This window comes from Candidatus Regiella insecticola LSR1, from assembly GCF_000143625.1.
GTDB lineage: Bacteria > Pseudomonadota > Gammaproteobacteria > Enterobacterales > Enterobacteriaceae > Regiella > Regiella insecticola.
In genome coordinates, this window is record NZ_GL379589.1 from 384,512 (window position 1) to 442,182 (window position 57,671).

Annotated in this window: 48 protein-coding genes, 3 tRNA genes, 3 rRNA genes and 4 pseudogenes (2 of these 58 running past the window's edge); 38 read left to right on the plus strand and 20 right to left on the minus strand. The window is 45.1% G+C overall.

Annotated features, from left to right (window positions below; translation table 11 throughout):
- Positions 1 to 1,018 carry the 3' portion of a citrate synthase gene (locus REG_RS02305; protein WP_006704310.1) on the plus strand. Its footprint begins 227 nt before the window's first position, so only the last 1,018 of its 1,245 coding nucleotides appear in the window; the start codon falls outside the window, past its left edge; it ends in the stop codon at positions 1,016 to 1,018.
- 70 nt (positions 1,019 to 1,088) lie between these two features.
- Here REG_RS02305 and guaA read toward each other — a convergent pair whose 3' ends face one another.
- From guaA to REG_RS13665, 3 genes are all read right to left on the minus strand, one after another.
- The gene (guaA, locus tag REG_RS02310; protein ID WP_039906941.1) at positions 1,089 to 2,666 is read right to left on the minus strand and encodes a glutamine-hydrolyzing GMP synthase; all 1,578 of its coding nucleotides are present in this window, start codon (positions 2,664 to 2,666) and stop codon (positions 1,089 to 1,091) included.
- A gap of 263 nt (positions 2,667 to 2,929) precedes the next feature.
- The gene (guaB, locus tag REG_RS02315; RefSeq protein ID WP_039906943.1) at positions 2,930 to 4,393 is read right to left on the minus strand and encodes an IMP dehydrogenase; all 1,464 of its coding nucleotides are present in this window, start codon (positions 4,391 to 4,393) and stop codon (positions 2,930 to 2,932) included.
- Between the two features lie 272 nt (positions 4,394 to 4,665).
- The gene (locus REG_RS13665; protein ID WP_218015657.1) at positions 4,666 to 4,833 is read right to left on the minus strand and encodes a hypothetical protein; all 168 of its coding nucleotides are present in this window, start codon (positions 4,831 to 4,833) and stop codon (positions 4,666 to 4,668) included.
- Here REG_RS13665 and REG_RS02325 point away from each other — a divergent pair.
- On the plus strand, positions 4,826 to 5,431 hold the full coding sequence (locus REG_RS02325; RefSeq protein WP_006704313.1) for a hypothetical protein: 606 nt from the start codon (positions 4,826 to 4,828) through the stop codon (positions 5,429 to 5,431). The genes REG_RS13665 and REG_RS02325 overlap by 8 nt on opposite strands.
- Here REG_RS02325 and REG_RS02330 read toward each other — a convergent pair.
- Together REG_RS02330 and REG_RS11805 are read right to left on the minus strand one after the other, a co-directional pair.
- Positions 5,372 to 6,298 (minus strand): IS3 family transposase, encoded by a 927-nt coding sequence (locus tag REG_RS02330; protein ID WP_141553583.1) that lies wholly within the window; start codon positions 6,296 to 6,298, stop codon positions 5,372 to 5,374. The two genes, REG_RS02325 and REG_RS02330, sit on opposite strands and share 60 nt — an antisense overlap.
- Positions 6,299 to 6,592: a hypothetical protein gene (locus REG_RS11805; protein ID WP_006704759.1), complete on the minus strand. Its 294-nt coding sequence runs from the start codon at positions 6,590 to 6,592 to the stop codon at positions 6,299 to 6,301.
- Between the two features lie 110 nt (positions 6,593 to 6,702).
- Here REG_RS11805 and REG_RS02340 point away from each other — a divergent pair, with 110 nt between their 5' ends.
- On the plus strand, positions 6,703 to 6,915 hold the full coding sequence (locus tag REG_RS02340) for a hypothetical protein (RefSeq protein WP_141553596.1): 213 nt from the start codon (positions 6,703 to 6,705) through the stop codon (positions 6,913 to 6,915).
- 359 nt (positions 6,916 to 7,274) lie between these two features.
- Here REG_RS02340 and yjgA read toward each other — a convergent pair whose 3' ends face one another.
- The 3 genes from yjgA to recA all read right to left on the minus strand — a co-directional run bounded on the left by yjgA (position 7,275) and on the right by recA (position 11,927).
- On the minus strand, positions 7,275 to 7,799 hold the full coding sequence (gene yjgA, locus REG_RS02345; protein ID WP_039906946.1) for a ribosome biogenesis factor YjgA: 525 nt from the start codon (positions 7,797 to 7,799) through the stop codon (positions 7,275 to 7,277).
- 136 nt (positions 7,800 to 7,935) lie between these two features.
- The gene (alaS, locus tag REG_RS02350; protein ID WP_039906947.1) at positions 7,936 to 10,587 is read right to left on the minus strand and encodes an alanine--tRNA ligase; all 2,652 of its coding nucleotides are present in this window, start codon (positions 10,585 to 10,587) and stop codon (positions 7,936 to 7,938) included.
- Between the two features lie 251 nt (positions 10,588 to 10,838).
- Positions 10,839 to 11,927 carry a recombinase RecA gene (recA, locus tag REG_RS02355; protein WP_039907118.1) on the minus strand — a complete coding sequence of 363 codons (1,089 nt, stop codon included), beginning with the start codon at positions 11,925 to 11,927 and terminating at the stop codon, positions 10,839 to 10,841.
- Between the two features lie 545 nt (positions 11,928 to 12,472).
- Here recA and REG_RS02360 point away from each other — a divergent pair.
- From REG_RS02360 to nuoN, 15 genes and pseudogenes are all read left to right on the plus strand, one after another.
- A pseudogene (locus REG_RS02360) lies at positions 12,473 to 12,760 on the plus strand (LysR family transcriptional regulator); the annotation flags it as partial.
- Between the two features lie 357 nt (positions 12,761 to 13,117).
- Positions 13,118 to 14,230 carry a PI-PLC domain-containing protein gene (locus tag REG_RS02365; RefSeq protein ID WP_006704319.1) on the plus strand — a complete coding sequence of 371 codons (1,113 nt, stop codon included), beginning with the start codon at positions 13,118 to 13,120 and terminating at the stop codon, positions 14,228 to 14,230.
- Between the two features lie 415 nt (positions 14,231 to 14,645).
- Positions 14,646 to 15,086 (plus strand): NADH-quinone oxidoreductase subunit A, encoded by a 441-nt coding sequence (locus REG_RS02370; RefSeq protein WP_039907120.1) that lies wholly within the window; start codon positions 14,646 to 14,648, stop codon positions 15,084 to 15,086.
- Between the two features lie 12 nt (positions 15,087 to 15,098).
- On the plus strand, positions 15,099 to 15,776 hold the full coding sequence (locus REG_RS02375; RefSeq protein ID WP_006704321.1) for a NuoB/complex I 20 kDa subunit family protein: 678 nt from the start codon (positions 15,099 to 15,101) through the stop codon (positions 15,774 to 15,776).
- A 12-nt stretch (positions 15,777 to 15,788) separates the two neighbouring features.
- Entirely contained in the window at positions 15,789 to 17,588 is a 1,800-nt protein-coding gene (gene nuoC / locus REG_RS02380; protein ID WP_006704322.1) for an NADH-quinone oxidoreductase subunit C/D, read from the plus strand.
- Positions 17,589 to 17,620: 32 nt separating this feature from the next.
- Complete coding sequence (nuoE, locus tag REG_RS02385; protein ID WP_006704323.1) at positions 17,621 to 18,139, plus strand: NADH-quinone oxidoreductase subunit NuoE; 519 nt, start codon at positions 17,621 to 17,623, stop codon at positions 18,137 to 18,139.
- Positions 18,136 to 19,503, plus strand: a complete 1,368-nt coding sequence (gene nuoF / locus REG_RS02390) for an NADH-quinone oxidoreductase subunit NuoF (protein ID WP_006704324.1) — start codon at positions 18,136 to 18,138, stop codon at positions 19,501 to 19,503. The genes nuoE and nuoF overlap by 4 nt, the downstream gene beginning before the upstream one ends.
- A gap of 15 nt (positions 19,504 to 19,518) precedes the next feature.
- On the plus strand, positions 19,519 to 22,251 hold the full coding sequence (gene nuoG / locus REG_RS02395) for an NADH-quinone oxidoreductase subunit NuoG (RefSeq protein ID WP_006704325.1): 2,733 nt from the start codon (positions 19,519 to 19,521) through the stop codon (positions 22,249 to 22,251).
- Positions 22,251 to 23,225: an NADH-quinone oxidoreductase subunit NuoH gene (gene nuoH / locus REG_RS02400; RefSeq protein WP_006704326.1), complete on the plus strand. Its 975-nt coding sequence runs from the start codon at positions 22,251 to 22,253 to the stop codon at positions 23,223 to 23,225. The genes nuoG and nuoH overlap by 1 nt, the downstream gene beginning before the upstream one ends.
- A gap of 16 nt (positions 23,226 to 23,241) precedes the next feature.
- Positions 23,242 to 23,784 (plus strand): NADH-quinone oxidoreductase subunit NuoI, encoded by a 543-nt coding sequence (gene nuoI, locus REG_RS02405; protein WP_039906948.1) that lies wholly within the window; start codon positions 23,242 to 23,244, stop codon positions 23,782 to 23,784.
- Between the two features lie 11 nt (positions 23,785 to 23,795).
- A complete protein-coding gene (nuoJ, locus tag REG_RS02410; RefSeq protein ID WP_039906949.1) occupies positions 23,796 to 24,368 on the plus strand; it encodes an NADH-quinone oxidoreductase subunit J in 573 nt (190 codons plus the stop codon).
- Complete coding sequence (nuoK, locus tag REG_RS02415; protein ID WP_006704329.1) at positions 24,365 to 24,667, plus strand: NADH-quinone oxidoreductase subunit NuoK; 303 nt, start codon at positions 24,365 to 24,367, stop codon at positions 24,665 to 24,667. Before nuoJ ends, nuoK begins: the two co-directional genes overlap by 4 nt.
- Entirely contained in the window at positions 24,664 to 26,499 is a 1,836-nt protein-coding gene (nuoL, locus tag REG_RS02420) for an NADH-quinone oxidoreductase subunit L (protein ID WP_006704330.1), read from the plus strand. Before nuoK ends, nuoL begins: the two co-directional genes overlap by 4 nt.
- A 91-nt stretch (positions 26,500 to 26,590) precedes the next feature.
- On the plus strand, positions 26,591 to 28,132 hold the full coding sequence (gene nuoM, locus REG_RS02425; protein WP_006704331.1) for an NADH-quinone oxidoreductase subunit M: 1,542 nt from the start codon (positions 26,591 to 26,593) through the stop codon (positions 28,130 to 28,132).
- Positions 28,133 to 28,136: 4 nt separating this feature from the next.
- Entirely contained in the window at positions 28,137 to 29,624 is a 1,488-nt protein-coding gene (gene nuoN, locus REG_RS02430) for an NADH-quinone oxidoreductase subunit NuoN (RefSeq protein ID WP_050749291.1), read from the plus strand.
- A 64-nt stretch (positions 29,625 to 29,688) separates the two neighbouring features.
- Here nuoN and REG_RS02435 read toward each other — a convergent pair whose 3' ends face one another.
- Positions 29,689 to 30,120 (minus strand): integrase core domain-containing protein, encoded by a 432-nt coding sequence (locus tag REG_RS02435; RefSeq protein WP_087943355.1) that lies wholly within the window; start codon positions 30,118 to 30,120, stop codon positions 29,689 to 29,691.
- A gap of 268 nt (positions 30,121 to 30,388) precedes the next feature.
- Here REG_RS02435 and REG_RS02440 point away from each other — a divergent pair, with 268 nt between their 5' ends.
- Together REG_RS02440 and REG_RS02445 are read left to right on the plus strand one after the other, a co-directional pair.
- Positions 30,389 to 32,509, plus strand: coding sequence for an inositol phosphate phosphatase SopB (locus REG_RS02440; protein WP_006704333.1), 2,121 nt, complete (start codon positions 30,389 to 30,391; stop codon positions 32,507 to 32,509).
- A 64-nt stretch (positions 32,510 to 32,573) separates the two neighbouring features.
- On the plus strand, positions 32,574 to 33,083 hold the full coding sequence (locus REG_RS02445) for a hypothetical protein (protein ID WP_141553598.1): 510 nt from the start codon (positions 32,574 to 32,576) through the stop codon (positions 33,081 to 33,083).
- Between the two features lie 81 nt (positions 33,084 to 33,164).
- Here the strand turns inward: REG_RS02445 and dnaQ are convergent, their stop codons facing one another.
- A complete protein-coding gene (dnaQ, locus tag REG_RS02450) occupies positions 33,165 to 33,893 on the minus strand; it encodes a DNA polymerase III subunit epsilon (RefSeq protein WP_006704335.1) in 729 nt (242 codons plus the stop codon).
- 48 nt (positions 33,894 to 33,941) lie between these two features.
- Here dnaQ and rnhA point away from each other — a divergent pair, with 48 nt between their 5' ends.
- Entirely contained in the window at positions 33,942 to 34,427 is a 486-nt protein-coding gene (gene rnhA, locus REG_RS02455) for a ribonuclease HI (protein ID WP_039906951.1), read from the plus strand.
- 29 nt (positions 34,428 to 34,456) lie between these two features.
- Here the strand turns inward: rnhA and REG_RS02460 are convergent, their stop codons facing one another.
- Entirely contained in the window at positions 34,457 to 35,170 is a 714-nt protein-coding gene (locus tag REG_RS02460) for a class I SAM-dependent methyltransferase (RefSeq protein WP_006704337.1), read from the minus strand.
- Between the two features lie 43 nt (positions 35,171 to 35,213).
- On the opposite strand from REG_RS02460, the gene gloB reads away from it, so the two are divergent.
- The 9 genes from gloB (at position 35,214) to REG_RS02505 (ending at position 43,751) form a co-directional block, all read left to right on the plus strand.
- Entirely contained in the window at positions 35,214 to 35,969 is a 756-nt protein-coding gene (gloB, locus tag REG_RS02465) for a hydroxyacylglutathione hydrolase (RefSeq protein ID WP_039906952.1), read from the plus strand.
- A gap of 87 nt (positions 35,970 to 36,056) precedes the next feature.
- Positions 36,057 to 37,343 carry a murein transglycosylase D gene (gene mltD / locus REG_RS02470; RefSeq protein ID WP_006704339.1) on the plus strand — a complete coding sequence of 429 codons (1,287 nt, stop codon included), beginning with the start codon at positions 36,057 to 36,059 and terminating at the stop codon, positions 37,341 to 37,343.
- An 89-nt stretch (positions 37,344 to 37,432) separates the two neighbouring features.
- The gene (locus REG_RS02475; protein ID WP_006704340.1) at positions 37,433 to 38,215 is read left to right on the plus strand and encodes an endonuclease/exonuclease/phosphatase family protein; all 783 of its coding nucleotides are present in this window, start codon (positions 37,433 to 37,435) and stop codon (positions 38,213 to 38,215) included.
- Between the two features lie 353 nt (positions 38,216 to 38,568).
- A 16S ribosomal RNA gene (locus REG_RS02480) occupies positions 38,569 to 40,111 on the plus strand.
- Positions 40,112 to 40,215: 104 nt separating this feature from the next.
- Positions 40,216 to 40,292 (plus strand) — tRNA-Ile (locus REG_RS02485).
- A 91-nt stretch (positions 40,293 to 40,383) separates the two neighbouring features.
- Positions 40,384 to 40,459: transfer RNA gene (locus REG_RS02490), tRNA-Ala, on the plus strand.
- 104 nt (positions 40,460 to 40,563) lie between these two features.
- Positions 40,564 to 43,477: ribosomal RNA gene (locus REG_RS02495) — 23S ribosomal RNA — on the plus strand.
- A 70-nt stretch (positions 43,478 to 43,547) separates the two neighbouring features.
- Positions 43,548 to 43,663: ribosomal RNA gene (gene rrf / locus REG_RS02500) — 5S ribosomal RNA — on the plus strand.
- The 16S, 23S and 5S rRNA genes sit together here with 3 tRNA genes alongside, the layout of an rRNA operon.
- A 12-nt stretch (positions 43,664 to 43,675) precedes the next feature.
- Positions 43,676 to 43,751 (plus strand) — tRNA-Thr (locus REG_RS02505).
- 161 nt (positions 43,752 to 43,912) lie between these two features.
- Here REG_RS02505 and clpB read toward each other — a convergent pair.
- The 7 genes from clpB to REG_RS02535 all read right to left on the minus strand — a co-directional run bounded on the left by clpB (position 43,913) and on the right by REG_RS02535 (position 51,310).
- Entirely contained in the window at positions 43,913 to 46,486 is a 2,574-nt protein-coding gene (clpB, locus tag REG_RS02510) for an ATP-dependent chaperone ClpB (protein WP_006704341.1), read from the minus strand.
- Between the two features lie 277 nt (positions 46,487 to 46,763).
- On the minus strand, positions 46,764 to 48,032 hold the full coding sequence (glyA, locus tag REG_RS02515; RefSeq protein WP_006704342.1) for a serine hydroxymethyltransferase: 1,269 nt from the start codon (positions 48,030 to 48,032) through the stop codon (positions 46,764 to 46,766).
- 39 nt (positions 48,033 to 48,071) lie between these two features.
- On the minus strand, positions 48,072 to 48,197 hold the full coding sequence (locus tag REG_RS14005) for a hypothetical protein (RefSeq protein ID WP_260200156.1): 126 nt from the start codon (positions 48,195 to 48,197) through the stop codon (positions 48,072 to 48,074).
- Between the two features lie 178 nt (positions 48,198 to 48,375).
- Positions 48,376 to 50,028, minus strand: coding sequence for a hypothetical protein (locus REG_RS02520; protein ID WP_006704344.1), 1,653 nt, complete (start codon positions 50,026 to 50,028; stop codon positions 48,376 to 48,378).
- On the minus strand, positions 49,952 to 50,395 hold the full coding sequence (locus REG_RS02525) for a hypothetical protein (RefSeq protein ID WP_039906955.1): 444 nt from the start codon (positions 50,393 to 50,395) through the stop codon (positions 49,952 to 49,954). The genes REG_RS02520 and REG_RS02525 overlap by 77 nt, the downstream gene beginning before the upstream one ends.
- Before the next feature lie 361 nt (positions 50,396 to 50,756).
- Positions 50,757 to 51,065 (minus strand): hypothetical protein, encoded by a 309-nt coding sequence (locus REG_RS02530; RefSeq protein ID WP_039906956.1) that lies wholly within the window; start codon positions 51,063 to 51,065, stop codon positions 50,757 to 50,759.
- The gene (locus tag REG_RS02535; protein ID WP_039906957.1) at positions 51,056 to 51,310 is read right to left on the minus strand and encodes a hypothetical protein; all 255 of its coding nucleotides are present in this window, start codon (positions 51,308 to 51,310) and stop codon (positions 51,056 to 51,058) included. Before REG_RS02535 ends, REG_RS02530 begins: the two co-directional genes overlap by 10 nt.
- Positions 51,311 to 51,598: 288 nt before the next feature.
- On the opposite strand from REG_RS02535, the gene REG_RS02540 reads away from it, so the two are divergent.
- The 5 genes and pseudogenes from REG_RS02540 to REG_RS02555 form a co-directional block, all read left to right on the plus strand.
- Positions 51,599 to 51,796 carry a class II holin family protein gene (locus REG_RS02540; RefSeq protein WP_006704348.1) on the plus strand — a complete coding sequence of 66 codons (198 nt, stop codon included), beginning with the start codon at positions 51,599 to 51,601 and terminating at the stop codon, positions 51,794 to 51,796.
- Positions 51,793 to 52,313 (plus strand): annotated as a pseudogene (locus REG_RS02545) (lysozyme). Before REG_RS02540 ends, REG_RS02545 begins: the two are co-directional and overlap by 4 nt.
- A gap of 94 nt (positions 52,314 to 52,407) precedes the next feature.
- Positions 52,408 to 52,794: a hypothetical protein gene (locus REG_RS02550; protein ID WP_039906958.1), complete on the plus strand. Its 387-nt coding sequence runs from the start codon at positions 52,408 to 52,410 to the stop codon at positions 52,792 to 52,794.
- Entirely contained in the window at positions 52,791 to 52,943 is a 153-nt protein-coding gene (locus REG_RS13010) for a hypothetical protein (protein ID WP_176603393.1), read from the plus strand. Before REG_RS02550 ends, REG_RS13010 begins: the two co-directional genes overlap by 4 nt.
- Before the next feature lie 111 nt (positions 52,944 to 53,054).
- Positions 53,055 to 54,177: pseudogene (locus REG_RS02555) on the plus strand (terminase); the annotation flags it as partial.
- A gap of 12 nt (positions 54,178 to 54,189) precedes the next feature.
- Here the strand turns inward: REG_RS02555 and REG_RS02560 are convergent.
- Both REG_RS02560 and REG_RS02565 read right to left on the minus strand, forming a co-directional pair.
- The gene (locus REG_RS02560; RefSeq protein WP_039906959.1) at positions 54,190 to 54,480 is read right to left on the minus strand and encodes a helix-turn-helix domain-containing protein; all 291 of its coding nucleotides are present in this window, start codon (positions 54,478 to 54,480) and stop codon (positions 54,190 to 54,192) included.
- Between the two features lie 2 nt (positions 54,481 to 54,482).
- The gene (locus REG_RS02565) at positions 54,483 to 54,794 is read right to left on the minus strand and encodes a type II toxin-antitoxin system RelE/ParE family toxin (RefSeq protein WP_006704350.1); all 312 of its coding nucleotides are present in this window, start codon (positions 54,792 to 54,794) and stop codon (positions 54,483 to 54,485) included.
- 88 nt (positions 54,795 to 54,882) lie between these two features.
- On the opposite strand from REG_RS02565, the pseudogene REG_RS02570 reads away from it, so the two are divergent.
- The 3 genes and pseudogenes from REG_RS02570 to REG_RS11810 all read left to right on the plus strand — a co-directional run.
- A pseudogene (locus REG_RS02570) lies at positions 54,883 to 56,261 on the plus strand (DUF4055 domain-containing protein).
- 94 nt (positions 56,262 to 56,355) lie between these two features.
- A complete protein-coding gene (locus REG_RS02575) occupies positions 56,356 to 56,904 on the plus strand; it encodes a hypothetical protein (protein WP_006704352.1) in 549 nt (182 codons plus the stop codon).
- A 63-nt stretch (positions 56,905 to 56,967) separates the two neighbouring features.
- A protein-coding gene (locus REG_RS11810) for an IS5-like element ISRein1 family transposase (RefSeq protein ID WP_260200023.1) occupies positions 56,968 to 57,671 on the plus strand; the annotation gives its coding sequence in 2 pieces (ribosomal slippage) (positions 56,968 to 57,355 and positions 57,355 to 57,671; 825 coding nt in all) (it continues 120 nt past the right edge of the window).

Sequence of the window (57,671 nt, forward strand, 5' to 3'; positions counted from 1 at the left end):
TTTGCTCTACGGCGAACCACCCACAGAAGAAGCGTTAAAAACCTTCAAAACAACAGTGACAATGCATACCATGATCCACGATCAAATTTGGCATCTTTTTCGTGGTTTTCGCCGTGATTCACATCCGATGGCAGTGCTCTGTGGTGTCACTGGTGCGTTGGCCGCTTTTTACCATGATGCGCTTGATGTAAATAATGAGCAACATCGAGAAACTACTGCCTTTCGTTTATTATCTAAAATGCCGACAGTTGCTGCGATGTGTTACAAATATTCAATAGGTCAACCTTTTGTTTATCCACGTAACAATCTTTCCTATTCTGCTAATTTTTTGCATATGATGTTTTCCACTCCCTGTGAAGAGTATACGGTGAATAAAGTGTTAGAGCAGGCGATGGATCAGATATTGATCCTGCATGCTGATCATGAGCAAAATGCATCAACCTCTACTGTCCGTACTGCTGGCTCTTCTGGCGCTAATCCTTTTGCCTGTATCGCCGCCGGGATTGCTTCACTCTGGGGACCTGCCCATGGTGGCGCTAATGAAGCCTGTCTAAAAATGTTAGAAGAAATCAAAACGGTAGAGCGTATTCCTGAATTTATTAAGCGAGCCAAAGATAAAAATGACCCTTTTCGTTTGATGGGATTTGGTCATCGTGTCTACAAAAACTATGATCCTCGTTCCAAAGTGATGTGTGAAATGTGTCATAAAGTATTGAAAGAACTCAATATAAAAGATGATTTATTGGAAGTAGCGATAGAGTTGGAAAAAATTGCATTGGAGGATCCGTATTTTCTTGAGAAAAAATTGTACCCAAACGTCGATTTTTATTCCGGGATCATCCTAAAAGCCATGGGCATTCCTTCCTCAATGTTTACCGTATTATTTGCGATGGCTCGAACTATTGGTTGGGTAGCGCATTGGAAAGAAATGCATGATCAAGGTATTAAAATCGCTCGTCCGCGCCAACTTTACACGGGTTATTCAAAACGCGATTTTACTAAAAGTGTTGATCTGTAATGATAAGCAATAGATTTCCTCTCTTTGCACACAGCCACGAAGAGAGGAAAATATCAGCATCTGATGGTCATCATTCCCATTCAATAGTCGCGGGGGGTTTTCCGCTGATATCATAAACGACTCTGGATATCCCTTTTATCTCATTGATGATCTGATTAGACACCCGCGCCAAAAAATCATAAGGCAGATGTGCCCAACGCGCAGTCATAAAATCGACAGTCTCTACTGCGCGCAAAGCCACTACCCATTGATATTGACGTCCATCCCCCATAACGCCGACGGATTTTATCGGCAAGAAAACGGCAAATGCCTGGCTGACAGTTTGGTATAAATTCGCGTTACGTAATGCTGTGATAAAAATATCATCAGCGCGACGTAATAAATCACAATATTCTTTTTTTACTTCACCCAATACACGCACCCCAAGGCCAGGGCCTGGGAAGGGGTGACGGGATAACATATCCTCAGGTAAACCTAACGCTAAACCGATTCGACGTACTTCATCTTTAAACAGCTCTTTCAGCGGTTCAACCAGACCTAGTTTCATGTCTTTCGGTAAGCCACCGACATTGTGATGTGATTTAATGGCGTGGGCTTTGCCGGTTACAGCCGCAGCAGATTCAATCACATCAGGGTAGATGGTGCCTTGTGCTAGCCATTTGGCATTGGATAGTTTTTTCGCTTCTTCATCAAAAATTTCGACAAACACCCGTCCGATAATCTTGCGTTTAGCTTCAGGCTCTTCAACTCCAGCCAATTCGTTTAGGAAACGATCTGCTGCCTCGACATGAATAATCTTTAAACCCAAATTGTCACGAAACATCTTTAGCACTTCAGTTGCTTCGTTTAAACGCAATAAACCGTTATCAACAAAGACACAAGTCAGCTTGTCTCCAATGGCTTTTTGTAATAACAGTGCCGTGACTGAAGAATCAACCCCCCCCGATAGACCGAGGATCACTTCATCCTCCCCAATTTTTTCACGCAGCTGTTCCAGCGTATCTTTAATAATATTGCTGGGCGTCCAACATTGTTCACAATGACAAATATTTTTCACAAAACGTGTTAATAAAGCTGTTCCCTGGATGGTGTGAGTCACTTCTGGATGAAATTGTACGCCATAAAAACGTTTTTTTTCATTGGCGATAATGGCAAATGGACAGCTATGAGTGCTGGCTATAGCGACAAAATCGGGGGGCATCACCGTCACTTTATCGTTATGGCTCATCCAAACATCTAATAGTGCCGCACCGTCTGGGCTGCAGGCATCTTTAATGTCAGTGATCAAATCACATTGCGTTTTTATTTCGACCTGAGCGTGACCAAATTCACCTTCGCCGGCTTTTTCTACTTTTCCGCCTAATTGCATCGCCATGGTTTGCATACCATAGCAAACACCTAATACCGGAACATTCGCAGTAAAAACGTAATCAGGCGCACGTGGACTACCCTCAGCAGTGGTGCTCATTGGGCCGCCGGAAAGAATAATGCCAGTGGGTTTAAATTCACGGATTTGCGCTTCGGTGACATCTGGCACCCATAGTTCACAGTAAACACCAATTTCACGTACTCTACGTGCTATCAGTTGAGTATATTGTGAGCCAAAATCGAGGATCAAGATGCGGTGCTGATGAATGTTCTCTTTCATGTATGACGTATTCCAGAATGAAAAATAAAATTGTCGAGATGAAAATATACCCACAGTCCTTCAAGTTGCCGCTAGGCGAACACCCGCGGCTAGCAACGCGGTGGCTTGAAAGGCGAGGGGTATTATAGACCCAAGAATTTCGAGTTACGGCCAGGCGGCAATCAACCGAATCCCAGGAGTGTACAGATAGTACATGACAGAGGATGAGAGCGAGCAGCCAACGCCGCCGTAACTTGAAAGGCGAAGGGTATATAAACCGTTTTTCATCCCATCCGATAGTTAGGGGATTCTTTGGTAATAATCACATCATGCACGTGGCTTTCTTTAATACCGGCTCCACTAATACGAACAAATTCAGTGTTAGTACGTAACTCATCAATGGTTGAACAACCGGTTAATCCCATGCATGAACGTAAGCCGCCCATTTGTTGATGAACAATTTCTTTCAATAATCCCTTGTAGGCAACACGGCCTTCAATACCTTCCGGTACCAGCTTATCTGCCGCATTATCGGTTTGAAAATAACGATCTGAAGAGCCTCTAGACATGGCATCGAGTGATCCCATCCCTCGGTATGATTTGAATGAACGCCCTTGATAGAATTCGATTTCACCGGGCGATTCTTCAGTGCCAGCCAGCATAGACCCCACCATCACACAGGAAGCCCCCGCTGCAATGGCTTTGGCGATATCACCTGAAAAACGAATGCCTCCATCGGCGATAATCGGTATATTGGTGCCCTTAAGTGCCTCTACTGTATCGAAAATTGCAGTCAATTGTGGTACGCCAACACCGGTTACGATACGTGTGGTACAAATTGAGCCCGGGCCAATCCCCACTTTCACTGCATTAACGCCGGCATTAACCAGCGCCATGGCACCCTTACCTGTTGCAACATTTCCGCCAATAATTTGCAAATCAGGGTATTTGGCACGTGTATCACGAATACGCCGTAGCACCCCTTCTGAATGGCCGTGTGATGAGTCGATCAGTAGAACATCGATACCGGCGGCAACCAACGCATCAATTCGTTGGTCGTTATTACCGCCTGCTCCCACGGCTGCACCCACACGTAAGCGCCCCTGCTGATCTTTACAAGCATTTGGTTTACGTTCTGCCTTTTGAAAATCTTTAACGGTGATAAGCCCTTGCAGATGGAAATCGTCACTGACAACCAAGGCCTTTTCTATCCGTTTTTCATGCATTTTTTGCAGAACCACTTCAGGGGCTTCACCTTCTTTTACCGTGACTAGGTGTTTTTTGGCTGTCATGACGGCGGAGACAGGCTGATCTAAATCAGTGACAAAACGAACATCCCTCCCGGTGATAATGCCCACCAACTCGCGATCTTCAGTGACCACCGGATAACCGGCAAAGCCATTACGCGCAGTCAGCTCTTTTACTTCGCGTAAAGTGGTGTTTGGGGTCACGGTTTGAGGATCAGAAACAACGCCACTTTCATGTCTTTTCACGCGGAGGACGGCATCGGCCTGTTCTTTAATCGACATATTTTTATGGATAAAGCCTATACCCCCCTCTTGTGCCAAGGCAATGGCCAGACGAGCTTCGGTTACCGTATCCATTGCGGCCGATAATACCGGGATATTTAATTGGATAGTGGCGGTGAGTTGAGTATTGAGTTTTGCAGTGTTAGGCAGAACTTCAGAATGAGCTGGAATCAAGAGGACATCATCGAAGGTTAGGGCTTCTTTTATAATACGGGGCATGGGCAATATCTCACCAGAGTGGATGTGGTAAAAAAGGACAAAATATTGCCGTGGGATTATACAGAGCCTCATCAATTGCCTCCAGCACTTTGTATAAATTTTTTACGAAATTTTAGTCAAGAAGATTTGGAACAGGCGCTAAGCCTCATCATCATTTATTGACCTTCTTATGAGAAGAATGTTAACTATTTATATTTATTTAGGTTTACATTAGATCATAAACAGGCTAATAATGCGCCATCCCATTTTTTAATTTGTCGGGAATATACCCTTCATCTTTGAAGTTGCCTTCGGCGGCCAGGGCGACCGACCGATGAACGTAGACATACCATGAGGCGAGCACCCGCAGCCAACATCAAAGACGAAGGGTATACAGATCCGTAGATCCATTGGCTAATACATTCAGCACCCTTTTCATTTGGAGTCGCCATTATGTCCATGATAAATAATTCCTTAAGTAATACCCTAGAAAGAATGCCCGTCACCTTTCCCACGATTTCCAATAGCACTATCAGTCCTGCTACTTCCACTATAACGCCGCTGGCCAGGCTAGCGCAGATGTATGATCAGCCCCTGCTGGTGACGATTAACACCGCCATTCCCGCTGAAATATCCACTGAAGACCTCGTAGAAAAATACGATATTCAAACCAATGAAGTTTACACTCAGTATGATCGCAAGGAGCAACAAATTGTCACCGCTTGGCGGCTGCTGACCTATTTGCTCGGCAGTGATATCAGTTTTCCAGCGCCTACCGAGATAGCCGAACTGAACAGCGCGTCAACGACACAGGAAAATAAGCTGCTCACCCTGTATCACAGTGACCCGACGAAAGCATTGATCGCCAAGGTGCTTGGCTGCTCGCCTAATGCGGTCAATTCAGAAGTCGCTCATGCTTTCTTTGGACGCTTGGCCTGGCTCGACACCGCCACTATCCCCGGTAATTGTCAATGTAGTTGTCGCCCAGGATGTAAAATCCTAGGCTGCTTTTTTGGCGTCTGGTTTCACCTTTTTTTCTCTGGATTTTTGTGGATTTAAATGGACTTCTTTCACATACGGCCACTGACGGATTTGACCTGCCCAGCGTGTAGGGTTTGCAGCGCGTGCCTTTTCATACACTGTGTTACGCTGAGCTAATAGGGCTTTATCAAGGCCTGCATGTCTTTGTGCAGGTGTGACAAATTCAATGGCACTGTGGCGATGTTCTTGATTATACCAGTGCACCACGTGTTCGACCCATGCGCGGGCGTCTTGAAGGTTGTCAAAAGGGTTAACCGGGTACTCAGGGCGATATTTTAGCGTCTTGAAGGCCGATTCAGAATAGGGATTGTCGTTGCTCAGGGAGGGTCGACTCAACGAAGTCGCTATTCCCAATGTTTCGAGCGTAAACAACAGGATAGCGCCTTTCATCGGGCTGCCGTTGTCGGAGTGTAGGGTGACTTGACCGGGCAAAATCCCCTCACGCTGACAAATATCTTTGATCATATCACTGGCATGCTGGGCACTTTCTTCAGCATATACCTGCCAACCGACAATCTTACGGCTAAAAATATCGAGGAAAAGGTAGAGGTAAAAATACTGGCCTTTAATACGGCTGGGGAGATAAGTGATATCCCAACTGTAGAGCTGGTTGGGCGCGGTGGCACAGAGTGCCCGAGGCTTAAAACGTGGTTTTGCCGGGCGTTCTGCTCGTCGATGCTTCAGTTGCCTGGCGTCCCGCAATACGCGATAAAAAGTGGATTCGGAGGCGAAATAGAGCCCTTCATCAGCCAACATCGGCACAATTTGACTCGGGGGTAAATGAGCAAATTTGGCCGAAGAGGTTATTTCCAGTAGCTTAGCCCGCTCACAGGGTGAGAGTTTGTGGGGCGGCGGCGCTGTTCGGCGCGTTCGGCCTGCGTTGATTCAGTAATCCACATCATAATAGACTGGCGCTGTTCGGGAATAATCATTTTTCCTCTTACTGCGTTGTGTTCGCTTCGGGTCACAAAAATCCGCGCGCCATTGCTTCAGGTGATGAACAAAAATACCCTGCCCCCTGCACCAAGAGGCGAGTTCACTTTCTGCTAAACAACTTCTTAGCTTCCTCGGCGGCACGTTAAGTTCATCCGCAATGGCTTTCATTGTACGCCCATTCCGATGATAAACCTTACACAGCGCCTGCTCTTTAAACTCTTCCGAATACGTCGGTTTTTCCATGATTATATCGCCTCTTTATTAGTTCCCATTAACGAAAATTAGAGGCGACAACTAGACTGACACTGGGGGCAACAACGGGTGGCTCTATGGCCTTGGCGGGTGCTTCCAATATGCTTAGTGGTGGTGCTTCTTCATTACAAGCGGCGTTTCACTCAGCACAACAACAAATGACCCCAAGCGGGAGCATGGCCACAAGTGAGAACAATGCCCCCTCGAATGCTAATAGCGGATCGGGAGGCAGCAACAGTTTTTCATCGGTGATGAATCATGCTGTAGTAGAAGCCTCTAGCAAGCCTGTCAAACCCAAGGAAACGGTACAATAGAAGGCGAAAAAAGGGGCGGTGCCAATGCGGGTTTGAGGGGAATTGGGAGATAGCGTATGCCCCCTATGAGGAATTATGCATCGAGTACAGACAGAACTCCTATATACCCTTCGTCTTTGAAGCCGCCGCATTGTTGGCTGCGGGTGTTCGCCGAATCACGTAGTCTATCTACGCTCATCGGTCGCCCGCCCTGGCAGCCGAAGGCAACTTCAAGGGCTGTGGGTATATTTGTACTGTCTGTGCTCCTCCGCCTGGAATCAAATTAAACTGATTTGGCTCTATCATCCCAGAGTAGTACTGTCATCTGGCTGTTTTTAACATTAGTGACGGCTAATTTGGGTAGTCCTTGTGCTAAGAGTCTATTGATTTTTCTCTGCTTGCTCACGTAGGTATCGAAAAATGTGTTGGGATGCTTTTGCTGGTTTGTTGGTTGTCTTTTCTTTTTGTGCATTGCGGATGAGGTTGCGTAATTGTTGACGATCAATTTCAGGATAAAGCGCTAATACGCTAGGCATAGCTTCGTCTCCTTTATTAATTAAATCGTCACGTAGTGTTTCTAGTTTATGGAACAGAAAAACTTGTTGATTGTGGCGATTTTTTATTTTATCCAACGCGGTCTGAATGGGCTCTATCTCGCGCGACCGTAATAATTTACCGATAAGTTGAATTTGGCGTCGGTGCGCGCCTTTATTAATTTTTTGGGCTAATTGAATAGCGCTAAGTAGAGTTTCATCTAATGGAATACGTTCCAATACATTTTTACTGAGGTTAACGAGTTCACTACCGAGCTCTTTCAGTATTTCGGCATCGCGTTTTATTTCGCTTTTACTTACCAAAATAATTTCATCATCATCATTATTATCGTTATTTTTTTGTCGCTTCATTGTCAAATTCCTTACTGCTCACTAATACCTACTGTGTGGCATGAATTCTGCATTATACCCTTCGCCTTTCAAGTTGCCGCTAGGCGAACACCCGCAGCTAACAACGCGGTGGCTTGAAAGGCGAAGGGGGCAACATCTATAATCGCGCATCCACCCACGCTCGCACGCTGGCTAATGCCGCTGGGAGCGTCGCTACATTCGTTCCACCGCCCATCGCCATTTCTGCTCGTCCACCGCCTTTACCCCCCACTTGCTTGGCAAGATCAGCGACCAATTCACCCGCCTTGATTTTATCGGTGAGATTTTTAGTCACTCCGACGATCACATTGACCTTATTATCTTGCTTCGTCGCCAAAACAATAATGGCCGACTTTAATTCTTGTTTTAGTGAATCGATAAGGGTTTTCAGCATTTCTGGCGCAATATTATCCACCTGTTTTACCAGGAGTTTGCCTCCTTTTATCTGTTGTGCACTATCGGATAAAGAGATACTTTTCTGCTTAGCTTGCTGCGCTTTAAGCTGTTGTAATTCCTGCTCTAAATTTTTATTGTGTTCCTGTATTTTACTAATTTTATCAAGCAGATTACTGCTATCGCCTTTTAGTTGATACGAGATCTTATGTAATAAATGACTTTCCTGATGTAACAATGTCATTGCCGCTTCACCGGTTACCGCTTCAATACGACGAATGCCTGCCGCCGTCGCTGATTCAGCAGTAATACGGAATAAACCGATATCACCGGTACGGTTAGTATGCGTTCCCCCACAAAGCTCAATAGAAAAAGTGCCTATGGTGAGCACCCGCACTTTATCGCTGTATTTTTCACCGAAAAATGCCATCGCCCCTGTTTTTTTAGCCTCTTCTAACGCCATAATTTTTGTTTCGATAGGCAGATTAGCGCGAATCTCAGCATTCACTTGATTTTCAACTTGCTGAATTTGCGCTTTCGTCATCGCCTGAGAATGAGAAAAATCGAAGCGCAAGTAGTGGTCATTGACTAGAGAGCCTTTTTGAGCAACATGCTGACCCAAGGTTTGACGCAAGGCGGCATGCAACAAATGTGTTGCGGAATGATTTAAGCGAATACGATGACGTCGCTCAGCATCAACAGCGGCATTAATGCTCTCTCCGATTCGTAAACAGCCTGTCGTGAGCTGCCCTACATGGGCGATAGTGGCGCCATGTTTTTGCGTATCTCGCACGGTAAAATGCGCGCTATCATTCACTAATTTACCGCTGTCACCCACTTGTCCGCCGGATTCAGCATAAAAGGGGGTTTTATCCAAAATCACTAAAATTTCTTCGTCAGGAGCAGCTTTGTCACTGAAATGAATTTCATCCACTGCTTTGCCATTATGAATTAGCGCAATGATGAGAGCCTGCTGCTGTAGATGTTGGTGTTCATAGCCAGAAAATTCGCTTTTCCCCTCTACTTTTATCAAATTATTATAATCAGTGGCAAAAACGTTCGAATCCCGTGCGCGAAGACGTTGTGCTGCCATCGCCCGTTCAAAACCCGCTTCATCAACCTTTAGGTGACGCTCACGACAGACATCTGCGGTAAGATCGAGCGGAAAACCATAGGTGTCATATAAACTGAAAGCCGTTTCACCCGCCAGCGTATCCCCAGTTATTTTGCTGAGTTCTTCATCTAATAAGGCCAGACCACGCTCTAAAGTGCGAGTGAACTGCTCTTCTTCGGTTTTTAGCCATTGTTCAATCAATGATTGCTGCTGTTTCAATGCTTCTGCCGCTGATCCCATCACGGAAATTAATGGCGCCACCAGTTTGTAGAAAAAAACGCGTTTTATGCCCAACATATGGCCATGGCGAATGGCTCTACGGATGATGCGTCGTAAAACATAGCCCCGATTTTCGTTTGACGGCATCACCCCATCAGCAATTAAAAAAGCACAGGAACGAATATGATCCGCAATCACCCGTAAAGATTGGTTGGATAAATCGCTAACAGCGGTAATTTCGGCGATGGCTTTAATCAAATCACGGAATAAATCAATTTCATAGTTGGAGTTAACCTGTTGCAATACCGCCGCAATACGTTCTAGCCCCATACCGGTATCTACTGAGGGCTGGGGTAACGCTAGCATCGTCCCGTCGAGCTGACGATTAAATTGCATAAACACGATATTCCAAATTTCGATATAGCGGTCACCCTCTTCTTCAGGGCTGCCGGGAGGGCCTCCCCAAAGGTGATCACCATGATCGTAGAAAATTTCAGTGCAAGGACCGCAAGGGCCGGTGTCTCCCATTTGCCAAAAGTTATCTGAGGCAAATGCCCCTCCTTTGTTATCCCCAATCCGAATAATTCTTTCGGCGGGGATACCCACTTCGTCAGCCCAGATACGATAAGTTTCCTCATCAGTTTGATATACGGTTATCCAAAGTTTATCTTTGGGTAAATGGAACCACTGTTCACTGGTTAATAGTTCCCAAGCAAAATGAATGGCTTCACGTTTAAAATAATCACCAAAACTGAAGTTACCTAGCATTTCGAAAAAGGTGTGATGACGCGCGGTATAACCTACATTTTCGAGATCATTATGTTTACCTCCGGCACGGATACAACGCTGAGAGCTGGTGGCGCGGACAGAGTCACTTTGTTCTAAGCCCAAAAAAACATTTTTAAATTGATTCATCCCTGCGTTGGTAAATAACAGGGTGGGATCATTGTGAGGAACCAACGAGCTGCTTGCTACAATTCGGTGCCCCTTACTATCGAAGAAATCGAGAAACATTTGACGGATCTCAGCGGTACTCTTACTCATAATTTTCCTGGAATAAAGCGATAAAAACACTGTTTAGGCAAATTCAATACCTATCTATGCTATGAGAGAATGGTTTACATCTCGGCGTGATATATACCCTTCGCCTTTCAAGTTACGGCGGCGTTGGCAGCGATCACTTACCCTCCGTCATTTACCGATTCGATTGATTGCCGCCTTGCCGTAACTTGAAATTCATTGGGTATACCCTAAAGATGAAGGGTATATTAGTGGTATTTTCACTTAAGATGAGGTTAAAACTCTTCACTGGTTTCATTGTTTTTTTCTGCGATGAAGCTTTCTGTTACCGCTGGATGTGCTGTATCAGCATCGGTTGCATTAGATCCACCCCCTAGCAACATGTCACGTAATGTTTTATCTAATTCAGATTTGATTGCTTCATTTTCTTTTAAATATTGACTTGCATTAGCTTTACCTTGGCCAATTTTATTGCCTTTATAACTGTACCAAGCCCCGGCTTTTTCGATGAGTTTATGTTTTACGCCCAGCTCAATTAATTCACCATTAAGGTTAATCCCTTCACCGTAATGAATTTGAAATTCAGCTTGTTTAAAGGGTGCCGCGATTTTATTTTTCACCACCTTGACGCGCGTGTCACTACCGATAACTTCCTCACCGTTTTTTATCGAGCCAATTCGCCGGATATCCAAACGTACCGACGCATAAAATTTTAGCGCATTTCCTCCCGTCGTTGTTTCGGGATTGCCAAACATCACCCCAATTTTCATCCTGATCTGGTTGATAAAAATCAGCAATGTATTGGCGTTATTCAAGTTTCCGGCGAATTTACGCATTGCCTTACTCATCATGCGCGCGGCCAGACCCATATGAGCATCACCCATTTCGCCTTCGATTTCTGCTTTCGGTGTTAAGGCGGCAACCGAATCAACAATGATGACATCTACCGCCCCCGAGCGGGTCAGTGCATCACAAATTTCTAACGCTTGTTCACCGTTGTCTGGCTGAGAACAGAGTAAATTATCAATGTCTACGCCTAATTTTTTTGCGTAGATCGGATCGAGTGCATGCTCGGCATCAATAAATGCACAGGTTTTACCTTCACGTTGAGCTGAGGCGATAACTTGCAAGGTGAGTGTCGTTTTACCTGATGACTCTGGGCCGTAGATCTCAACAATACGCCCCATCGGCAAACCACCCGCCCCTAATGCGATATCCAGTGACAATGATCCGGTGGAGATAGTTTCAACATCCATCGAGCGATCTTCACCCAAACGCATGATGGAGCCTTTACCAAATTGTTTTTCAATTTGTGTGAGTGCTGCTGCTAACGCCTTTTTTTTGTTTTCATCAGTAGTGACCATTTTTACCTCGTTAGAAGGATGGATTAAAATTGCTTTTTGTGTGCTTGATAATAACACTCTTTGTTCGTTCTGCCGTAATTTGAACAAAAGATGCGAGATTTTTCACAAATATACCCAATGAATTTCGAGTTACGGCAAGGCGGCAACTTCAAAGATGAAGGGGATAATGCGTTTGAGCGATATTAAATAATTGCTTCATTTATTTTACTTATTTATGTTATTAGTTTTATTTATAAGTATCTGTCATTTTATTACCAAGAAGGAAAAACATTTTTTATATTTAATAGTTAAGTTTTTCAATGTGCATTATAAATAAAATATTAGGACAACAAGTTACAATAACGGGTAATTATTTATTTTTAACCATTAAAAGTTTTTATATTCTCTTGTTTTTATAAGTAAAAATAGATAATAATCATTCTTTATAAGAACAGAATGAATAACATGATACAAAGTGTCTTTTTTTAGATGCGCACCATGTCATTATATTTTAGCTGAAGGCTAAGATAACCTTTAAATAAAATTATAAAGTGAAAAAATAGGTTATGATAAATTCAAATCGCCCCATAATAAATCTCGATCTTGAGCTACTTAGAACTTTTGTCGCTGTGGCGGATAGAAAAACTTTTTCTGCTGCTGCTGAGACAATTTGTCGAACTCAGTCTGCGGTAAGTCAACAAATGCAACGTTTAGAACAATTGGTTGGTAAAGAATTATTTATTCGTCATGGCTGTAATAAACTGCTGACCGAATACGGCTTTCAGTTGCTTCGTTATGCCAGAAAAATTTTAGATTTTAATGATGAAGCTTGTCAAACTCTGATTTTTAATCATTGCACCAGTCTTGGCATCGCGCAAAAAATTGTTAGTTGTAAATCGACGAAATTATCTCCTTGGTAGTATTTACACTGATAATGCCTAAGCGTTAATTTGGTCAATTACTGTTATTTTTGATAAATGACAGTAATGATAAAAATGGTTTGCTGATATTGAAAAACATTATTATCACACTTGTTGAGTGATATAGCTGAATCAAATTAAACTGATTTGGCTATATCACTATTATTCATCATATTTTCATCAGGATTATTCTATTCTTTTTTAGCTAATATCCCTCTCTTCATTTATCGCTGTAAAAAATTTTCTTTTTAAACAGCTCCAGACTAGAGGGTTCTCAAAAGAATTTATAATATGACGGGTTTTAATTTAGTTAATGATTCTTCAAGAAAAAGTATTCTTACTCAAAATATTTTAAATCAACCTGAAGGAAATTTTTCCAAACCAGGTTTCGTCAATCATTTGACTCACTGTGACAACACACCAGAAACGATGCTGAGCGGAAAAGAACTAAAAGCAAATAGAATTGAAGCTATTACTAATGCTCAAATGTGTGGAACAACACCAATAAATAACATTGCCATGTTGGGTACGCATGATTCGGGAACTTATGCAATGGAAAATTTAACAGGAATCAGTAGATGCCAAAAAATTAATTTAATCCAACAGGCAGAGCAAGGCGCTCAATATTTCGATCTGCGAGTGAGAAGAAACGATGAGGGGGTTTGGAAATTTTATCATGGAGAAAGAGGAGCGGCATTCGGAGGATTTAATAGCTCCAATGAGGCTATACCGGAAGTGAAAGCCCTTTTTCAATATGCTGCTGCGCATTCCGAAAATATGTTTATATTTAAATTTCATTTTGATACAGAGGGACGATTCGCGCCTGACAATGAAACCACGGTTAAGAACTTTATCGATGAAGTATCATCTGATTATAGGGCTCGCTTGATCAAAAAAACCAATGAGAATGATAGGTTAGGGGATCTGACTCTAGATCAGACGCTTAAGGAAAAAAATAATATTGCAATACTAGCAAATCATGCCGGTACAGTGCCTCAGAATAATGAAGAAATTTGGGATTATAAAGCAACTACCCGAGGGGGTTGGGGTAAAATGCCCAGAGCCGAACAATTAGTGAAGCATTTAGAAAAAAGCTTAAAAAGTGATAAAGAAGAAATTCTGGTATCACAAACAAATCTTCCCGCATTTTTACCCCCTTCAGCGGCTATTTTTTCAAACCCTAAGGCATTAATGGGACTGGAAGCATTAGCGAAAAGCCTTCATGCAAAAGTGGCCACTGCATTTTCTAAACTAGTAAAAGAAAATAATTTTAATCCGGGGATAATATCAATGGATTTTATCGGTATTGATCATCTGTCTTCAACTGCACTGTACAGAGAATTATGCAATTTTCATAACAGACAATTTGTGCCAAAAATAAGTGAATTACTTATGGCGAGTTAATATTCTTCATCTATATCAAGATATGCTATTTGCGTAAGTCTTGGTCTGTTCCAAATCTCTTATGTTCGCTGATTTGGCTATAACATGGGTAAGAGTACAACCTTTGCAAACTTACCTTCCTGGTAAAAATCATCTAATGGGCTATCATGTTAGTTTCTTGGAGCCTCTCCTGGCGGCGCGTTTTATACCCTTCGCCCTCATGGTATGTCTACGCTCATCGGTCTCACTTTTTGACCGCCTAGCGGCAACTTCAAGGGCGGTGGGTATATACCCAATGAATTTCGAGTTACGGCAAGGCGGCCAGGGCGACCGACCGATGAGCGTAGATAGACTACGTGATTCGGCGAGCACCCGCAGACAACAAAGCCGTAACTTGAAAGGCGAAGGGTATAAGCAGATTGAGTCATGTGAAACTATGTCGACAACAACGGAAGTAATCGCCCACCATTGGGCATTTGCTGTTTTTATTATTAGTGCGATAGGTCTGTGTGGTTTTATGCTATTGGCGGCTTTTTTTCTCGGTGGCAAAGCACGCGCCCGTGCTAAGCATATTCCTTACGAGTCAGGTATTGATTCTGTTGGCTCGGCACAGATGAGATTGTCGGCTAAATTTTATTTAGTCGCGATGTTTTTTGTTATCTTTGATGTTGAAGCACTATATTTATACGCATGGTCTGTTTCTATTCGTGAAAATGGCTGGCTGGGTTTTATCGAAGCCAGTATTTTTATTTTCGTGTTGTTGGCGGGGTTGGTTTATTTAGTCCGTATTGGCGCTTTAAATTGGACGCCGCCGCGATCTGATCGTCAAGTAAAACCGAGTGTGATCACTGGAGCCTATTCGAAACAGAAACAGTAGTGAGGTATTAATATGGACTATACGCTTACACGGGCAGAGCCGAGCGGTGAAAATGACCGTTATCCTCTGCAATCGCAGGAAACGGTCAGTGGTGATCCGCTTGAACAGCATGTTCACCGTAGTGTTTATATGGGGAAACTGGAAAATGCGTTGCATGATATGGTGAATTGGGGGCGAAAAAATTCTCTGTGGCCGTATAATTTTGGCCTTTCTTGTTGTTATGTTGAAATGGTGACCTCTTTCACTGCGGTGCATGATGTGGCGCGCTTCGGCGCTGAAGTGCTGCGTGCCTCGCCGCGCCAAGCTGATTTTATGGTGGTAGCAGGAACCTGTTTTACCAAAATGGCACCGGTTATTCAGCGCTTATATGAACAGATGCTTGAGCCGAAATGGGTGATTTCAATGGGAGCCTGTGCCAACTCGGGGGGCATGTATGACATTTATTCAGTAGTGCAAGGGGTGGATAAATTCCTGCCGGTTGATGTTTATATTCCAGGTTGTCCTCCCCGTCCAGAAGCCTATATGCAAGCCTTGCTATTGTTACAAAAATCTATTGATAAAGAACGCCGTCCGCTCTCTTGGACTGTTGGCGATCAAGGGGTCTATCGCGCCAACATGCCGTCAGAAAGAGAGCGTAAACGAGCCGAACGTATTGCGGTGACGCATTTGCGTACGCCTGATGACATTTAGAGTTTAGCCATGATGACAGAGCCGACGGCGTCCGGCAGTGCCCAACCAACATATCCTACCTCTGATCATAGCGATGATCCGATCATTGAACTTTTATCACTTTTTTTCGGCGCTGAAGCTTTTGTGTTGCAGGCAACACGTACTGGCATGCCAGTATTGTGGATAAAAAAAGAAAAATTACTTGATGTGATGTTGTGGTTAAAAAAACAACCGCAACCCTATGTGATGTTGTTTGATTTACATGGTGTTGATGAACGTCAACGTACTTATCGTCAGGATTTGCCTGCGGCGGATTTTTCAGTTTTTTACCATTTGCTCTCGATTGAACGTAATCGCGATATCATGCTGAAAGTGGCATTATCTGAAAAAGCATTACAACTCCCTAGCGTTCAGCAAATTTTTCCTAATGCTAACTGGTATGAACGTGAAACCTGGGAAATGTTTGGTATTACCTTTGAAGGCCATCCTCATTTAACACGTATCATGATGCCGCAGAGTTGGCAGGGGCACCCCCTGCGTAAAGACTATCCTGCGCGCGCCACTGAGTTCGATCCCTTTATCCTCACCAAACAAAAACAAGATCTGGAGATGGAGTCGCTGACTTTTAAACCGGAAGACTGGGGCATGAAACGAGGGCGCGAAAATGAAGATTTTATGTTTCTCAATCTGGGGCCCAATCATCCTTCGTCTCATGGCGCTTTTCGCATTATTTTACAACTGGATGGAGAGGAGATTATCGATTGTGTACCGGATATTGGCTACCATCATCGTGGTGCCGAAAAAATGGGCGAACGCCAGTCTTGGCATAGCTATATTCCTTACACAGACCGCATTGAATATTTAGGGGGTTGTGTTAACGAAATGCCTTACGTGCTGGCTGTTGAAAAATTGGCCGGGATTGTGGTGCCGGATCGTGTGAAGGTTATTCGCGTGATGTTATCGGAGCTGTTCCGCATCAACAGCCATTTATTGTATATCAGCACCTTTATTCAAGATGTGGGGGCGATGAGTCCAGTATTTTTGGCTTTTACTGATCGACAAAAAATCTATGATTTGGTTGAGGCGATCACCGGTTTTCGTATGCATCCGGCGTGGTTTCGCATTGGCGGTGTCGCCCATGACTTGCCGCGCGGTTGGCAGCATTTACTGCATGATTTTCTTCATTGGATGCCAAAACGCCTTGATTCCTATGTAAAAATCGCCCTGAAAAATAGCATTCTAAAAGGGCGTTCTATCGGTGTGGCTTCTTATGATGCCTCGGCGGCTTTGGAATGGGGAGTGACTGGCGCGGCTCTGCGAGCGACGGGTATTGCATTTGATGTACGTAAATGGCGCCCCTATTCGGGTTATGAAAACTTTGATTTTGATGTCCCGATCGGCGATGGCAATAGTGACTGCTATACTCGAGTGATGCTCAAAGTTGAAGAGATCCGCCAAAGTCTGCGTATTTTGCAACAATGTTATAAAAATATGCCAGAAGGTTCCTTTAAGGCCGATCACCCGCTGACCACGCCGCCGCCGAAAGAGCGTACGTTACAACATATTGAAACGCTGATTACTCACTTTTTACAGGTTTCTTGGGGCCCAGTGATGCCGGCTAACGAATCTTTTCAAATGATTGAAGCGACCAAGGGAATTAATAGTTACTACTTAACCAGTGATGGCGGCACCATGAGCTATCGCACGCGGGTTCGTACGCCGAGTTTTGCTCATTTGCAGCAGATCCCTTCGGTGATCCGTGGCAGCTTGGTTTCTGATCTGATTGTTTATTTGGGCAGTATTGATTTTGTTATGTCTGATGTGGATCGCTAATCACTCGCTACGGTTTCAAAAAAGGTTTAATGATGAATGATCAAAAAAATCATCTCGAGGGGATGGCTATTACCCCATCCGATTTTGTGCTGAGTGCAGAAGAACAGGCCGCTATTGAGCAAGAAAAACAGCATTATGAGGATGCGCGCGCGGCCACCATCGAAGCGTTAAAAATCGTGCAAAAAAAACGTGGGTGGGTGCCGGATGGGGCTATCTATGCCATTGCTGAAATATTGGCTATTCCGGCTAGTGATGTGGAAGGGGTCGCGACTTTTTACAGTCAGATTTTCCGCCGTCCCGTTGGTCGTCATGTGATCCGTTATTGCGACAGCGTAGTGTGCTATATCACCGGTTATCAGGAGATCCAAACGGTGCTTGAAAAAAAACTCAGCATTAAGCCCGGTCAAACGACGACCGATGGCAGATTCACTCTGTTGCCCACTTGCTGTTTAGGTAATTGTGACAAAGGGCCGACGATGATGATTGATGAAGATACGCACAGTTATCTCAAACCTGAAGACATCGAACCGTTATTGGAGCGATATCCATGAATCCTCATTTAACCGCGGCCACTCATCCGTTAACCTGGCGTTTGCGTGCCGACAAACAACCGCTGTGGTTAGAGGAATACCGTAATAAAAATGGTTATCAAGGCGCTAAAATTGCTTTAACCAGCATGGCACCGTCAGAGGTGGTTGATGTGGTGAAAAATGCCGGTTTAAAAGGGCGTGGCGGCGCAGGATTCCCTACCGGTTTAAAATGGAGCTTGATGCCTAAAGATGACAGCATCAACATTCGCTACCTGCTGTGTAATGCCGATGAAATGGAGCCGGGCACTTACAAAGACCGCTTATTAATGGAGCAACTGCCTCATTTACTGATAGAAGGTATGTTAATCGGTGCGTTTGCCCTCAAAGCTTATCGTGGTTATATCTTCCTGCGCGGCGAATACATTGAAGCCGCGGTACGCTTGCGTCAAGCGATTAGTGAAGCCAAGGGCGCGGGATTATTGGGTAAAAATATTCTTGGCAGTGGTTTTGATTTTGAGCTGTTTGTGCATACCGGTGCGGGGCGTTATATCTGTGGTGAAGAAACCGCGCTGATTAACTCGTTAGAAGGCCGTCGCGCCAACCCACGTGCTAAACCACCCTTTCCGGCGTCTTCAGGGGTGTGGGGCAGGCCGACTTGCGTCAATAACGTAGAAACGCTTTGTAACGTACCTGCTATCCTTGAACAGGGTGTTGACTGGTATCAGGGGATCACCGCAGGAAAAAGTAATGATGCGGGGACGAAACTGATGGGGTTCTCTGGTCGGGTGAAAAATCCGGGCGTATGGGAATTGCCTTTTGGCATCACCGCCCGTGAAATTTTGGAAGATTATGCGGGCGGGATGTGTGATGGGTTGAAATTGAAAGCCTGGCAACCGGGTGGGGCGGGGACGGATTTTTTGACCGCCGATCATCTCGATCTGCCGATGGATTTTGAACATATTGGCAAAGCCGGTAGCCGTTTAGGTACGGCGTTGGCGATGGCAGTGGATCATCAAATCAATATGGTTTCCTTGACACGTAATCTAGAAGAATTTTTTGCGCGTGAATCTTGCGGCTGGTGCACTCCCTGTCGTGATGGTTTGCCGTGGAGCGTTAAGATCTTGCAAGCGTTGGAGCGTGGCGAAGGGCAGCCGGGTGATATCGAAACTTTAGAGCAATTGTGTCGTTTACTCGGGCCAGGAAAAACCTTTTGCGCGCATGCCCCTGGGGCAGTTGAACCGCTGCAAAGTGCGATTAAATATTTTCGTGATGAATTTGCCGCTGGCATAGCGCCAAAATATCAGGGGCACTTTGACATTATTAATAGGGGGAATGCTGCATCGATAAAGGGTATTCAGGCCAATTTGTTGAATGAGCGCTGGTAGAGTAAGAAAATAGATATGGCGACGATACATGTAGACGGAAAAAAATATCATGTCAACGGGGCTAACAACCTGTTGCAGGCTTGCCTTTCTCTTGGGCTAGATATTCCGTATTTTTGCTGGCATCCGGCGCTAGGCAGCGTGGGTGCTTGCCGTCAATGTGCGGTGAAACAGTATCAAAATGCAGAAGATACGCGCGGGCGTTTGGTGATGTCTTGCATGACGCCGGCGAGTGACGGCAGCTTTATTTCTATCGATGACGATGAAGCCAAAGAATTTCGCGCTAGCGTGGTGGAATGGTTAATGACCAATCATCCACACGACTGTCCCGTATGTGAAGAAGGGGGGAATTGCCATCTGCAAGATATGACAGTGATGACCGGACACAACGCGAGGCGATACCGCTTTACCAAACGCACCCATGAAAACCAGCAGCTGGGTCCTTTTATCGCCCATGAAATGAACCGCTGTATTGCCTGCTATCGCTGTGTACGTTATTACAACGATTATGCCGATGGTACTGATTTTGGGGTGTATGGCACTCATGATAATGTCTATTTCGGTCGCCCTGAAAGCGGTACTTTGGAAAGCGAATTCTCCGGCAATTTAGTCGAAATCTGCCCCACCGGTGTTTTTACGGATAAAACGCATTCCGAACGTTATAACCGTAAATGGGATATGCAATTTGCGCCGAGTATCTGCCAGCAATGCAGTGTTGGTTGTAATATCAGCCCTGGTGAACGTTATGGCGAGTTGCGCCGCATTGAAAACCGCTACAACGGCAGCATCAACCATTACTTTATCTGTGATCGGGGGCGTTTTGGCTACGGTTACGTCAATTTAAAAAATCGCCCACGTCAGCCGCAACAAAGGCAGGGGAATGATTGGATCAAGCTGGATACTGATCAAGCCATACAACAAACCGCCGATCTGCTGCGCCAGGCGAAAAAAATAATTGGCATCGGCTCTGCCCGGGCGAGTTTAGAAAATAACTTCGCGTTACGTGAATTGGTGGGCGCGGAAAATTTCTATAGCGGCATAGCGCAGGGTGAGCAAAACTGTTTGCAACTGATGTTGAAAGTACTGCGTGAAGGGGGGATCCACACGCCCTCATTGCGTGAAATGGAAAGTTACGATGCGGTACTGGTATTGGGTGAAGATCTGACGCAAACCGCTGCCCGTATTGCGTTGGCGGTTCGTCAAGCGGTGAAAGGCAAAGCCCGTGAGATGGCTGCGGCACAAAAAGTAGCCGATTGGCAAATTGCCGCGGTATTAAACATTGGCCAGCATGCTAAACATCCTTTATTTATCACTAACGTTGATGATACTCGTTTGGATGATATTGCCGCCTGGAATTACCGCGCGCCGGTGTGTGAACAGGCGCGCTTAGGTTTTGCCATCGCACAGGGATTAGATCCCTTAGCCCCGGCAGTCAGTGATCTTGCCGATAATTTACAAATTAAAGTGGATATCATCGTGCAAGCCCTGGCGGGCGCGCAAAAACCGCTGATCATTAGCGGCAGTAGCGCCGGCAGTGAAGCGATCATTGCCGCGGCGGCTAACGTCGCCAAGGCATTGCAAAGTCGCGGGAGTGAAGTGGGCATCAGTTTTGTTGCCTCGGCCGCGAACAGCTTGGGTTTAGCCATGATGGGCGGCGGCTGCTTGGATCAGGCGTTAGATCAGTTAAACGCCGAGAGGGTAGATACCCTGATCGTGTTGGAAAATGATCTGTATCGTCATGCTGTGGCCGATAAAGTGGATACGGCTTTAGCAGCAGTAAAAAATGTGGTGGTGTTAGATCACCAACACACTGCCATTATGGATCGCGCTGATGTGATCCTCCCCGCGACGAGTTTTGCCGAAAGTGACGGTACTTTAGTCAATCAGGAAGTGCGGGCGCAGCGCTTTTTTCAAGTTTATGATCCGACTTATTATGATACCGCAGATAATAAAAGGTTCATGCAAGCCAGTTGGCGTTGGCTGCATTCATTAGCCGCGAGCTATCACTGCCATCCGATTCACTGGATACAACTTGATGATGTCATTCAAGCTTGCGCCACCGCTTTGCCATCATTGCAAGGTATCCTTGCTGCTGCCCCTGATGCGACTTTCCGCATTGACGGACAAAAATTAGCGCGTTCTCCACAGCGTTACAGTGGTCGCACCGCAATGCGTGCCGATATCAACGTGCATGAGCCGCGTCAGCCACAGGATCTCGATAGCCCCTTTGCTTTTTCCATGGAAGGCAATAACAGCCCCTATGCCGATCGGCAGCAAATTCCCTTCGCTTGGGCGCCGGGTTGGAACTCACCTCAAGCCTGGAATAAATTTCAAGCCGAAGTGGGGGGCGCATTGCGTTTTGGTGATCCGGGCGTGCGTTTGATCGACGCTGCCGTAAGCAACTTGGCTTATTTTGATCAGGTGCCTGCTGCTTTTCACTCGGAAAGCCATCATTGGATTATCGCGCCTTATTATCATCTATTCGGCAGTGAAGAAATGTCACAACGGGCAGAGGTGATCCAGCAACGCATGCCGATGCCTTATTTAATACTCAATACTGACGATGCAACGCAACTGGGGTTAACCCTAGGCGCGGTGATTGAATTTATCTGTGCCGGCCAAAGGCTACGTCTGCCGCTGCGTTGCAGTGCAACCTTAGCGCCTGGGCAAGTGGGTTTGCCGCTGGGTCTACCGGGGATCCCGCCGATTTTGCTTGGCGAACGCATTTATCATTTGCAGGAGACGCCATAATGAGTTGGCTCTCTCCTGACTTGAGTGAAATTTTATGCTCTATCTTAAAAGCATGGGTGATCTTATTGGTGATTGTGATCTGCGGTGCTTTTATGAGCTTTGGCGAGCGTCGCTTGTTAGCGCTGTTTCAAAATCGTTATGGGCCAAATCGGGTGGGGTGGGGCGGATCCTTACAGCTGCTGGCTGACATGATCAAAATGTTTTTTAAAGAAGACTGGGTGCCCCATTTCGCTGATCGATTCTTTTTTACCCTGGCACCGATGATCGCCTTTACTTCGTTACTGTTGGCGTTTGCTATTGTCCCCATTAGCCCAACTTGGGTGGTGGCGGATCTGAATATTGGCATTTTATTTTTTTTGATGATGGCCGGTTTGGCGTTGTATGCCGTACTGTTTGCGGGTTGGGCGAGTAATAACAAATATTCTTTATTGGGTGCGATGCGTGCTTGCGCACAAATGCTGAGCTATGAAGTATTTATCGGCTTATCATTAATGGGCGTGGTGGCACAAACCGGCTCTTTTAATATGCAAGATATTGTCAATCAACAGCAGCAGGTTTGGAACATCATCCCGCAATTTTTTGGTTTTATCACTTTTGCCATTGCTGGGGTAGCGGTTTGTCATCGTCATCCCTTTGATCAACCGGAAGCAGAGCAAGAACTGGCTGATGGCTATCACATTGAATATTCGGGGATGAAATTTGGTTTATTTTTTGTCGGTGAATATATTGCTATTGTGACGGTTTCGGCGTTGATCGTGACGTTATTTTTTGGCGGCTGGCAAGGCGCATTTTTACCGCCTTTTGTCTGGTTTGCCCTGAAAACCGCTTTTTTTATGGTGATGTTTATTCTGATCCGCGCCGCGCTACCACGCCCACGTTATGATCAGATGATGTCATTCGGCTGGAAAGTTTGCTTGCCATTGACTTTACTCAATTTGCTGGCCACCGCTGCGGTTATTTTGTGTAACACTTAAATAAAGAGTGATCACCATGACATTAAAAGAATTAATAATCGGTTTTGGCACTCAGATACGTAGCCTGTGGCTAATGGCGTTGCATGCTTTTCATCCGCGTGAAACGAAAATGTACCCAGAAGAGCCGGTTTATCTGCCGCCGAGGTATCGCGGTCGAATTGTATTAACACGGGATCCTGATGGCCAGGAACGTTGCGTTGCCTGTAATTTATGCGCGGCGGTCTGTCCGGTGGACTGTATCTCGTTGCAAAAAGCGGAAACCAAAGACGGTCGTTGGTACCCAGAATTTTTTCGTATTAATTTCTCTCGTTGCATTTTTTGCGGTTTGTGTGAAGAAGCCTGCCCGACGCTAGCTATCCAGTTGACTCCGGATTTTGAAATGGGGGAATTTAAACGCCAAGATTTAGTTTATGAAAAAGAAGATTTGTTGATCTCAGGATCAGGTAAATATCCAGAATACAATTTTTACCGCATGGCAGGGATGTCAATTGAAGGGAAGCAAAAAGGAGAGGCCGAGCATGAAGCCAAGCCGATTGATATTAAAAGTCTGATGCCTTAAGGATATTTTTGATGGAATTTGTCTTCTATACTGCCGCGGTGATCGCGGTATTGGCAACACTGCGGGTGATCTCTCACCACAATCCCATTCATGCTTTGCTGTATTTAGTGGTTTCTCTGTTAGCGATCGCCGCGGTATTTTTTTCACTCGGTGCTTATTTCGCCGGGGCGTTGGAAATTATTGTTTACGCCGGGGCGATTATGGTGCTGTTTGTTTTTGTAGTGATGATGCTGAATTTGGGTGATAGCATCCAGCAGCAAGAAAAGGCATGGCTAAAACCCAGTGTGTGGATCGGCCCTGGTTTATTGTCATTGACGTTGCTTGTGGTGCTGATGATGGCGCTCGGCAGTGTCACAGCTGAGATAAGGGGTACTATGGTTGATGCCAAACAGGTAGGGATCAGTTTGTTCGGCCCTTATGTATTGGCTGTGGAATTAGCGTCCATGTTGTTATTGGCAGGTCTGGTAGTAGCCTTTCATCTTGGCCGTGAAGATCGCGGGGGTAAAAATAATTGCTGTATACCCGCAGCCAGCAACACGGCGGCTTCAAAGGCGAAGGGTATAACGATGGAAAAACAACCATGATCCCATTACAACACGGCTTGATTTTGGCGGCGATATTGTTTGTGCTCGGACTAACCGGTTTGCTCATACGCCGTAACCTTTTATTTATGCTTATCAGTTTGGAAATAGTGATCAATGCCGCGGCTTTGGCGTTTGTGGTAGCGGGCAGCTATTGGCAGCAAGCAGACGGTCAAGTGATGTATATTTTAGCTATCAGTCTGGCGGCGGCGGAAGCCAGTATTGGCCTGGCATTATTGCTACAGCTTTACCGTCGTCATCATACTCTAAATATCGATTCTCTCAGTGAGATGCGTGGATGAATCTTTTATTTTTAATTGTTCTTCTCCCTTTGCTTAGCTTTTTATTATTGTCATTTTCTGCCGGACGTTTTTCGGAAAAGATCTCCGCGCTTATTGGTGTGGGAATGATAGGTTTAACCGCGTTGGTCACGCTTTATGTTGCCGTCGATTTCTTGAACCAACCACTTAGCCAACCAGAAAAGGCGTTCCCCGTCTTTCATCAAACATTATGGCATTGGATATCGGTCGGTGATTTCAGTATTCCAGTGACGCTAACATTAGATAAATTATCCTTAGCCATGCTACTTGTCGTCACCGTCGTGGGATTTTTTATCCATTTATACGCCTCTTGGTATATGCGCACGGAAGAAGGTTATTCGCGCTTTTTCGCTTATACCAACCTGTTTATCGCCAGCATGGTCATTTTAGTGTTGGCGGATAATTTATTATTACTTTACCTCGGTTGGGAAGGTGTAGGGTTATGCAGCTATTTATTAATTGGTTTCTATTACCGCCATTCGGCTAACGGCGCTGCGGCAATGAAAGCCTTTATCGTTACCCGTATTGGTGATGTGTTTTTGGCGGTGGCGTTATTCATCCTATATCAAGCATTGGGTACCTTGAATATTGATGAATTAATGCGGTTAGCGCCCGAAAAATGGGCAATAGGTTCGAACGTCATCAGCTGGGTGACGCTGTTGCTGCTGGTTGGCGCGGTGGGTAAATCGGCACAATTGCCGTTACAAACCTGGCTGGCGGATGCGATGGCGGGTCCAACCCCGGTTTCTGCATTAATTCATGCCGCAACCATGGTCACTGCCGGGGTCTATCTGATTGTTCGTACTCAGGGCTTATTTCTCATGGCGCCGGAAGTGTTACAGCTGGTGGGAATGGTTGGGGCTATCACTTTGCTGCTGGCGGGTTTTGCCGCCTTGGTACAAACCGATATCAAACGGGTACTGGCCTACTCTACCATGAGTCAGATCGGTTATATGTTCCTCGCATTGGGGATCCAAGCTTGGGATGCAGCAATACATCATCTGGTTATCCATGCCTTTTTTAAAGCCTTGCTGTTTTTGGCGGCGGGATCGGTGATCCAGGCCTGTCATCATCAGCAAAATATGTTCAAAATGGGCGGATTAGGTAAAAAAATTCCGCTGGTGTATCTCTGTTTTTTAATCGGAGGGGCTTCACTGGCGGCATTGCCCTTTACTCCCGGTTTTCACAGTAAAGATGATATTTTGTGGCATGCGTGGGAGCGAGGGCATATCACCTTGGTGATCATGGGGCTACTGGGGGCATTTCTCACTGCACTTTATACCTTCAGAATGATTTTTATTGTTTTTCATGGTGATATTAACACTCAGCCAAAACGGGTAACGGGTATCAGCCACAGTTTACCTTTAGTGATGTTAATGATTTTTTCTACTTTTTTCGGTGTATGGCCAGAAGGGTACTTTTCTCATTTTTTTAAAACAGATAAAACCTTGTTAGAGATATTCTCTGGAACATTGGTGATTATGGGTGTTTTATTGGCCGCAGCGCTGTATTTGGGTAAAAGGCAGCTTGTGAATAGGGTGGCATCTAGCAGAATAGGAAAATTTTTTACCTCATGGTGGCTCCATGCGTGGGGATTCGATTGGCTGTACGATAGACTCTTTGTTAAGCCTTATCTGTGGATTGCTAAAGTTTTACAAAGTGATCCGCTCAATTCATTGATGAATTTTCCTGTGTTGCTGGCGCTTTTTGCCAATCGTGCTTTGTCTATCAGTGAAAATGGCAGTGTGCGTTGGTATGCGGCATCGATGGGGTTGGGGGCAGTCACTGTATTGTTGGTACTGCTATTTGTTTAACCGATATCCTGTATACCCAATGAATTTCGAGTTACGGTAAGGCGGCTTCAAAGGCGAAGGGTATAAAACCATATAAGGGACACAAAGTGCTATGTTACTACCTTGGCTAATTCTTATTCCCTTTATTGGCGGTCTGCTCTGCTGGCAGTGTGAACGCTTCGGGACTAACGTGCCGCGCTGGATAGCGTTGTTCGCTATGGGGCTGACATTAGCACTGACGGTCTATTTATTTTTACAGCCTACGGCAATATCAGTCTTCACTGAGGGGCTGACTGATACAGCAGACATACCTCAATGGCAAGCAGAATTTACCCTGCCCTGGATCCCGAGTTTTGGCATTGAGTTTCATTTAGCGCTTGATGGCCTGTCATGGTTAATGGTGATGCTAACGGGTTTGCTGGGTTTGTTAGCTATCCTTTGCTCTTGGTGTGAAATTCAGCGCAATCTCGGTTTTTTTCATCTCAATCTATTGTGGATCCTGGGCGCTGTTATCGGTGTCTTTCTGGCGATGGATCTCTTCTTGTTTTTTCTTTTTTGGGAAATGATGTTGGTGCCGATGTATTTCCTGATCGCGTTATGGGGGCATAAAGCATCGAGTGGCCAGAGCAGGATCACCACCGCGACGAAATTTTTTATTTATACCCAAGCCAGCGGCTTGATCATGCTGATTGCCATTATTGGTTTGGTGCTGGTGCATTACCAAACCACTGAGGTGTGGACGTTTAATTACAACCTGTTACTACAAACACCGATGTCGCCGCAGATTGAATACCTACTGATGTTAGGATTTTTTATCGCTTTTGCGGTAAAAATGCCAGTGGTACCGTTACACGGTTGGTTGCCGGATGCACACAGCCAGGCACCGACAGCAGGCTCTGTCGATTTGGCGGGGATCTTACTCAAAACGGCGGCTTATGGTTTATTGCGCTTCGGTCTACCCTTATTCCCGCAGGCTTCTCATGATTTTTCCCCCATAGCGATGGGATTCGGTGTCATCGGTATTTTTTACGGCGCTTGGCTGGCATTTTGTCAAACAGATATTAAACGCCTTATTGCCTACACCAGTGTGTCGCATATGGGGTTTGTCTTAATTGCCATTTATAGCGGCAGTCAATTGGCATACCAAGGGGCTGTGATCCAAATGATTGCGCATGGTTTATCGGCGGCGGGGCTGTTTATCCTTTGCGGTCAATTGTATGAGCGTTTGCATACACGTGATATACGTCAAATGGGCGGATTATGGTCGCGTATCCAATATCTACCGGCCTTATCACTGTTTTTTGCCATGGCAACCCTCGGTATACCGGGGACGGGTAACTTTGTTGGTGAATTTATGATTTTATGCGGCAGTTTCCAAGTAGCGCCCTTGATCACGGTGATAGCCACTTTTGGCTTGGTATTTGCCAGTGTTTATTCTCTGGTGATGATCCAGCGCGCCTATTATGGCGAGGCGAAATCACCGCACGCCTTGCCGAGCATGACGATGCGAGAATTATCAATCATCTTATTATTGGTTACGCTGTTAATATTGCTCGGAATTTATCCACAGCCGATCCTCGATACCTCTGATGCTGTGATGACAAAAATCCAACAACGGTTTGCTGCCTCATCCATTTTAACCACAGGGCTGTGATGCCATGACAACCACTTTTGAGCTATCGACCGTAACACTATCGCTGATCTCAATGTTACCGCTGTTAATTATTGGTTTAATGACGGTGGTGATCATGCTCTCTATTGCCTGGCGCCGTCATCATTTTATTAACGCTACGCTAACCGTGATAGGGCTGGCTGCTGCGCTGATGTCGCTCTGCTTTGCTTGGCAAATGGAGATTTTGCAATACCTGCCACAGGATGTGACGGCATTAGTACGTTTCGATGGTTATTCGATGTTTTATACCGGACTGGTGCTCATAGCGAGTCTTGCTACCACTATTTTTGCTTATCCTTGGCTAGTGGGGTACCCGGATAATCGTGAAGAATTTTATGTACTACTATTGATTGCCACCTTGGGCGGTATATTGCTGGTCAGCGCACATCATTTGGCTTCGTTATTTTTGGGAATTGAACTGATTTCTTTGCCGCTGTTTGGTCTCATTGGTTACGCTTATCGCCAACCTCGCGCATTAGAAGCAAGCATCAAATATATGTTGCTATCGGCGGTTGCGTCGTCGTTTCTGTTATTTGGTATGGCGCTGTTATACGCCGAATCGGGCAGCTTATCTTTTAGCGAATTGGGCAATAGCCTAAATGAGAGTACTGTGCATCGACCGCTGATCTTGGCGGGATTGGGCATGATGCTGGTGGGTTTATGTTTTAAATTATCGTTGGTTCCCTTTCAGCTTTGGACACCAGATATTTATCAGGGCGCGCCTGCACCGGTAGTCGTGTTTTTAGCGACGGCGAGTAAAATTGCCCTCTTTGCGGTCGTCATGCGTTTATTTCTTTATTCTTCCGCCACGCATGATGAAGTGATGGATATTTTGTTATCGATTATGGCGATGGGTTCGATTTTATTTGGTAATTTGATGGCGCTCACGCAAAGCAATATCAAACGGCTACTGGGTTATTCTTCAATCGCCCATTTAGGATACCTGCTGATCACATTAATGCTGGTGAACCCCGAACCTTCATCGAGTATCGTTGGCATTTACCTGACAGGGTACTTACTGAGTAGCCTAGGTGCATTTGGTGTCATCAGCCTGATGTCTAGTCCATACCAAGGGGCGGATGCCGAATCATTATTTGTCTACCGTGGTTTATTTTGGCACAAACCGATCCTGGCTGCGGTGATGACGGTGATGATGCTATCACTCGCCGGCATCCCACTTACCTTAGGTTTTATTGGTAAATTTTTGCTGATCACCTTAGGTGTCAGCGCACAGCTAGGGTGGCTAACTGGTGCGGTGGTATTAGGGAGCGCCATAGGCTTATATTATTACCTACGTGTCACCGTCAGCTTGTTTCTCAGTCCCTCGCAAAAATTCCCCCGCCACATCCCTCGTCATTGGGCCCTCACTGCCGCCGGTATGGTGGTGTTAATTTGCACGCTATTAGTGCTGTTCTTTGGTATTTATCCCCAACCGTTAATGTCATTAATTCAATTTGCCCAGCCGATGCTGTGATGGTTTGCCAGCAGTTATATATACCGGTAATTGTCAATGTAGTTGTCGCCCAGGATGTAAAATCCTAGGCTGCTTTTTTGGCGTCTGGTTTCACCTTTTTTTCTCTGGATTTTTGTGGATTTAAATGGACTTCTTTCACATACGGCCACTGACGGATTTGACCTGCCCAGCGTGTAGGGTTTGCAGCGCGTGCCTTTTCATACACTGTGTTACGCTGAGCTAATAGGGCTTTATCAAGGCCTGCATGTCTTTGTGCAGGTGTGACAAATTCAATGGCACTGTGGCGATGTTCTTGATTATACCAGTGCACCACGTGTTCGACCCATGCGCGGGCGTCTTGCAGGTTGTCAAAAGGGTTAACCGGGTACTCAGGGCGATATTTTAGCGTCTTGAAGGCCGATTCAGAATAGGGATTGTCGTTGCTCAGGGAGGGTCGACTCAACGAAGTCGCTATTCCCAATGTTTCGAGCGTAAACAACAGGATAGCGCCTTTCATCGGGCTGCCGTTATTTTTATTTTAAATATGAATTTAATTTTTTCGGCGAAGATTTTTAATTTAAAGCCAATAAATAGGATGTTATATCGATAAATCATTTTATTTATTGTTGTTTTAAAATTAACGTAAATCTACATTTTTTATTTATATTTTCGCTTGATTTTAAATGATAATTTTCATTGAATGAGCGGTTTTTGATATTTATAAGATCAGATAATCTTTAATATTCTCTAGTAATACATATTGAAAATATGACAGAGAGAGTATTATGAATATTTTAAGGAGTTTTATAAATTATATAAAAGTCGGGTTAGGAGTAAGTAACAGAATCAATGTTTATAGAGAAATGAAACCCATAGCGAATCATATTAATAGATTTGGTCTTCTGATGGGAGCTAAAAATTCTGGTTTGCATTTTACACCTGCACAGAAACATGAATTGTGTATGTTGAGATATAACCTTCTTCCTAGGATTCATGCTTTGGATAAATTTATAGATATAAGTAATGAAAAAATTAATTTTAATTTTGATAATGATATTGAGAAGCATAATAAGCATATTGACATAATAAGAGAAGTTGAAAAATTTAAAGAAAATATTACTAAAGAATTAATGCGTATAACTAAACCGACTAAGCCTCCTAGATTATCAAAACAAGCTGGTCAGGATTTAGAAAAAACACCAGTGTCACTTCCGTGTTCTCAATCTGAACACGACATAATGGACACTGTTGGTGATATGCAAGAACTAAGAGCATTTTTAAGAGAAAATATCGCCAATCTTGAAGAAAATATTAAAGAAAAAGAAATAGTTAATTTAAAAAATAATTATAATAATAGCAGTAAGGCTAGCTCATTTTTGTTTAACAAGCTAAAAAAATCAATAGATTCTGATCGGAAAAAAATAGAAACGTTTAATGTAGAAATAGACAAACTAGATACGAAATTTGAAGTTTATTGTAATAAAAATGAAGCAGTTTTGGATAGGATTTATGAGCGTAAAAATAAGTGTCAAGTAGGTAACACAATAAAACAACTCAGAGAGGATTTGTTGGCTGTCGCAGAATTAGTATCAGCAGAACGTGGTTTTTCTTTAGAGAGTATGCCTAAGGCTCCAAATTTGGTTGGCTCAGACGAAGATATTGAGAGTCTGATTAACTTTAAAAACAATATTATTGATTTTATTTCAATGGATATTTTTTCTAAAGAAGAAATTAAAACTAAACCTACACAAGGACCCCTTGCTGTTGTAAATGCAAACTTAGAAAAAGCAAAGGATATCTATGAAAGCGCATTTAATAAAATTAAGACGGATAAATTAAATAGAACGAATAATGGTAAAAATTGGGAAACAATAATTTCCCCTTTCGTTCATAAATTGAATACTTTTATTAGTAAACACATTCCAGTACAAGCATTAAGATTATCACCTACTGAACCTACTGATAATACTTTTGGTCAAAATGTTGGCAGTACAGCAACAAAAAGCAAACATGTCACTAATGCCTGGCTTTCTGAATTTTCTGTAGCTGGTAAAGTGCTTTCTAGATTGTTCCGCCATGGCGCTTTGAGTGCATCCGGCTTGAAATTAGGCAGTAAAGAAAGAGAAGAAGCGAATATAGCGCGGGGTAAAGAACTCCTTACTGCGATGTTATTGGCTGATCCAAAAAAATTAGAAATAGCACGTAGTGGTAAGGTTGCAAAATTACGAATTACTTCAACCAGTTTAATGACACCTGCCAATGTGAAGGTGCCTGGATTTAAGAGTCGTGAACGAATTCTACTCGAGGAGCAAAATGCTGTTTGGGAATATTTGTCTTCTGAGCCTGAGATTACATTAACCATTGTTGATGCCAACGGGCAGTCGCAAGACGTTAGAGTTGACGCAGATATTGCAGCATTTAGCGTAGGTGTAAATCCTCTTGCACGAGGTTGGCCAAAGCTTGGACAGAATTTTTCTGATCAATGTAATGAAAAGGCTGCTCTCAAATTGCTGGGTAAACTTGAACACCCTGGTATTGGTGGTTGGGTTGAAGAATATTTAGAAGGGTCAAAGATAACTAACCGTGAAAAAGTAATAAAATTGGCGATTGAACTTAAAATGGCACTACGGAATAAAGAATATCATCAATCTAACGGAGACCCTTATAGAATCCCAGCGCTTATTGCTATCCTGTCGCAAGAAATTGGCTTAGCTCCTCCTTGCGTGAACTGTAAAAGTGGTAAAGATAGAACGGCTTTCGCTGTTTCGAGAATAGCTGAATGGCGAGCTAAAGAATATATGAATCTTCAACCCGGAGAGGAAGACTCAGATATTCGTGGGCTTTTAATGGCAGACCCTGGTAGTGGGAAAATTCAGGAATGGAACACTGGTCACAGGGGGGAATAAAGCGGTAACGAAAAACAAATTTACGCTCCGTCGCCTGGCTGAATTGTTCATTGGGGGGGAAGGAATGAGAGAATATATTGGAAACCCTAATGTTTTAGATGTTGTTGTCGGGGATGCAGAGAAGGCATCTAAAGATAAAAAGAAAAAATCAGAACCGCTTGAACTTAATCCCATACCACTTCAAGGCTCTGTAGTGTCTCAAAGACTTGTAGCATCTATGCCAAGTCTTCAAGAGCTAATGTTACGTGGAGTATCTAGCCATTATGACAATTCAATTTATGAGTCATTCCGAGGCTCTGAATACGGGGATGGAGAGCCAGGCCAAAGCTCTAGCGCTAGTTCAGCTAGCAATTCACTTTATGAGTCATTCCCAGGCTCTGAAGATGAGGATGGAAAGCCAGGTGATCAAAAAGTAATGTCACGCAGAGGATTTAGCAATGGTTTAGGTGGTTTAACTAAAAGCCCACATGAAGGACCGTATTATGAAACCATACCAGATGCTCGTCCCATTAAAGGAGAAGTTGTTGCTAGCTTTGTAGAGAATCACTACATGGCCACTCCCAGAGTACACTAAAAACCGGTAGTTAAAATCTGTACTAAAAATAACCTCAGCGCCTTGGAAAATAAAAACCATCACCAAGGCGCTTTTTTATTGTTATGCTTGCCACAAGCACTTTCCCTTTTTCACCATCCCCTCTAGCAGCGCCTGGTGCGTTGCTAATTCATCGGCATTGGCATAAATAATTTTTAGCGCTGAGGTCGGGCGCACAATGGGTTTAATTTCTTCTTTATTATTTTGCTGCTGCTGATCGGTTTCCATCGAAAAAGAGAGCGAAGTTTGCCCCCCTGTCATTGCCAGATAAACTTCCGCTAAAATCTCGGCATCGAGTAACGCGCCGTGCAACGTCCGTTTACTGTTATCGATATGATAACGATCACATAACGCATTTAAATTATTACGTTTGCCGGGGAACAACTGTCGCGCCAACAATAAACTATCGGTGATCGTGCAAAAGGTTTCAATCTTAGCGCTATTTTGCTCTAGTAAACGAAATTCATAATCTAAGAAGCCAATATCAAAGGAGGCATTATGGATGATTAAATCCGCTCCCCGAATAAAATCGAGGAATGTTTTGGCTGTATCGGCAAAGGTGGGTTTATCTGCTAAAAATTCGTCACTAATACCATGAATCGCATAGGCTTCGGGATCAACCAGTCGATCGGGTTTCAAATAGACATGAAAATGATTACCGGTTAAACGCCGATTCACCATCTCAACCGCCCCGATTTCAATAACCCGGTGGCCTTGATAGTGAGCCCCTACTTTGTTGAGCCCTGTGGTTTCAGTATCCAAAACAATTTGTCGTCTTGTTGCCGTGTTCATTGTGTTCGCTTATGTCAGAATTGGGATTTTAATGAAGAGTCTATCAGAATGCATAAACAGGTAGAAATTTTCACTGATGGCTCATGTTTGGGTAATCCCGGACCGGGAGGATATGGTGCTATTTTGCGCTATAAACAGCATGAAAAAATCCTCAGTGATGGCTATTATTTAACCACTAATAACCGTATGGAACTTATGGCGGCGATTATTGCGCTCGAAGCGCTGACATCACCTTGTCAAGTCAGGCTCAGTAGTGACAGTCAATATGTTCGTCAAGGGATTAGTGAGTGGATCCATAACTGGAAAAAACGTGGCTGGAAAACCACTCAACGCACGCCGGTAAAAAATGCCGATTTATGGCAGCGTTTAGATGGCGTGATCCAAAACCATCAAGTGACCTGGCTATGGGTGAAAGGTCATGCAGGTCATCTTGAAAATGAACGCTGTGATCAATTAGCACGAATAGCTGCCAACAACCCAAGCCAAAAGGACGTCGGTTATGAGGCTTCATCCCTGTCAGACCAAGGCGCCTGACGATATAAGCTGAATCAAAGTGTGCTGATTCAGCTATAGTTCTTGGTCACACCCACGGCACGGTTAAAGCAGGGCTTTCTTGTGGCAAATTTGATTGGCATCAACGTTAATGGCAACGTACGTTTACGTGCAATGGTCAGGCTAATACAACCCAGCGCGGTAAGATGAGTATTCATAGCACTTCCGCCGCCTCTCTTATGCCAGGGTAATACGTGAAAATGAGATTGATGCATCACCTGGTAATCGAGCAAATTAAGCCAATCAAGTATACGTATTCGGGTAAACATTCTGCTGACATAAGGTTCACGATGGCGTAATAGCGGTAATAATTTTCCCACTCCTAATAAACTTAGCGGATTGAAGTGAGTGGTGACTAACCAGCCGTCGTCGGTTAATATTCGATCAACTTCACGTAAAATACGATGAGGATCCGTCCCGTAGGCTAAAGTATGTAAAAGTAGACAAACATCCACTGATTTTTCGGCAAAAGGGAGTTGATAAGGGCTAGCGAGCACTTGTGTATTGTAACCTTGTTCAACAGCACTCACTTGGTGACTGATGCTACACTGATCACTGGCGATTTCAGCACTGAGATGACCTATCTTGAGTAAATGAAAACCAAAAAATTTTGACCACCAGGGCTGCATTGCCTCTTCAATAGCAGCCCGATAATACTCTCCCCAAGGGAGTTCGCTCCAAGATGTGGGCGCATGAGTCTTCAGGTATAATTGCGCAGGTTTCATGTTTTATTATCTTCATATTTGAATGGTTGAGCATAGGTATCGGATGAATCTGATCAGTATTCCAGCATTACAAGATAATTACATTTGGTTATTAATAGACGAACAAGATCATTGCATTATTGTCGATCCTGGAGAAGCGTCTCCCGTTTTAGCCATCTTAAATAAACGACATCTCATTGTGGATGCCATTTTATTAACTCATCATCATCAGGATCATCTCGATGGTGTTCCTGAATTGCTAAAACATTTTCCACAGATACCTGTTTACGGGCCGCGAGAAACAGAAAAAAAAGGTGCAACCAAGCTAATAGAAGAGGGCGATGATTTGATTATTGGTCGTCAAAATTTTTCGGTTATCGCTGTTCCGGGGCATACATTGGGTCATATTGCATACTACAATGCGCCTTATCTTTTTTGTGGAGACACGCTATTTTCTGCCGGTTGTGGCCGGTTATTTGAAGGTACCGGCGATCAAATGTATAGATCATTGCAAAAAATTATGCAATTGCCTGACGATACCTTAATTTGTGGTGGCCACGAATATACGCTCTCCAATTTAGCCTTTGCTCGTTCAATTTTAGCGGAAGATAAAAAAATTGAAGCCTATCAAAAAAAAGTAATGCAATTACGGGCAGAAAAACAACCTAGCCTACCGACAACTTTGCAATGGGAACGTGAGATCAATATTTTTTTACGTTGTGATGAGATTGAGCTACAAAAAAGAGTTCTGGGGGGAAAATCCTTAACTTCTCTTTCTTTAGTTTTCTCTGCTTTACGGATGATGAAAGATCGTTTTTAAAGCTTTTAGTTGTTTTATTTGTCAGATCAAAGTATTATCGCTCATCTTTTAACCAGGAAAGATGAGAGTAACAGAGATATATAATAGATGAAGACTAAAGCGATATTTCTCGCCTCGGTCTTGCTGGTGGGCTGTCAAACATCAAAATTAGGTACACAGCTCCCCATACAGCATGCACAGAGTTTGTCTTCGGCAAGTGTAGAAAACGAAGCAAGAAAATACATAGATAGCAATCAAGAGAAATTGGGACGGTTAACGAAAGGTAAAGATAGCCTCTCGCAACCTAATCTGTGGCACTTTGTTAGTAGCGAGCTGAAGATGAAGTTTCAGGATAACAGCCTGATCCGTGAACAAAAAATAAAATATTTAAAAAATAAGAGTGATCTCCACCATGTTATAGCACGAGCTAACCCGTACATGTACCTGATTGTATCTGAGATCCAAAGGCGTAGTATGCCGATGGAATTGATACTGGTGCCCATAGTGGAGAGTGCTTTTGACCCCAGTGCAACTTCTGGAGCCGGTGCCGCCGGGTTGTGGCAGTTCGTGCCTAGTACTGGCTTGCATTATGGCTTAAAACAAAATCGATGGTATGACGGTCGCCTGGATATTGTGGCGTCTACTAAAGCAGCGCTTGACTTAATGGAGAATTTAAATCGCAGGTTTGATGGTGATTGGTTGTTGACGCTCGCGGCGTACAATAGTGGTGCAGGGCGAGTTAATAAAGCGATAAGCGCTAATAGACGACAAGGTAAATCAACGAATTTTTGGGAATTATCTTTGCCACGTGAAACCTCTATTTACGTGCCAAAAATGCTCGCTTTGAGTCATATTATCAAAAATCACAAACAGCATAACTTTAAATTACCTAATACCGATAAAAGACATGGGTTAGCCCGTGTGGATATTGGGCGCCAGATGAAACTCAGTCGAGTTGCTGAGATGTCTGGTTTGTCGTTAGCTCAGTTGAAATTTTATAATGCTGGCTATAAATTAGATGTAACAGCGCCTAACGGCCCTCATTACATCGTGCTGCCTGAAGATAATGCTAGGCATTTTAAAAATTCACTCGCCGAGGCTAAATTTATGGTGCCTCAGCCTGCGCGATTGGTGAAAAATAATCCTAATGCAGAGTCAGTTTTACAATATAAAGTACGCCAAGGGGACACTTTATCTACGATAGCCAAGCGTTTTAATATCGATCCATATGATTTGCAAAATTGGAATAACTTAACTACGTCAGATTTTTTGAAAGTTGGCCAAACTTTAAAAACAGGCAGCAGGCAGGTAGGAGAAGATAATATACCCAATGAATTTCGAGTTACGGCAAGGAGGCCATCAATCGAATCCCAGGAGTGTACAAATAGTACATGACAGAGGAGGATAAGTGATCGTTGCCAACGCCGTCTTAACTTGAAAGGCGAAGGATAGAATAGATATGAGCGATGGAATAGACAATTAGCGTGCCGAAACGAACACATGCAATGAGATATGTGGCTGGTAAACCAGTTGAACAGATCTTTTCAAGCTCTGCCTATTTTCCTCGGCAGGGTTTGCCTTTGTGTAAACCGTTACAAGCATCAAAATTTTTACGGGTTGTGGTGTGGAATATTTTTAAGCAACAGCGGGTCAGTTGGTTGGCTGTACTAAAGAAATTTGGTAAAGATTCTCAATTGATGTTGTTGCAAGAAGCGCGAACGACGCCTGAAATGGTGCGCTTTGCTACCTCTCACTATTTGACAACAGATCAAGTGCCTGCTTTTACTTTGCCTCATCATCCTTCTGGCGTAATGACGTTAGCTGCTGCTCATCCTATTTATTGTTGCCCGCTGCGTGAACGAGAGCCATTGTTACGTTTGTCCAAATCAGCTTTAGTTACTGTTTATCCCATTCAGGATGGACGATCGCTGATGGTGGTTAATATTCATGCGGTAAATTTCAGTTTAGGGGTAAATGTTTATAGTAGGCAATTTAGCTCGATCGGCGCAAAAATCGCGTTGCATCGTGGGCCACTAATACTCGCAGGAGATTTTAATGCTTGGAATCGTCAGCGAGTGAATGCCTTACGTTTGTTTACTCGAAGTATGGAATTACAGGAGGTAGAATTTTTTATTGATAATCGTAGTCGAGTATTTGGGTTTCCACTGGACTTTATTTTTTTCCGCGATTTATATGTGGCTGAAGCATCTGTATTGGTAACACGCGCTTCGGATCATAATCCTCTACGTGTTGATTTTTTACTATAATTAAATCTTTTGAACGATAAATAGACATCTAATTTTTTTTCTTAAATTAAAGGTTGCGGGCGTTAATAAAGGGGCTATAATGCGACCCCACAGAAGAAGGGGAGCTTAGTAAAAGAAGGCCTTGACTCTGTGAGAAGAAAGGGTAGAATGCGCCCTCTCGTTGTAAGGCTAGACGAGAATCTCTTTAACAATTTATCAGACAATCTGTGTGGGCACTGGCGAGTGCGCTGTTGTGCTGCTCTGTAATATTGAGTGCAGTAAAAGCAGTATAAAAGCTGACAGCGGATTGGAACTTGTTTTTTTTATGGAAACATAATAGAAAGCAGGGTCTGTGAAGTTGTTAAAAAAGTAATAAATTGAAGAGTTTGATCATGGCTCAGATTGAACGCTGGCGGCAGGCCTAACACATGCAAGTCGAGCGGCAGCGGGGAGTAGCTTGCTACTCTGCCGGCGAGCGGCGGACGGGTGAGTAAAGTCTGGGGATCTGGCTTATGGAGGGGGGTAACCATTGGAAACGGTGGCTAATACCGCATGATGTCGCAAGACCAAAGTGGGGGACTTTAGGGCCTCACGCCATAAGATGAACCCAGATGAGATTAGCTAGTAGGTGCGGTAATGGCGTACCTAGGCGACGATCTCTAGCTGGTCTGAGAGGATGACCAGCCACACTGGAACTGAGAAACGGTCCAGACTCCTACGGGAGGCAGCAGTGGGGAATATTGCACAATGGGCGGAAGCCTGATGCAGCCATGCCGCGTGTGTGAAGAAGGCCTTAGGGTTGTAAAGCACTTTCAGCGGGGAGGAAGGCGGTAAGAGTAATATGCTTATCGATTGACGTTACCCGCAAAAGAAGCACCGGCTAACTCCGTGCCAGCAGCCGCGGTAATACGGAGGGTGCGAGCGTTAATCGGAATAACTGGGCGTAAAGGGCATGTAGGCGGTAAGTTAAGTCAGATGTGAAATCCCCGAGCTTAACTTGGGAACGGCATTTGAGACTGGCGGGCTAGAGTTTTGTAGAGGGGGGTAGAATTCCAGGTGTAGCGGTGAAATGCGTAGAGATCTGGAGGAATACCGGTGGCGAAGGCGGCCCCCTGGACAAGGACTGACGCTGAGGTGCGAAAGCGTGGGTAGCAAACAGGATTAGATACCCTGGTAGTCCACGCTGTAAACGATGTCGATTTGGAGGTTGTGGCCTAGTGTTATGGCGTCCGAAGCTAACGCGATAAATCGACCGCCTGGGGAGTACGGCCGCAAGGTTAAAACTCAAATGAATTGACGGGGGCCCGCACAAGCGGTGGAGCATGTGGTTTAATTCGATGCAACGCGAAGAACCTTACCTACTCTTGACATCCACGGAATTGAGCAGAGATGCTTAAGTGCCTTCGGGAGCCGTGAGACAGGTGCTGCATGGCTGTCGTCAGCTCGTGTTGTGAAATGTTGGGTTAAGTCCCGCAACGAGCGCAACCCTTGTCCTTTGTTGCCAGCGCGTGATGGCGGGAACTCAAAGGAGACTGCCGGTGATAAACCGGAGGAAGGTGGGGATGACGTCAAGTCATCATGGCCCTTACGAGTAGGGCTACACACGTGCTACAATGGCGCATACAAAGAGCGGCGAGCGTGCGAACGTAAGCGAACCTCATAAAGTGCGTCGTAGTCCGGATTGGAGTCTGCAACTCGACTCCATGAAGTCGGAATCGCTAGTAATCGTGGATCAGAATGCTACGGTGAATACGTTCCCGGGCCTTGTACACACCGCCCGTCACACCATGGGAGTGGGCGGCAAAAGAAGTAGGTAGCTTAACCTTCGGGGGGGCGCTTACCACTTTGTGGTTCATGACTGGGGTGAAGTCGTAACAAGGTAACCGTAGGGGAACCTGCGGTTGGATCACCTCCTTACCAAAAGATGGCGGCTACGCTGAGTGCTCACACAGATTGTCTGATGAAAGTAGCGAGTGGTTTTTATGGAGAGAGCGGGTTAGGTTTAGCAATCGAACCTTGTTGGGTCTGTAGCTCAGGTGGTTAGAGCGCACCCCTGATAAGGGTGAGGTCGGTGGTTCAAGTCCACTCAGACCCACCAACGCGGCATGACAGGGTGATGAAATTGCCTTGAGTTAAGGTGTTTCTGCCAGTGTTTGTTGCGACGATGGGTCAAGTTAATTTTCCCTTATGGGGCTATAGCTCAGCTGGGAGAGCGCCTGCCTTGCACGCAGGAGGTCAGCGGTTCGATCCCGCTTAGCTCCACCATAGTGAATGGGTCAAATTTATTGTATTGAACATGCTCTTTAACAATCTGGAACAAGCGAGTAATGAGTAACCTGATGGAGTTGAAAGACACTTTCGGGTTGTGAAGTTAAGTAATGAAGCGTACAGGGCGGATGCCTAGGCAGTCAGAGGCGAAGAAGGGCGTGCAAATCTGCGAAAAGCGACGGTGAGCTGATAGGAAGCGTGATTAGCCGTTGATACCCGAATGGGGAAACCCAGTGCAAGCAGTTGCACTATCGTTAGATGAATAAACTAGTTTAACGAGGCGAACCGGGAGAAGTGAAACATCTAAGTACCCCGAGGAAAAGAAATCAACCGAGATTTCCCGAGTAGCGGCGAGCGAAAGGGAAGCAGCCCAGAGTGTGCATCGTTATTGTTATCAGAGGAAAGGTCTGGAAAGGCCTGCGAAAGAGGGTGATAGCCCCGTACTCGAAGATAGCAGTAGTGTGAGCTCGAAGAGTAGGACGGGACACGACAAATCCTGTTTGAAGAAGGGGGGCCCATCCTCCAAGGCTAAATACTCCTGACTGACCGATAGTTAACCAGTACCGTGAGGGAAAGGCGAAAAGAACCCCGGTTAGGGGAGTGAAATAGACCCTGAAACCCTGTACGTACAAGCAGTGGGAGCCTGCTTCATGCGCGAGTGTGAAGAGGGGGTGACTGCGTACCTTTTGTATAATGGGTCAGCGACTTATATTCTGTAGCGAGGTTAACCGAGTAGGGGAGCCGTAGGGAAACCGAGTCTTAACTGGGCGATTAGTTGCAGGGTATAGACCCGAAACCCGGTGATCTAGCCATGCGCAGGCTGAAGGTTGGGTAAAACTAACTGGAGGGCCGAACCGACTCCTGTTGAAAAAGTAGCGGATGACGTGTGGCTGGGGGTGAAAGGCCAATCAAACCGGGAGATAGCTGGTTCTCCCCGAAAGCTATTTAGGTAGCGCCTCGTGGGTTAATCTTTGGGGGTAGAGCACTGTTTCGGCTAGGGGGCCATCCCGGCTTACCACCCCGATGCAAACTGCGAATACCGAAGAATGAGACCACGGGAGACACACGGCGGGTGCTAACGTCCGTCGTGGAAAGGGAAACAACCCAGACCGCCAGCTAAGGTCCCGAAGTGAGGGTTAAGTGGGAAACGAAGTGGGAAGGCGAAAACAGCCAGGATGTTGGCTTAGAAGCAGCCATCATTTAAAGAAAGCGTAATAGCTCACTGGTCGAGTCGGCCTGCGCGGAAGATGTAACGGGGCTAAACCCTCCACCGAAGCTGCGGCAGTAGCGTTGGAGACGACGTTATTGGGTAGGGGAGCGTTCTGTAAGCCGTAGAAGGTGAGCTGAGAGGCGAGCTGGAGGTATCAGAAGTGCGAATGCTGACATAAGTAACGATAAAGCGGGTGAAAAGCCCGCTCGCCGAAAGACCAAGGGTTCCTGTCCCACGTTAATCGAGGCAGGGTGAGTCGACCCCTAAGGCGAGGCTGAAAAGCGTAGTCGATGGGAAACGGGTTAATATTCCCGTACTGTTTGTGACTGCGAAGGGGGGACGGAGAAGGCTAGACTATCCGGGTGACGGTAATCCCGGTTCAAGCGTGTAGGTAGGGAGAGTAGGCAAATCCGCTTTTCCATAAACACTGAGGCGTGATGACGAGGCACTTAGGTGCAGAAGTAGTTGATGCCCGGCTTCCAGGAAAAGCCTCTAAGCTTAGGTTACAAACAATCGTACCCGAAACCGACACAGGTGGTCAGGTAGAGCATACTAAGGCGCTTGAGAGAACTCGGGTGAAGGAACTAGGCAAAATGGTGCCGTAACTTCGGGAGAAGGCACGCTGGCATTAGGTGAGGGGACTTGCTCCCTGTAGCTGAAGTCAGTCGCAGAGACCAGCTGGCTGCAACTGTTTATTAAAAACACAGCACTGTGCAAACACGTAAGTGGAGGTATACGGTGTGACGCCTGCCCGGTGCCGGAAGGTTAATTGATGGGGTAAGTAGCAATACGAAGCTCTTGATCGAAGCCCCGGTAAACGGCGGCCGTAACTATAACGGTCCTAAGGTAGCGAAATTCCTTGTCGGGTAAGTTCCGACCTGCACGAATGGCGTAATGATGGCCAGGCTGTCTCCACCCGAGACTCAGTGAAATTGAAATGGCTGTGAAGATGCAGTGTACCCGCGGCAAGACGGAAAGACCCCGTGAACCTTTACTATAGCTTGACACTGGGAGTTGAAACTGACTGTGTAGGATAGGTGGGAGACGTAGAAGCGATGACGCCAGTTGTTGTGGAGTCGCCGTTGAAATACCACCCTGTGAGTTTTGGTTTTCTAACTCAGCGCCGTAATCCGGTGCGAGGACAGTGTCTGGTGGGTAGTTTGACTGGGGCGGTCTCCTCCTAAAGCGTAACGGAGGAGCACGAAGGTTAGCTAATCACGGTCGGACATCGTGAGGTTAGTGCAAAGGCATAAGCTAGCTTGACTGCGAGAGTGACGGCTCGAGCAGGTACGAAAGTAGGTCTTAGTGATCCGGTGGTTCTGAATGGAAGGGCCATCGCTCAACGGATAAAAGGTACTCCGGGGATAACAGGCTGATACCGCCCAAGAGTTCATATCGACGGCGGTGTTTGGCACCTCGATGTCGGCTCATCACATCCTGGGGCTGAAGTAGGTCCCAAGGGTATGGCTGTTCGCCATTTAAAGTGGTACGCGAGCTGGGTTTAGAACGTCGTGAGACAGTTCGGTCCCTATCTGCCGTGGGCGTAGGAAGATTGAGGGGGGCTGCTCCTAGTACGAGAGGACCGGAGTGGACGCATCACTGGTGTTTGGGTTGTCATGCCAATGGCATTGCCCGGTAGCTACATGCGGAAGAGATAACCGCTGAAAGCATCTAAGCGGGAAACTTGCCCCGAGATGAGTCTTCCCTTGAGGGACGTTTAAGACTAAGACGTTGATAGGCTGGGTGTGTAAGTGTGGTGACACATTGAGCTGACCAGTACTAATGGACCCGATAGGCTTAACTTCACAACACCGAAAGTGTTTTGGTTTACGCGCTTGTTAACAGATTAGCTGTGTACGCAGCATACAGAATTTGCCTGGCGGCTATAGCGCGGTGGCACCACCTGACCCCATTCCGAACTCAGCAGTGAAACACCGTTGCGCCTATGGTAGTGTGGGGTCTCCCCATGCGAGAGTCGGTCACCGCCAGGCTACCAATTTAGTGCTGATATGGCTCAGTCGGTAGAGCACACTCTTGGTAAGGGTGAGGTCCCCAGTTCAAATCTGGGTATCAGCACCAGACAGATTAAAGCTCCTATGGGCGAATAAAGCTTGGTGAAGAATCTCTAGGTAATGGTGTAGTCCTACGTCAAGTACATCAATATCAGAAATGAAACTCCTTAGCATCGGTTGTAGATACCGCTGACTATGAAAAAGGATCCTATAAAGTAGGATCCTTTTTTATTGCTTAATAACGATACTCCCATCTTTAGTGTCTATGACAATAGGCATATTCGTTTTTAATTTATTAGCAAGAATTTGTTGAGCCATCGGGTCTTCGATTTCCTTTTGGATAACTCGTTTTAATGGTCGTGCACCATACACAGGGTCAAAGCCTCGTTGGCTTAATAATTCTAATACAGCTTCAGTCGCATTAATTTGATAATTTCGCCCTGCCAGGCGTTGCTGTAATCGCTGCAACTGAATTTTTGCAATGGAGATGAGATGGTGTTGTTCTAATCGATGGAAAACAATGATCTCATCTATACGGTTAATAAACTCAGGGCGAAAATGATTACTGACATTTTCCATTACCTTATTTTTGATTTTAGAGAAATCAGTCTCAGTGGAATGCTCTAGAATTAACTCAGAACCCAAATTAGACGTCATAATGACTACAGTGTTACGAAAATCGACAGTTCTCCCTTGCCCATCCGTTAAACGTCCCTCATCCAAGACTTGTAATAAAATATTGAACACATCGGGATGTGCTTTCTCCACTTCATCAAATAAGATAACAGAGTAGGGACGACGACGTACTATTTCTGTTAGGTAACCTCCTTCTTCGTAACCAACATAACCAGGAGGTGCTCCAATTAAGCGTGATACAGCATGTTTCTCCATAAATTCAGACATATCGATTCGTATCATTGCTTTGTCAGTGTTGAATAAAAAAACCGCCAGGGCTTTACATAATTCTGTTTTACCTACTCCCGTAGGACCGAGAAATAAAAAGGATCCAGTCGGGCGATTATCATCAGCAAGCCCAGCACGGCTCCGTCGGATTGCATTAGACACTGCCTCTATGGCTTCATCTTGCCCAATCACACGATTATGCAGCTCTTGTTCGATGCGTAATAGTTTACTTCGTTCACCTTCCAACATTTTGGATACGGGGATCCCTGTCCAGCGTGCTACCACTTTAGCAATTTCTTCCTCAGTGACTCGATTAGGCAGCAGTTTCATTGTTTCGTTTTCGAGTTGATTGGCTGTATCGAGTTCTTTTTCTAGTTCTGGAATTTTGCCGTATTGTAGCTCAGACATTTTTGTTAGATCACCGACACGTCGCGCTTGCTCTAAGGTAATTTTAGCCTGTTCTAATTCTGTCTTAATCTTTTGGATGCCTTTCAATGCAGCCTTTTCGGCTTTCCATTTTTCTTCTAGGGTCGAATATTCCCGTTCTTTTTGTTCTAATTCACTATTGAGTTCTTGCAAGCGTTTTTTGCTGGCATCATCCGATTCTTTGTTTAATGCTTGTTGTTCTAATTTTAATTGGATAATTCGACGATATAGGCGATCAAGTAGTTCGGGTTTTGAATCGATCTGCATCCGGATGCTAGAGCCTGCTTCATCGATCAGATCGATGGCTTTATCGGGTAATCGGCGATCTGAAATATAACGGTGTGATAAGGTCACCGCTTCTACAATTGCCGGATCTGTGATTTGGACATGGTGGTGGAGTTCATAGCGCTCTTTTAAACCGCGTAGAATGGCAATGGCATCTTCTACGTTTGGTTCTGCAACATACACTGTTTGAAAACGACGTTCTAAAGCAGCATCTTTTTCGATATATTGGCGGTATTCATTCAGAGTAGTTGCCCCAACACAATGTAGTTCACCACGGGCTAAGGCGGGTTTTAGCATGTTACCGGCATCCATTGCGCCGTCACTTTTCCCTGCACCGACGACCAGTGTATGCAGTTCGTCAATGAATAAAATCACGTTGCCTTTTTGTTTTTCTAATTCATTAAGTAATGCTTTCAGGCGTTCTTCAAACTCACCACGGAATTTGGCTCCGGCTAGCAATGCGCCGATATCTAATGACAATACACGCTTACCTTTTAAACCTTCCGGCACTTCACCATTGATAATACGTAGTGCTAGACCCTCAACAATCGCGGTTTTGCCTACACCGGGCTCACCAATGAGCACGGGATTATTTTTAGTGCGGCGTTGTAACATTTGCATGGTACGGCGAATTTCTTCATCTCGACCGATAACAGGGTCGAGTTTGCCTTGCGCTGCGCGTTCGGTTAGATCGATAGTGAATTGTTTTAACGCTTGCCGTTGATTTTCTTCACTGGCGCTTTTTATGGTATTACCACTTCGTAGCTCTTCAATCGCTTTAGTGATTTTATCTGTTGAGGCTCCTGCTGCTTTTAATAAATCCGTTAAGGTGCTGCTCTCTTCAAGTGCTGCTAATAGAAATAGTTCTGAGGCAATAAATTTATCACCTCTTTTTTGTGCTAATTTTTCACACAAGTTAAGTGTTCTTTCTAACTTTTTTGATACCTGAACATCAGCGGTACCTTCCACACGTGCAAGTCGTTCTAAGGCTTGATCGATTTTATTCTTTAAATCTTGAGCATCAATGCCGCTGGAAGTGAGTAAGGGAAAAACGGTTCCTCCCTCTTGACACAGAAAAGTACTCATGAGGTGAAGTGGTTCAATAAATTGATGATCACGACTGAGCGCTAAAGAATGAGCACCACCTAAGGCTTCCTGAAATTTTTGGGTAAAACGCTCCAAAAGCATAATAAACTCCGTATTAATTGAAATTTATAGTGACAGTTTCCAGTTATTGTGAGGTCTCTAACTTTCAAGGGCGTGGCTCGTGCGAAGAGCTACACTCGCTTTTAACACTAGATCTCTTCGGAAATCTACTGCGTGACGCGGATCCTGCGTTGCCCGGTGCGCGCAATCCTCATGTACTTATGGCAATGAAGGTTGCTGTGCGCCGGACGCCTTGATTCCGCATCACTCGCTACGGTTTCCAAAGAGGTCTATTCAGAAATACCGCTGATTGTTGCTCTTAAAGTTTTGTAGTATTTGAATAAACAGGAAAACGCTGACAGATTTCCACAACTTGATTTTTAGTTTTTTGGATCAGGTTTTCATCGTTAATGTTATCCAAAATATCACAAATCCAACCCGCGAGTTGCTCAGACTCTGCTTCTTTAAAACCTCGGCGCGTTATCGCTGGGGTGCCTATTCTGATGCCAGAAGTAACAAACGGTTTTTTAGGATCGTTAGGAATGCTATTTTTGTTAACGGTGATATTAGCGCGTCCTAAAGCAGCATCGGCGTCTTTACCTGTTAAATTTTTATTCACTAAATTGAGTAAAAAAAGGTGGTTTTCAGTCCCGCCTGAAACCACTTTATAGCCTCGATCTAAAAAGACCTTAACCATTGCCTTCGCATTCTTCACTACTTGCTGCTGATAAGTTTCAAATTCAGGCTCCAGCGCTTCTTTAAAGGCTACTGCCTTAGCAGCGATGACATGCATCAATGGGCCGCCTTGTGAACCGGGGAAGACGGCTGAATTGAGTTTTTTATAGAAGGCTTCGTCGCCATTTTTAGCCAGGATTAATCCCCCACGAGGGCCTGCTAATGTTTTATGGGTGGTGGTGGTTACCACATGCGCGTGAGGCAGGGGATCAGGATAAACCTTTGCGGCCACTAAACCCGCGACATGCGCCATATCAACAAACAGATAAGCGCCAATACTGTCAGCGATTTCACGCATTCTCGCCCAATCAACTACGCCAGAATAGGCAGAAAAACCGCCGATAATCATCTTAGGTTTATCCGATTTAGCTAATTCTGCTAATGCGTCGTAATCGATCTTGCCTGCTGCATCAACACCATAAGAGACGATATTATATAATCTGCCAGAAAAGTTGACCGGTGAACCATGCGTTAAATGCCCCCCGTGATTAAGATCCATGCCGAGTACAGTATCACCCGGTTGCAGTAACGCCATATAAACGGCCGCATTCGCTTGTGAACCGGAATGAGGTTGCACATTAGCATAGTCAGCGCCGAATAATGCTTTCGCTCTCTTAATGGCAAGTTCTTCAATAACATCGACATGCTCACAGCCGCCATAGTAACGTTTGCCTGGATAACCCTCAGCATATTTATTGGTTAATTGCGAGCCTTGAGCCTGCATAACGCGCTGGCTAGTGTAGTTTTCAGAAGCAATCAGCTCAATATGCTCTTCTTGACGTGTTACTTCACTTTGCATCGCCTTCCATAACTCTAGATCATAATGAGCGATATTGTTTTTATTTTCTGACATGTCTATCTCCTGATTTAACTAATTTATTAATGTTTCTTTTCAGACTCTATACCCTTTGCCTTTCAAGTTAAGGCTTTGTTGTCTGCGGGTGCTCGCCGAATCAGGTAGTATGTCTACGCTCATCGTTCGGTCGCCCTGGCCGCCTTGCCGTAACTCGAAATTCATTGGGTATAATTTTATTGAAAGAGTATAACTGAGGTCGCCAGAAAAACGCACTGCTTAAGCGAGTCTGAAGTCAGTGCCGCCCGATGCTGTAGTGTTTATTCAGTAGAAAAATTCAGTGTGATAGACTGGAATTTTTTCTGTTTCGATGGTTTTTTATGACAGATCAACTTGATTTAAATCAGATACCTAACTCATTAATTTTCTTGCTAATTGCCTCGTTATCTGATCCTACTAGACTACGGATAAAAAAACCAAATAGTCTTGATATTTTTTCATGTTCGATAATACGTTCAGCCCATTTTTTAACAGTATTTTCCTGTGTTATGGCACAATGTTGTTTGAATATTATTACTTCTTCCCTCATATCATCATCAACATGATGAGCTGATGAAGGGAATTTTTCATCTAAATATTTTACATAATTTTCGATCTGTTTATTTGAGAGAGGACCATTTTTTGGTGTCGTCGGCGGATTATTTACCTCGGTTATGTGTGCAGTACTTAGCTGTAAATTCTTTTTTATATTGATTATTTTTTGCGTTGTTGGCAAAGATAATGTAGCTTGGAGATACTGATTACCAGTAGGGAGTAATCCTTGAGAAAAAGAGGGGCGGGGTTCTAGTCGCCGCAACTTCCTTGCCGAAGAACTTTGTACATTTTGTTGATGAAGAATCCCATCTGCCTCTTCCTGTGAAGAGGAGAGAGTAAAAGTGCAAGGAGTGCTTCTATGATTTATTTCTGAGGCCCCTGTCCCGAACTCTGGAGGTACAAGACGTTTTTTCCCATGAGGAATCACTTGCTCCTTAGATTGAATTTGAACTGGTAATGAAGAAGCGTCGGAAGAACCGATACCCCGAAGATCTTGATAAAGCTCCGAGCTAGATGTTTTAGGCTCCAGATTGGAGCTAGCTGAGGGGTTATCCACTCCCATCAATGTTGATAACTGATTACCCATAACGTGCGGTTCAGAGCTAACGTTTTTATCCTTTTGTTTTAAAAACATTGTACGCCATCCATTCAAGGTACTGTACTGAATTTCAACACTACTCTGTAGTTTGCAAGCAGTAATATTATGACGCACCATGGTATACCCGACGAGATACTTCATTCTACTAGGATATCTATCCTTGTTACTGCGTTTAGCAAAATGCTTTTTAGAATATTCGTTAAAATACTTGATAGCATCTTTTAGCTGATCAAGTGTTAATTTTTTAACTTCCTCTTCGAATTTCGGCGTTACTTTACTTAACATATCCGCTAAAATCGGTATTAATGGGTGGTAGTTATCTTTTAGTTTTGGTGTGATTGGATGCGCCAATGGCTCGAATGTGTGCCACGGACACTCTTTTTTACATTTAGCGATAAAGTTAGCGCCAATGTTATGTTCCAACCTTAAATAAAGATCACTTACCGCATCCGGTCTCTGTAGGTGGATGAGAGAGGAGACAATGTATTTAAATATCCTAGTATGCGACTGACTTGGCTCACGCTTCTTTTGTAGATGTGGTAATTTTTTTAATAAATCTGAAGCAGGTAGTGAATCTACTGATTTTTTTACGTGTTCTGGAAGTTCTATAGTATCCCGTAGATTGAGCTCTAAATATTTATCTAAAGTCTCCCCTGACTCTTTATGTTTTTCCGACGAGGAATCAGATTCTCTGGCTGACGTGTTTTGTAGAGAGCTCTGACTACTGCTTCCTGCCGCAGACGCAGAGGGCAAAGCGACTGGAGTATTGTTAAGAGCATTACCAGGCTCAAGCAAGTCTTGAAAACAAAATGGGGGGGGGTGTCTGTGGCTCCTCTTGTTGAGAGAAATCATAATATAAGTCACTTAGATCCAGAGGCTCTTTATCCCCATTATTGAGAAAATCAAGCACATCCTTTCCCAAATCTGGAAGCCGCCGATAATGAGCTGTTGAAGCTACGACAGTACAGTGCTGAGAGTAAGTTTGAGTACTGTCAATTTGAATAATTTTTGATGGGATTTCTCTAGACATATTAGAAGGTGCTAAGCTAATGCTGGTAAGGTCAGAGGGAATATTATCTACGTGCTGAAGTCCTGCTAGGAGCTGGCTACTAGATTGTCCCTCCGAAGAAGGAGGGGGGCATATAGGTATATTATATTGAGATGAAATTGGTGGTGATGAAGGTGATGAAAGTGGCATTTTACTTTTCTCTTTTATAATTAAATAAGCCATAGTATTTCGTGCCATTAGATTAAAAATATAATGGCATTGATTAACGCAATGATAATTAAAGGTATGAAATAACCATCAGACGATAGGAATACATCGTTAACTCATTTTTACGTTAAACGATATCGTCATGACGTATTTAAGGGACGTTATACCGAATTACTTCCTAATGTGCTTGCAAGAAACGCTTATTTTACGAACAAAAAAGACGCTATTGGCGGGGAAATTTTTCTTTGTCACCCATTTTTACGGTGTCAAAAGATGGCCTCTACTGGCCTTTTTTATGAAATTTTATACAGGTGACGCCACTCCACTCACCGGTTAATGGAGTAGAAAATAGCGGTAGTTTACCGCTATTGTACTGCTACAGAAAAAGCGTCATCTTCCTCAATCGCTGCAATTCCTCTTTCCTTCGGGCAGAAGAAGTAGGAGACCCATTTTGATTTTCTGTACGAATTGTTGTTTGCTGTGCTGCCGTATCTTTTTCAGGACATCTTACTACGAGTATTTGGGAGAACTTCAAAGGTTGAGGTACCATACGCGCTGTACAACCATTAGGGAGCCAATCAGAAGAAAGCCCCCAATCAGGAGAGGCTAAAACAGGCACCGGTAATAATATAACCGGTAATATTCTGAAGAAAATTTTTATTGTCTGAATAGTGATTACCACCATGGCCACACCTTCCGCATTTTTGCTTTGAATTCCTCTTCGTGTTTTTGCATAGAAGAAGATGGGTTTTCTCCATGGAAGGAGGTTGCTTGCTGTTCAATAATTTTTTGTTGCTTACACACGGGGATGGGCCCCACAAAAGTCATCTCCCACGTAGTGGCGTTACAAATAGCAGAAGCCCAAGCCGGTGTGAGTAATGCTAATAATATAACGAATAAACTATTCAAGCAGGTTCTTATTTTTTTCATCTGCCCACCTCCTGTTTTCCGGTTAGTTTCGTTTAATCGATACTGATTTTTAATCTGTTATTAGCATAGTCACCAGAAAAGCAATTTTCCCTTTCAATTTTTATTACCTGTTTATTATTTAACGTTATTGACAGTCTTTTATTTCAAAGACTGCGCATCGCGCGGTCTTTTCACCTTTTAGCGCCTCCCCTTGCCCATCAGTGTTCAATTCTTTTATCCACGAGAGGGTAAACGGGGCATGGCGCTATTTTTCATCTTCCCTTTCTCACTTAAGAGACGAGACAGAGCATGGACAAACTGACGACAGGCGCAGCCTATGCGGCATGCGCAGGGAGTATTTTTAATGGTTTGCTGAGCAGCGACAGCTCGGCACAATGGAATGCCATTGGCGTGCTGGCGGGCGTCTTGCTGGCGGTACTAACCTATCTGACGAATTTGTATTTCAAGATTAAAGAAGACCGGCGTAAGAGCAGGGCAGGAAAATGAGCACGCTAAGCAAACCCCTGCTGGGACTGATTTTAGCAGGAGCAACAACAACCGCCATCCTGACGCAATTTTTGCAGGAAAAAGAAGGCAATCGGCTAACGGCTTATCGCGATGGCGCACATGTTTGGACGATTTGCCGCGGGGCGACACGAGTCGATGGCCAGAGCCGGTGAAGCCCGGCATGATACTCAGTCGCGAGCAATGTGAGCAAGTTAACCAATTTGAAATGGATAAGGCGATTGCTTGGGTAGAGCGCCATATCAAAGTGCCGTTAACCGAGGCACAGAAAGCGGGGATTGCTTCGTTTTGTCCGTACAATATTGGCGCCACAAAATGCATTGCTTCCACCTTTTATCAAAAACTCAATGCCGGTGACTATCAAGGCGCCTGTGCAGAAATCAAGCGCTGGATTTTCGATGGCGGTAAAGATTGTCGCCTCCGTGCCAATAATTGTGCCGGTCAAGTGATAAGACGCGCGCAGGAAAGTGAGCTGACCTGTTGGGGGAGGGATGTTTAATCGATTTATTTTTATTCTGATGAGCCCCCCAGTGTCAGTCTAGTTGTCGCCTCTAATTTTCGTTAATGGGAACTAATAAAGAGGCGATATAATCATGGAAAAACCGACGTATTCGGAAGAGTTTAAAGAGCAGGCGCTGTGTAAGGTTTATCATCGGAATGGGCGTACAATGAAAGCCATTGCGGATGAACTTAACGTGCCGCCGAGGAAGCTAAGAAGTTGTTTAGCAGAAAGTGAACTCGCCTCTTGGTGCAGGGGGCAGGGTATTTTTGTTCATCACCTGAAGCAATGGCGCGCGGATTTTTGTGACCCGAAGCGAACACAACGCAGTCCTGCCGGCGCTGAAATACGTGAATTAACGCTAGAAAATAAAAGATTAGCCAGGGAGCTCAGCCGAAAAGAAAAAGCGCTGGCGGAGGCGGCAGCCTTGCTGATTTTACAAAAAAAGTACGCGGCGCTGTGGGAGGAAGAGGAAAAATGATTATTCCCGAACAGCGCCAGTCTATTATGATGTGGATTACTGAAGCAACGCAGGCCGGAGCGCGGCAACAACAGGCTTGTCTCCTGATTGGGCTAAGCACGCGAACCCTACACGCTGGGCAGGTCAAATCCGTCAGTGGCCGTATGTGAAAGAAGTCCATTTAAATCCACAAAAATCCAGAGAAAAAAAGGTGAAACCAGACGCCAAAAAAGCAGCCTAGGATTTTACATCCTGGGCGACAACTACATTGACAATTACCGGTGTTTAGCAACGGCGGCTCACTGTACATCAGCACCTCTTTTCGCGGCGGCACCTTGCGTTATTTGCATATTTCTGAATTCGGTAAGATTTGCGCCGCGTTTCCCGAAAAAGCCCGTGAAATTGTCACCGGCGCCTTTGAAGCGGTGGCGACCAAAGGGGTTGTCACCATTGAATCGACTGCCGAGGGGCGGACAGGGTATTTTTTCGATTACTGTCAAACGGCAGAAAAAACCTTACTTAGCAACCGCCCCTTAGGGCAATTGGATTGGAAATTCTTCTTTTTCCCCTGGTGGAAAAACCCGCAGTATGCCTTGCCGTTGAGTCGTCCGCTGCCGCGACGTTTGCAAACTTATTTTCGCGATGTGCAGGCCAAGAACAGGATTACCCTGACAGAGGAACAACAAGCCTGGTATCACGCCAAAGCATCGACCCTGGGCGAGGACATGATGCGCGAATACCCATCAATCCCTGCGGAAGCTTTTCAGCAATCGATTGAAGGCGCCTATTATGCGCATCAGTTTCGTTATCTCTATGAACATCAGCGCATTGGTACCTTACCGGCTAACCCGCACCTGCCGGTGCACACCTTTTGGGATTTAGGCGTAGGTGATGCCACGGTGATTTGGTTTGTGCGGGAGGTCGGCAGTGAATTTTCACCTGATTGACTATTACCAAAACAGCGGTGAAGGCTTGCGGCATTACCTGCAAGTGCTAAAAGCACGGGCGTATCCGTATGGCGAACACTGGGCACCGCACGATATTGAGCACCGCGAGTTTTCCGGCGACGGCAAAACCCGTCGGCAACGGGCTTATGAAGGCTATGTGCTCGACGGTGACATTTACCGCCTCAATTTTAAAGTGGTGCCGCGACTGCGTATCGATGAAGGCATTGAATCGGTACGGGAAATCCTGCCGCGCTGTGCCTTTGATAGCGTTACTTGTGAGCAGGGGCTAAGTCACCTGGAGCGTTACCGCAAGGCGTGGGATAACCAGCATGGCTGCTGGAAAGACAAGCCCTTGCACGATGCCAGCTCCCATGCCGCCGATGCTTTTCGCTATTTTGCTGTCGCCAAACAGAATTGCCGTCTACGCCGCGGTAAAGTCAGGTCATTACTCATCTAGAGGAGCGTATCATCAAGCTGACAGTGCTTTGAGTACATGGGTCGGATCGTTATTAATAGCCCGTAATAACGCTTTCGCCGGGCCTGTCGGTTCACGGCGTCCCTGCTCCCAATTACGTAACGTGCCCACATTAACCGCCAGCAACCGAGCGAACCCAATTTGCGTCAAACCGGTGGTTTGCCTAATAGTCTTCACTTTAACATTACTGACAATCGTTTCACGAGACGGGGAGGCATCCCCATCGATGATATCGTTCATCTGTTTCATGCTGTCGGTCAATCGAGAAAAAAGTTTCTTATCCATCATTACCACCTTTCATTCAGCATACGTAATACTTTTTTTTCATCCGCACTTAAGTCGTCTTTGATCCCTTTTTTGTAAATCAGCAACAACCTGATATGAGACACAGCGGCCTTATGATAGTAAATAATTCTGACACCACTGCGCTTACCTTTACCTTTTGCTGCCCAGCGTACTTTACGCAATCCGCCTGTTTGTGCAATGACATCGGCGACCTCTGGGTTATCCGCAAGCGCCTGCTGTAATGCCCGATATTCATCGTCGCTCAGTAAGGCACGACAATCTTCCGTAAAAATAGCGGTTTCAATAAAAATCATCGTTTATACGTCATTGTTGTACATTAAACACAGTGTACAGATTACCATCACGACGTCAAGGGTGATTGACTTCTCTCGGAGCATTATCATGCCAGATATTTCCACCCCCCATCTCGACTATAGCAAGCTGACTGAAGCCTGGGACATTAACGATGCCCTGATGGGAGGCACCTTATTTCTGCGGCAACAGGGTGAGCGCTATTTACCGCGTTGGCCTCATGAAGATAAACACCGCTACCAACAACGTCTCTCCGTCGCCACTCTCCTGCCGGCTTACGAGGAAACGCTGAAAAATAACCTGGGGCGGGTGTTTTCTGAGCCGACACAATTAAGTGAGACTACGCCCGCGGTGATAGTCGATTACTGCCATAATATGGATTTGCAGGGCAACCGGCTGGATGTGTGGGCACAGGCGTATTTTAGCCTGGCGCTGCAATACGGCGTGGCGCATGCGTTGGTTGATTATCCCCGCGTGGAGGCGTTGAAAACCCGTGCTGAGGAAAAAGCCTGCGGGGCTCGCCCGTATGCGGTGTTGATTAATCCGCGTCAGGTGATTGGCTGGCAATCGCGCCATTCAGGGGGACAGTGTCAATTGACGGAACTGCGCATCAAAGAACAAATTGTGGTCGAGACTGCCCCCTATCACCCGCAGAAAATCGAACAAATTCGCAAATTGACCCCCGGGCGGGTTGAACTCTACCGTAAAATGACACAGGCAGACGGCGTGGAACGCTGGAGGCTGCATGATAGCTGGGTTACCTCCTGCCCGGTTATCCCGCTGGTCACGTTGTACAGCAAACGCACCGGGTTTATGTGCGGTGCCCCGCCGCTACTCAATCTGGCGTTACTCAATATCAAACATTGGCAAAGTCAGAGTGAGCAAGACAATATTTTACATGTTGCGCGGGTGCCCATTCTCAATGTGTTTGGTCTTGAGGAAGGCGAAACCTTGGCCATTGGCGCCGCCAGTGCCCTGCATTTCACTGACCGTACCCGGCAGGGCAACGCTTACACCGAACATTCGGGCGCAGCGGTGGGCGCAGGAAAAGCCGCCTTGAGCGATTTGGTCGAGCAGATGCGGCAAGCCGGGGGCAAACTGCTGCGTTGTCAAAATAGCAGTACTAAAACGATTGACCAGGTGAGTGAAGAACGCCTGCAAGCGCACTCGCCGCTCTATACCTTATCGAATTCACTGGAAGATGCCTTAGATAACATTTTGCAATTGATGGCCGACTGGGTCGGTGAAAAAGACGGCGGCAAGGTGGATATTCGTACCGAACTTGAAACCGCTCAGCAAAGCGTCAATGCCCCGGCCGCCTTAGCGATACAAAAGCCCTGCGGCAAGGGGGTGATATTCGTCAGGTGGATGCGATACGCGCTTTACAGTCGTTGAATATTATCGATGCCGATGCCAATCCGGACAGGGTGTGTGATGAACTTAACAATTTGCCACTGGATTTACTGTAACGTTCTCGTGTAATCGTGAGGTTACTCGCAGGCTGTATAGAAACACCCCGTTATCTTCATTCCATCAAACCGGTTTTTCTATTAAGGGGTTACCATGTCCACAGTCAACCAACGTCTGCGTGATGAAGCCCTGGCGCACAGTCTGTTTCAATCGCGCTATGCCCGCGGTGTTGCCAGAAAAATAGTCGCCATACTCAACAAAAGTGATGCTGAATTAATCGCCCGACTGCGGGTTGCACTGGATAAAGTCAATCCACATTATATTGAAGTAAAACAGTTAGCCCACTTATTAGCCAGCGTCCAGGCGGTGAATCAGCAGGCGATGACGGCGATGTTTGTCTCACTCAGTGAGGAATTATTGGCCTTTGCCGAGCACGAAACCGGTTATCACTACCGCCTTTTTGATTCCCTGCTACCGGATGTGGTGCTGGCACGCTATCCGTTAGCGATTATCACGCCAGAACAGGTTTACGCCGCGGCAATGGCACAGCCCTTTCAAGGGCGTTTACTGCATGATTGGGTCAGCCATCTGGCAACGGATCGCGTGAGCCGTATTAATCATGCAGTAAAGCACGGGTCTCTCTTGGGGGATAGCGTCGAGCACATTACCCGCAAGGTACGGGGCAGTCGCGCAAAACATTAGACCTCTTCGGAAACTAGCATTCATGAGGAATTTTGGTAAAACACTCCTGAACAAGGAGCCGCCATGAAATATGAAGTAATAAAAGTACTGGAAGAGGAAAAATTTCGTCGCTTAACGGGTGTTAAACGCAGTACATTTGAAAAGATGATAAAGATATTGAATGAAGCAGATAAGAGTAAGCAAGGGAAAGGAGGTCGGAAACCCAAGCGGGGTTTAGAAGAGCGCTTATTAATGGCACTGGAGTATATACGAGAATATCGCACTTATTTTCATGTCAGCCAAAGCTATGGCGTGAGTGAGAGCACATGCTATGAAACGATTAAATGGATAGAGAATACGCTAATAAAGCATCCTGATTTTGCCCTACCTGGACGCAAAGCTGTATTAAAAAGGGATAGGGAGTATGAGCTGGTTCTTATTGATGCCACAGAAACGCCGATTGAACGTCCCCAAAAAAACAAAAGCCGTTTTACTCAGGAAAAAAGAAACGACACACCTTAAAAACACAAGTGCTCGTTGATAAAAAAAGTAAAGCAGTCATCTGTACAAGCTTTACGAATGGGAGGCGCCATGATTTTAGGTTGTTTAAGGAGTCTGGTGTGCGAATACATCCTGACATCAAAACAGTTACCGATACAGGTTACCAAGGGCTTGGCAAGATTCATTCAAACTCGGCGTTGCCTAAGAAAAAGACAAAGAAAAATCCCTTAACAAAAGAAGATAAACGCAACAATCGTGCGTTATCAAGCCAGCGTGTATTAAACGAA

Excerpts from the sequence above, each read along its gene's own strand:
- guaA (WP_039906941.1), bottom strand. The coding sequence starts at position 2,666 with ATGAAAGAGAACATTCATCAGCACCGCATCTTGATCCTCGATTTTGGC.
- guaB (WP_039906943.1), bottom strand. The coding sequence starts at position 4,393 with ATGCCCCGTATTATAAAAGAAGCCCTAACCTTCGATGATGTCCTCTTG.
- REG_RS02325 (WP_006704313.1), top strand. The coding sequence starts at position 4,826 with ATGTCCATGATAAATAATTCCTTAAGTAATACCCTAGAAAGAATGCCC.
- REG_RS13665 (WP_218015657.1), bottom strand. The coding sequence starts at position 4,833 with ATGGACATAATGGCGACTCCAAATGAAAAGGGTGCTGAATGTATTAGC.
- REG_RS11805 (WP_006704759.1), bottom strand. The coding sequence starts at position 6,592 with ATGGAAAAACCGACGTATTCGGAAGAGTTTAAAGAGCAGGCGCTGTGT.
- REG_RS02340 (WP_141553596.1), top strand. The coding sequence starts at position 6,703 with ATGCTTAGTGGTGGTGCTTCTTCATTACAAGCGGCGTTTCACTCAGCA.
- yjgA (WP_039906946.1), bottom strand. The coding sequence starts at position 7,799 with ATGAAGCGACAAAAAAATAACGATAATAATGATGATGATGAAATTATT.
- alaS (WP_039906947.1), bottom strand. The coding sequence starts at position 10,587 with ATGAGTAAGAGTACCGCTGAGATCCGTCAAATGTTTCTCGATTTCTTC.
- recA (WP_039907118.1), bottom strand. The coding sequence starts at position 11,927 with ATGGTCACTACTGATGAAAACAAAAAAAAGGCGTTAGCAGCAGCACTC.
- REG_RS02365 (WP_006704319.1), top strand. The coding sequence starts at position 13,118 with ATGACGGGTTTTAATTTAGTTAATGATTCTTCAAGAAAAAGTATTCTT.
- REG_RS02370 (WP_039907120.1), top strand. The coding sequence starts at position 14,646 with ATGTCGACAACAACGGAAGTAATCGCCCACCATTGGGCATTTGCTGTT.
- REG_RS02375 (WP_006704321.1), top strand. The coding sequence starts at position 15,099 with ATGGACTATACGCTTACACGGGCAGAGCCGAGCGGTGAAAATGACCGT.
- nuoC (WP_006704322.1), top strand. The coding sequence starts at position 15,789 with ATGACAGAGCCGACGGCGTCCGGCAGTGCCCAACCAACATATCCTACC.
- nuoE (WP_006704323.1), top strand. The coding sequence starts at position 17,621 with ATGAATGATCAAAAAAATCATCTCGAGGGGATGGCTATTACCCCATCC.
- nuoF (WP_006704324.1), top strand. The coding sequence starts at position 18,136 with ATGAATCCTCATTTAACCGCGGCCACTCATCCGTTAACCTGGCGTTTG.
- nuoG (WP_006704325.1), top strand. The coding sequence starts at position 19,519 with ATGGCGACGATACATGTAGACGGAAAAAAATATCATGTCAACGGGGCT.
- nuoH (WP_006704326.1), top strand. The coding sequence starts at position 22,251 with ATGAGTTGGCTCTCTCCTGACTTGAGTGAAATTTTATGCTCTATCTTA.
- nuoI (WP_039906948.1), top strand. The coding sequence starts at position 23,242 with ATGACATTAAAAGAATTAATAATCGGTTTTGGCACTCAGATACGTAGC.
- nuoJ (WP_039906949.1), top strand. The coding sequence starts at position 23,796 with ATGGAATTTGTCTTCTATACTGCCGCGGTGATCGCGGTATTGGCAACA.
- nuoK (WP_006704329.1), top strand. The coding sequence starts at position 24,365 with ATGATCCCATTACAACACGGCTTGATTTTGGCGGCGATATTGTTTGTG.
- nuoL (WP_006704330.1), top strand. The coding sequence starts at position 24,664 with ATGAATCTTTTATTTTTAATTGTTCTTCTCCCTTTGCTTAGCTTTTTA.
- nuoM (WP_006704331.1), top strand. The coding sequence starts at position 26,591 with ATGTTACTACCTTGGCTAATTCTTATTCCCTTTATTGGCGGTCTGCTC.
- nuoN (WP_050749291.1), top strand. The coding sequence starts at position 28,137 with ATGACAACCACTTTTGAGCTATCGACCGTAACACTATCGCTGATCTCA.
- REG_RS02435 (WP_087943355.1), bottom strand. The coding sequence starts at position 30,120 with ATGAAAGGCGCTATCCTGTTGTTTACGCTCGAAACATTGGGAATAGCG.
- REG_RS02440 (WP_006704333.1), top strand. The coding sequence starts at position 30,389 with ATGAATATTTTAAGGAGTTTTATAAATTATATAAAAGTCGGGTTAGGA.
- REG_RS02445 (WP_141553598.1), top strand. The coding sequence starts at position 32,574 with ATGAGAGAATATATTGGAAACCCTAATGTTTTAGATGTTGTTGTCGGG.
- dnaQ (WP_006704335.1), bottom strand. The coding sequence starts at position 33,893 with ATGAACACGGCAACAAGACGACAAATTGTTTTGGATACTGAAACCACA.
- rnhA (WP_039906951.1), top strand. The coding sequence starts at position 33,942 with ATGCATAAACAGGTAGAAATTTTCACTGATGGCTCATGTTTGGGTAAT.
- REG_RS02460 (WP_006704337.1), bottom strand. The coding sequence starts at position 35,170 with ATGAAACCTGCGCAATTATACCTGAAGACTCATGCGCCCACATCTTGG.
- gloB (WP_039906952.1), top strand. The coding sequence starts at position 35,214 with ATGAATCTGATCAGTATTCCAGCATTACAAGATAATTACATTTGGTTA.
- mltD (WP_006704339.1), top strand. The coding sequence starts at position 36,057 with ATGAAGACTAAAGCGATATTTCTCGCCTCGGTCTTGCTGGTGGGCTGT.
- clpB (WP_006704341.1), bottom strand. The coding sequence starts at position 46,486 with ATGCTTTTGGAGCGTTTTACCCAAAAATTTCAGGAAGCCTTAGGTGGT.
- glyA (WP_006704342.1), bottom strand. The coding sequence starts at position 48,032 with ATGTCAGAAAATAAAAACAATATCGCTCATTATGATCTAGAGTTATGG.
- REG_RS14005 (WP_260200156.1), bottom strand. The coding sequence starts at position 48,197 with ATGAATTTCGAGTTACGGCAAGGCGGCCAGGGCGACCGAACGATGAGC.
- REG_RS02525 (WP_039906955.1), bottom strand. The coding sequence starts at position 50,395 with ATGGCTTATTTAATTATAAAAGAGAAAAGTAAAATGCCACTTTCATCA.
- REG_RS02530 (WP_039906956.1), bottom strand. The coding sequence starts at position 51,065 with ATGGTGGTAATCACTATTCAGACAATAAAAATTTTCTTCAGAATATTA.
- REG_RS02535 (WP_039906957.1), bottom strand. The coding sequence starts at position 51,310 with ATGAAAAAAATAAGAACCTGCTTGAATAGTTTATTCGTTATATTATTA.
- REG_RS02540 (WP_006704348.1), top strand. The coding sequence starts at position 51,599 with ATGGACAAACTGACGACAGGCGCAGCCTATGCGGCATGCGCAGGGAGT.
- REG_RS02550 (WP_039906958.1), top strand. The coding sequence starts at position 52,408 with ATGGAAAAACCGACGTATTCGGAAGAGTTTAAAGAGCAGGCGCTGTGT.
- REG_RS13010 (WP_176603393.1), top strand. The coding sequence starts at position 52,791 with ATGATTATTCCCGAACAGCGCCAGTCTATTATGATGTGGATTACTGAA.
- REG_RS02560 (WP_039906959.1), bottom strand. The coding sequence starts at position 54,480 with ATGGATAAGAAACTTTTTTCTCGATTGACCGACAGCATGAAACAGATG.
- REG_RS02565 (WP_006704350.1), bottom strand. The coding sequence starts at position 54,794 with ATGATTTTTATTGAAACCGCTATTTTTACGGAAGATTGTCGTGCCTTA.
- REG_RS02575 (WP_006704352.1), top strand. The coding sequence starts at position 56,356 with ATGTCCACAGTCAACCAACGTCTGCGTGATGAAGCCCTGGCGCACAGT.